Raw genomic sequence first — 57,671 nt, forward strand, 5'->3', positions numbered from 1 at the left:
TCGGATGGAAGACACCCGCCGAAGCCTTCAACGAGTACCTACAATCGCTACAACAAACCGGTGTTGCTTCCACCGATTGAATCCAGCCAATACACCTCGATCGCCCTCACCGAACGACTCGCCGAGGCTGGCATTCAGCCGTCGGTCGGGGCGGTCGGATCAAGCTATGACAACGCCCTCGCCGAGACGATCAACGGCCTGTTCAAGGCCGAGCTGATCAAACCACGCGGGCCGTGGCGCAACCTCGATCACGTCGAGTTCGCCACCGCCGAATGGGTGGATTGGTTCAATCATCGGCGGCTCTACCAATACTGCGGTGACATGCCACCCGCCGAGATGGAGACCGCCTACTACGCTCAACAACCAGCCCGGCAACCCGCCGAGCTGTCACACCAATAAGTCTCCGGACTCACCGGGGGGATTCAACTCGCGAGCTCACCATGGGTCACGGGACTGTCAGATAGTCGGTGGATCTGATCTCGGTCTGACGCGTCGAACCTGATGGTTCGGTGGGAAGGATCTATTGATGTCAGAGATCATCGAGTCCGTGGCTGAGGCGATGGATCCGAAGAAGCTGGCCGAGGCGTTGCTGGCCCAGGCCAAGGAGCGGGGTGTCGATCTGGTGGGCCCTGGTGGGTTGTTGAACCAGCTGACCAAGACCGTGCTCGAAACCGCCCTGGAGGCGGAGATGACCGAGCATGTCGGCTATGAGAAACACGATCCGGCTGGGCGGGGAACACCTAACTCCCGCAACGGATCTCGGTCGAAGAAGGTGCTCACCGAGATCGGCCGGTCGAGATCGACGTGCCACGCGATACCAACTCCTCGTTCGAGCCGCAGATCGGCAAGAAGCGCCAGCGGCGGTTGACCGGGGTCGATGAGATCGTGTTGTCGTTGACGGCCAAGGGATTGACCACCGGCGAGATCTCGGCGCATTTCGACGAGATCTATGGCGCGTCGGTGTCGAAAGACACCGTCTCCCAGGTCACCGACAAAGTCGTCGGCGAGATGACCGACTGGTGCAACCGGCCGTTGGACCGGGTGTATCTGGTGATCTTCATCGACGCCATCCACGTCAAGATCCGGGACGGCCAGTTCGCGAACCGGCCGATCTATGTGGTCATCGGGGTCACCGTCAACGGTGAACGCGACATCCTCGGGCTCTGGGCCGGCGACGGTGGCGAGGGCGCGAAGTTTTGGCTGGCAGTGTTGACCGAGATCAAGAACCGTGGCGTCGCTGATGTGTGCATCGCCGTCTGCGACGGGTTGAAAGGGTTGCCCGAAGCGATCAACACCGTCTGGGAACTCGCGATCGTCCAAACATGTGTAATCCACTTGATACGCAACACGTTTCGGTATGCGTCACGCCAGTATTGGGACGAGATCAGCAAAGATCTCAAACCCGTCTATACCGCGCCGACTGAGGCCCGAGGCAGGGTCGGAACGACCGACACCGCCATCACCAGATCATTCATACCCAAACCGCATAAGTGACGAACTCGTATGTCGCGCACAAGTCTTCACCCAAACTTCTGGCACATCACCAGCAAATATCGTCAGCTCGACCGGCCCGTGCCGCATCCGCTCCATACAAAAGAAATCAACACCCCACCCGTCAGCGAGAAGAAGATCCAATAACGTGAAGTTTACGATCGAGGACCACCGAGTGCGCCTCTGCGATATCCAGAAAAATTGTTATACGCCTCATTCTAGACCGGTAAGTCGCATCGAATAGATCAGATGACACATCATTCGAATTGCCAGGCATTCTAATTTCCAACTTCTCCCGAGCAGCCGAGAGGCCGTGACCAGTGACAGCGCTTAGCTGACCATGCCACTGAATGAGCATGCGCCGGATCGGCGAGCCGCAGCTCGACTTGGAATAGCACCCCGGCCCAGGCTGGATGACGTCTGGCCGAAAAGACCAGGACGGACATCCAATGGACTCGAATGGACTGCCACCCGCCGAGATGGAGACCGCCTACTACGCTCAACAACCAGCCCGGCAACCCGCCGAGCTGTCACACCAATGAGTCTCCCGACCCACCAGGGGGATTCCACATCACTCAAGGCTTTGCTCGAGGGGCTTGGCGTGGACCCGTGGCGTAACGTAACCTGCCACGACAACGGTGCTATGCCGACGCATTTTCACTAGCCAATCAAGCCGGTGACAACGATCTCACCGTGCACGTGTCGAGGACCCGCTATCTGACTGCATCACCCACCTGAAACTTGACCGTGCGGCGGCGCAATCCCGGATGGCACGCGGGTCAGTCGCGGTTCATGTGGGCCGTGGGGACTATCTGGAGGTCTGCGCGGCGCAATTCAGATCGGTGGGGGTGTCGCGTCTGGGGTGGGACAGTTGATGAAGTGGTGTGCGACGCTGTATCGGGCGGTGGCGAGACCCCAGTCGTAGAAGCCGCGTTGCATGGTGCGCATGGCTTCGAGAAATCGGATTGTTTCGGGACCGGCGTCGTGTGCCACGGCTTGTTCGGCGGCAAGGTAGTTCGTCACTTCGTTGTTGTGGCGTCGGGCGGTTTCGTCCAGGGCGGACTGTTCGGTGTGGCCGTGGTGGTGAATGAGACTGGCTGGCAGGTTGAGCGCTTCGGCTCCGACGGAATCACGCTCCTTGCCGTAGGAGAATATGTCGTTGGACCAGGAGTTGATGTTTGCTGTCATGGTCCGCAGTCGGCGCAGACGGGGGTGGTGGTAGTCGTTGGCGGGTACTTCGTAGCCGGCGGCGATGTCTTGTAAGGCGAGGCCTGCAGGGGTGGCGCTGGTCATTCGGCGGCCGATCATGTACGCCTCCGGAGTGGGCATGGTCCCCGCCACATGATGACCGGCCTCCCAGTGCATACCTTGGAAGTAGTAGCTCATCTCAGCGACGAACCGCATGTACTGCGATGGTGTGGCACGGTTGGCGAGGGCGGTGAACAGGTCCGCACCTGCGGCGGCGATCTGGTGACAGAATTCGGCTGCGGTGCCGTCCATTGTTTCCGTGACCGCCTGGCCCATCTCGAAATGAGCCGGCGCGGTTGGCTCGTCGAACAGTTCGCGCAGCCATGCGGTGAATGCGGCGAGCTTGCCGAGATCGGTGCCGAATGCGGCGTTATCGGTGACAAAGTCGTCCATGACGAACATCCAGCCGTAGAAGCAGGCGACCAATCGCAGACCTTCACTGTCGGCTGCCGCGTACTCCTGCCCGACCAGCCCCGCGAAACCGGTGCGTACAAACGCATCCCGGACCTGACGGTGCTGGATCAGGCGATGACCAGCAAGCCAGTCGAGCATGTGCTGTTCGGCCTGATCCGTCTCCGGATGGATCAGGCGAGGATAGGGGTACACCAGAACGGGAAGAGACAGTCTCGCTGCGATAGTCACAGTATCGATCCTTATTCGCCGTATCGGCGGAGTCTTTGGCCGTAACACCGCAATGCCAGCTCGAAGTGCTCGGCGTCGAAGTCGGGCCACAGCGTTTCGGTGAAATACAACTCGGCGTTGGCGGCTTGCCAGAGCATGAAATCAGAGAGTCGCTGCTCGCCCGAGGTGCGAATCAGCAGGTCGATGTCCGGTTGTCCGGCAGTGCAGAGTCTCTGTGCGAGTTGATGTTCGAGTTGAGCCAGGTCGAGCTGAGCGAGTCGGTGCGTCGAATCGCTGAGCAGTGCGCTCGCGGCGGCGGCGATGTCGCGTCTGCCGTTGTAGGCCACCGCCACGTTCAGCACTGCGCCTGAACAGTCCGCGGTGGCTCGTGCTATCTCCCGCAAAATCCGCTCCGTATCGTCGGGCAGGTCCGTCAAGGTACCCATCGGGCGGATTCGCCAGCGTCGCATGTCGGCCATCGCGACCAACTCGGTTGTCACAGCTCGAGTGATCGCGCGCACGGAAGGGGCGCCTCGGCGGAGATTGTCGCGCGACAAGGCCCACACCGTCGCGAACGGAATTCTCGCGTCGTCGCACGCGACCATCAACTCTCGTACTCGAGTCGCGCCGAGCCGGTACGCCTCCGCGACCGGTACGCCATGTAGATCCGCCCACCGCCGATTACCGTCCAGGATTACCGCCACGTGCTGGGGAACCGGCAACGCCGGACGCACGCTCGCGACAGTCGCCTCGGGCCGATGCGTGAATTCCTCCGCGTGGCCACGATTATTCCTGCGCATCGTCGTCCCGTTCCGACGGAGAAATCACCACGGCGTGGGACTCCTCGCTGCCACCCCGGTAGCCGCGGTCGTCCGAACCCTCTGGTGTCGACGCCGACTGAATCGACGCCGGTTCGCGTGGGATCAGGCGCATCCGGAATTCGGCCGGGCGCATGGCCACCGCTAGGACAGACCGGACCGGCTGATCGAGGTGCGGACGCGGCTGCCAGCGGCGAAGTATGGAGGCCAGCGTCAGCGTGGCTTCCGTCATCGCGAAACCTTGGCCCGGACACGCCCGTGGCCCGGCACCGAACGGAAGATACGCGCTGCCACGGTCTTTCGGTGAACGACCGATCCATCGGTCCGGATCGAACCGATGCGGCTCGGCGAACTGGCTGTCGAGGTGGTGGAGCAGATACGGGCTGTAGACGAGACTCGTGCCACGACGCAGCGAGTATTCGCCGAGTTCGGTGTCCACAGTAACGGTTCTGGTAAACATCCAGCCCGGCGGATACAACCGCATCGCCTCGGTCAGCACACGGGTGGTTACGCTCAATCGAGTCAATTGCTCATACCGGACCGTGCCGTCGGTGACCACTCGATCCACTTCGTCCAGCGTTTGCGCCAGCACCCTCGGATGCATACACAGCATCAACAACGACCAAGCCAGCGCACCGGCTGTGGTCTCGGATCCCGCGATGAAGAATACGACGATCTGGTTGTAGATTTCTTCATCGTCCAACCCGGGGTCGACGCCAGCGGCCGTCTCGTTTTCGTGCGATGCCAGCAAACTCGATAGCAAATCATCGTAATGCGCACCACCACTGCGCCGTTGCGCGACGATGTGGGTAACCGTTCGACGCAAACGCATTCGCGCCTTGTGGTAGCGACGACTGCCAGGAAGAGGTAACCAACCCGGGGCCGCTTGCCACAGCATCTGCTGATACAGGCCACGCGCGATCGTCATGAAATCGTCGATCGTGCGCTCGAGCGCACCAGATTTCACGCTGTCGGAGAACATGGCCGCGAGGAAACTTCGCGTGGTGATGCGCAGCATCTCCTGCCCCACGTCGATGTTCTCACCGGCGGTCCAGCTGTCGAGGACGGAGCCTATCTCGGTGGTCATCGCGGCGGCATATCCCGGCATGCGGTTGAGCTGGAACGCTGGCTGCACCACGCGCCGCTGCCGTCGATGCACGTCATGGGGGACGGTGAATATGTTGTCGCCCAGCATTTTTCGAATGGCGTCGTAAATCGCGCCGCCCTTGTCGAATACCCGATCATTGTGCAATACCTGATGAGTCAGTCCGGGATCACACACAACCACCATACTCAGCGGACCCAACCGTATCCGAACGAGGCCGCTGCCCACCGCAGGCAATGAGGCCACGAACGACCACGGATCCCGCAACAGGGGAAGCAAATGTCCGATAACCGGCAATCCCCCGGGCGCAGTCGGGATACGCCCGCCCCGTTCCCCCCGCGCTGGCAGCCATTCCTGTCGTACTCTGCTCATCACCGCATCCGTGCTCTGGGCAGCGCAACACGAACCAGTCCCATCACGCTGCGGACTGCGGCCCGCCCGACACCGGCCACACACGCGAACGATAGCGACAATCCGACACAATTCCCCGCCCAGGGAAGTCTGCGGCTACAACGCTGCAGATTTGCAGCGAACCATGCGCAACAAAGCTCGGACTAGGCGGGTTGTTCCGTGTTCGACGAGCTCCGCTCCGTCGGGTCCTGCTTACGCTCGCTGCGATCGCGGCTGCGTCACTAACCATGACCAGCGGCGATCGGTTCCCGCAGCGCGTCGCCGCCGCGCAGAGTGTTGGCGCGCGAGATCAGGAAAACCGATAAGCCCACAACGAATCCCGGTGCTCGCCCGACCGAGGTCGCGCTCTTCGACGCCTCGGATGAGCGTTAACAATCAGTCACACCACCGGCGTACGAGCCCGGTGCCCTGCCGCATTCCGACCCGACCCTGGCTGTCTATCCGAAATTGCTGGTAGATGGGCACATTGACAGGTCGGCGCATCGGAGGTCGAGCCCAAGCCTTGACATCAGCCCAGTGACCTGAGTAACAATGTGCGCGTTAACATAGCTGGGAGCAATGCATGGCGGACACGTATGTGGTGGGTGTCGATTTCGGCACGCTGTCCGGTCGCGCCCTGGTCGCGCGCGTGCGGGACGGGGCCGAGGTCGCGGCGGCGGTGTGCAAGTACCGGCACGGGGTGATCGAGCACGACCTACCGGCCAACGGAGCCCCGCTGCCGCTGGACTGGGCGCTGCAGGATCCCGAAGACTATCTCGACGTGCTTCGGGTCGCAGTTCCAACGGCGGTACGGACGGCTGGCATCGATCCGGCCGAGATCATCGGCATCGCCACGGATTTCACGGCCTGTACGGTGCTGCCGACCATGGCCGACGGCACGCCGCTGTGCCGAATCCCGAAGTTCGCGGGTCGCCCGCACGCCTATCCGAAGTTGTGGAAGCACCACGCCGCACAGGCGCAGGCCGACCGCATCACCGCGGTGGCCCACGAGCGCGGCGAATCGTGGATCGGCCGCTACGGCGGCCGCATCTCCAGCGAGTGGGAATTTGCCAAAGGCCTGCAGATGCTGGAGGAAGATCCCGAGATCTACGCTGCTGCAACGCGATTCATCGAGGCGGCAGATTGGATCGTGTGGCAACTGTGCGGGCGGGAGACCCGTAATGTGTGCACCGCAGGCTACAAGGGCCAGCACCAGGACGGTGCCTGGCCCGCCCCGGGCTACCTCGCCGCCCTGAATCCGGGCTTCGCCGATTTCACCGACAAGCTCGCCCATCCCCTGTCACCGCTCGGCGGTCGTGCCGGCGGCCTGACCGAGCAGGCGGCGCGGTGGACCGGCCTGCGTCCCGGGATCGCGGTCGCCGTCGGCAATGTCGACGCGCACGTGACCGCGCCTGCGGCGCAGGCCGTCGGGGACGGCCAGCTGCTCGCGGTGATGGGCACCTCCACCTGCCACGTCATGAACGCCGGGCAGCTGGCCGAGGTACCAGGCATGTGCGGGGTGGTGGATGGCGGAATCATCAGCGGCAGTTGGGGTTACGAGGCCGGACAGAGCGCGGTGGGCGACATCTTCGCCTGGTTCGTCGACAACGCCCTGCCTGCCGACTATCGGGGCCGGGCCGCAGCCCTCGGCCTGGACCCGCACGAGTACCTGAGCGAACTGGCCGGCCGCCAGCGCGTCGGCGAACACGGACTGATCGCCCTGGATTGGCTGGGCGGCAATAGATCCGTCCTGGTCGATCACGACCTGTCGGGTGTCGTGATCGGGTTGACGTTATCCACCCGTCCCGAGGATATCTACCGCGCGCTGCTCGAGGCGACTGCCTTCGGCACCCGCACCATCATCGAATCCTTCACGCACTCCGGCATTGCCGTGCGAGAACTGATCGTGGCAGGCGGTCTGGTCCGCAACACCGTGCTCATGCAGATTTACGCCGACGTCACCGGTTTGCCGCTGTCGGTGCTCGCCTCCCAGCAGGGCCCCGCACTTGGCTCCGCCATCCACGCGGCCGTTGCCGCGGGCGCGTATCCGGATGTGCGTGCCGCTTCGGCGGCGATGGGCCGGATCGACAAGGCCGCGTATCTGCCGAACCCTGATCGCGTTGCGGCTTATTCCGAGCTCTACGCCGAGTACCGCGCCCTGCACGACCATTTCGGCCGCGGCGGCACCGACGTGCTGCACCGGCTGCGCCGCATTCGCAACGCCGCACGCACGGAGGTAGCCGTCCGATGAACACGATCGAAAACGCCGTCGCCGGACTGCGCACGCAGTTGGTCGACCTGCACCGCGAGCTGACGCGGTGGGGGTTGGTGGTGTGGACCGCGGGCAACGTCTCGGCCCGAGTGCCGGACGCGGAGCTGCTGGTCATCAAGCCCAGCGGGATCTCCTACGACGACCTCACCGCGGACACGATGGTGGTCTGCGATCTCAACGGCAAGCCGGTCGACGGTGCGCTGTCGCCCTCCAGCGACACCGCCGCGCACGCCTACATCTACCGGCACATGCCGCACGTCGGCGGCGTGGTGCACACCCACTCGACCTATGCCAGCGCGTGGGCCGCGCGGGCGGAACCGATTCCGTGTGTGCTCACCGCGATGGCCGACGAGTTCGGCGGGGAGATCCCGGTCGGGCCGTTCGCCCGCATCGGCGGCGACGAGATCGGCCGCGGCGTGGTGGAAACCCTTGCCGGGCACCGGTCCCCGGCGGTGCTGATGAAAAACCACGGCGTCTTCGCCATCGGTCCGCATCCCCTCGCGGCGGTGAAGGCTGCGGTGATGTGCGAGGACGTGGCGCGCACCGCGCATCTGGCGCACGCACTCGGCAGGCCGATCCCCATTCCGCCCGACGAGGTGGACCGCCTGCATGACCGCTACCAGAACGTCTACGGCCAGCGCTGAGACAAGGAGTTCCCTACCGTGACAGCCTCCCTGGCACCCGCCACCACTCGCAAGCCCCGCATCGGCCTGCTCGGCATCATGCAGGCCCTCTACGACCACATGATTCCGGGCATCACCGAACGCCAGGGCGGCTACGCCGAGGCGATCGCCGAGCAGCTCGGCGACGTCGCCGACTGGACCATCGGCCGCCCGGTCAAGGACCGCGCCGACGCCGAGGACGTCATGCGCGAGTTCGGCAACGCCGATCTCGACGGCGTCCTTGTCGTGATGCTGACCTACGGCCCGGCCATGCGAGTCGCACGGTTGTTCAACGAGAACCGAATGCCCCTGCTGCTGGCCAATATTCAGCCGGAACCGGCGGTGACCGCCGCGTGGGACATGGCGGATATGACGTATAACCAGGGCATCCACGGCGCGCAGGACACCGCCAACGCGCTGGTGCGCGCCGATCGTCCCTTCGAGGTGATCACCGACGACTGGCGCTCACCCCGGTTCCGGGAGCGGGTCGACCGCTGGGCGCGCGCGTCCAGGGCGGTCACGGCGTGGAAGTCGCTGAAGGTCGGCGTTTTCGGCTACGCCATGAACGACATGGGCGACATCCGCGTCGACGAGAACGCCCTACTGCGCACACTGGGCCCGGAGATCAGCTTCCTCGCGCCGGGTGACCTGCACCGCGGCGCGCTGGCTGTGCCCGACGCCGAGGTTGCCGAGCTGATCGCGTGGGAGAACGCGCATTTCGAGATCGACAAGGCCCTCACCGCGGTCGAGCGTGAGGACCACGTCCGCATGCAGCTCGCCATCGAACACATCCTGCGCGACCGCGGCTACCGCGCCTACTCCACGCATTTCGACGCCATCGGCGAAGACGGCCGGTTCCGGCGCCTGCCATTGGCGGCGGCGTCGAGCCTGATGGCCAAGGGCTACGGCTACGGCGCCGAGGGCGACGCGCTGGCGGCCTCGATGGTTTATGCCGGGCATCAGCTCATCGGTGACGCCCACTTCACCGAGATGTACGCGATGGATTTCTCCTCGGACTCGCTGCTGATGAGTCATATGGGCGAGGGCAATTGGCGGGTGGCACGCACGGACGAGCCGGTGCGGCTGATCCACCGCGAACTCGGTATCGGCAAACTCGAAGCCCCGCCGACCTTCCTGTTCCGCTACCGACCCGGCCCCGCCACACTTGCGTGTCTGGTATCGCTCGGCGGCGAACGGTTCCGGCTGGTGGTCGCCGAGGGAGAGGTGCTCGACGCGTCTGCGCTGCCGCAGCTGGAAATGCCCTACGGCCAATTCCGCCCTGATACCGGTGTGCGCGCCTGCATGGACGGCTGGCTGGCCGCGGGCGGACCGCACCACCAGGTCATGAACCTGGGCCGCCACGCCGCGGACTGGCAGGTGTTCTGCCGACTGTCCGGAATCGAATTCGTCCAGGTCTGAGCTAGGAGAACCACATGACCGGCATCGATCGCCGCCGTTTCCTCGGGATAGCGGGCGGCTCCCTGACCTTGCTCGCAGCCGCCGCCTGTTCTGTCGACAGCGGCCCGGGCAGTTCCTCCGGCGGCAAGCGCATCGGAATCTCCATGCCCACCAAGTCTTCTGAGCGCTGGGTGGCCGACGGCAACAACATCGTCAACCAGTTCAAGGCGCTCGGCTACACCACCGATCTGCAGTACGCCGAGGACGTCATCGAAAACCAGGTGTCGCAGCTGGAGAACATGCTGACCCAGGGCGCCAACGCACTGGTCATCGCGGCCATCGACAACAAGTCGCTGACCGGAGTGCTGAACCAGGCCAAACAGAACAAGGTCGCGGTGATCGCCTATGACCGGCTCATCCGCGACACCGCCAACGTCGACTACTACGCCACCTTCGACAACTTCACAGTCGGTGTGCTGCAGGCGAAGTACATCGTCGAACGGCTGGGCGCGCCGAACGCACCCGCGCCGTTGAACATCGAACTGTTCGCCGGGTCCCCGGATGACAACAACACGTTCTTCTTCTTCAACGGCGCCATGTCGGTGCTGCAACCGCTGATCGACGCGGGCAAGCTGGTGGTGCGCTCGGGTCAGACCCGAGTCGAGCAGGTGACCACCCTGCGCTGGGAAGGCGCGACGGCCCAATCCCGCATGGAGAACCTGCTTTCCGCCCATTACGCCGCAGCGAACGTGGACGCGGTGCTCTCCCCCTACGACGGGCTGTCCATCGGCATCCTGTCCGCGCTCAAGGCCGTCGGTTACGGCAGCGCCAAGAAGATGCCCATCGTCACCGGCCAAGACGCGGAGAAGGCCTCGGTGAAGTCGATCATCGCGGGCGAGCAGACCCAGACCGTATTCAAGGACACCCGGGAACTGGCCAAGCGGGCGGTGCAGATGACCAACGCCATGCTCACCGGCGGCACCCCGGAAACCAACGACACCAGCACCTACGACAACGGCGCCAAGAAGGTGCCGTCGTATCTGCTGCAGCCGGTTTCGGTGGACAAGTCCAATTATCGGCAGGCGCTCATCGACACCGGCTACTACACCGACAAGGACCTGCAGTAACCCATGACCGAGCACATTCTCGAAATGCGCGCGATCACCATGGAGTTCCCCGGTGTGAAGGCGCTCGACGAGGTCGATTTCGAGGTCGCCCGCGGCGAGATCCACGCACTGGTCGGCGAGAACGGCGCGGGCAAGTCGACCTTGATGAAGGTGCTGTCCGGGGTGTACCCGCATGGCGCCTACCGCGGCCGGATCCTGCTGGACGGGCAGGAAATGGCGTTCAAGGACATCCGGCACAGCGAGGCGGCAGGCATCGCGATCATCCATCAGGAACTGGCGCTGGTGCCACAGCTGTCGGTCGCGGAGAACATCTTCCTCGGCAACGAACGCGCCCGCGGCGGCCTGCTGGACTGGCAGGAGACCAACCGGCAGGCCATGCTGCTGATGCAGCGCGTTGGGCTCATCGAGGACCCCGAAACCCTGGTCGCCGCACTGGGTGTCGGCAAACAGCAGCTGGTGGAGATCACCAAGGCGCTCGCCAAACAGGTGCGGCTGCTCATTCTGGACGAGCCCACCGCCGCGCTCAACCAGGCAGACAGCGACAGTCTGCTGGCCCTGCTTGGTGAGCTGCGGGGTCAGGGCATCACCTCGATTCTCATCTCGCACAAGCTGAACGAGGTGCTGGCCGTCGCCGACTCCATCACGGTGCTGCGCGACGGTCACACCATCGAGACCTTCGAGGTGGACGGCACCGTCACCGAGGACCGCATCATCAAGGGCATGGTGGGCCGCGACCTGGACCACCGTTTCCCGCCGCGGACCGACCCCGCGATCGGAGAAGTGCTCTTCGACATCGAAGAGTGGACCGTCGATCACCCCACCATCGCCGGACGGCAGGTGGTGCGGGGCGCCTCGATCCAGGTGCGGCGCGGCGAGATCGTGGGTCTGGCCGGGCTGATGGGCGCGGGCCGCACGGAGCTGGCGATGAGCGTCTTCGGGCGCTCCTACGGCCGCAACATCCGCGGCGTGGTGCGCAAAGATGGTGTTCCCGTAAATGTTTCGACAGTGCCGGCGGCCATCGAGGCCGGCATCGCCTACGTCTCGGAGGACCGCAAGCAGTACGGCCTGATCCTCGACGAAGACATCCGCCGCAACCTGACGCTGGCGAATCTCGCAGCGGTGTCGAAACATTCGGTGATCGACACCCATGCGGAGGTCTCCGTTGCCGAGGAGCTGCGGACGCGTTTGACGGTCAAGACGCCGACGGTGTTCCAGAAGGTCGGCAATCTGTCCGGCGGTAACCAGCAGAAGGTGGTGCTGGGCAAATGGATCTTCACCGAACCCGATCTGCTGATCCTCGACGAACCCACCCGCGGCATCGATGTGGGCGCCAAATACGAGATCTACCTCATCATCCAGCGACTGGCCGCGGAAGGCAAAGGCGTGCTGGTGATCTCGTCCGAACTGCCGGAACTGCTCGGTCTGTGCGACCGCGTGTACGCGATGAGCCAGGGCCGCATCACCGGTGCCTTACCGGCCGCCGAAGCCACTCAGGAGGCGATCATGCGATTGATGACCCGCGGGGCGAGGGCCACGGAGGTGGCGTCGTGACCTTGCTGGACAGATTGGAGGGCGGCGAGAGCGCCGACGAGATCGTCGCGAAGGCGGAAAGGACGCCGCGCCTCGGCGCGCTGGCCACACTGCGGAACACCTTGCGCGGCAACGTCCGTCAGTACGGCATGATTGTCGCCCTGGTGGCCATCGTGCTGCTGTTCCAGGGCCTCACCACCGCGCAGCTCAGCGAGGGCACCAGCCTGCTGACCCCGCTCAACGTCACCAATCTGATCCTGCAGAACGGGTACATCCTGGTGCTGGCCATCGGGATGATGCTGGTGATCGTCAACGGGCACATCGATCTGTCGGTCGGCTCGGTATGCGCCTTCGTCGGCGGGCTGACCGGCATCGCCATCGTGCAATGGCAGCTGCCGTGGCCGCTGGTGGTGCTGCTCGGCCTGGCGCTCGGCGCGGTCATCGGCGCCTGGCAGGGGTTTTGGATCGCGTATGTGAAGATCCCGGCGTTCATCGTCACGCTCGGCGGCATGCTGCTGTTCCGCGGTCTGGCCCAGCTGTTGTTGCAGGGGCAGTCGATCGGTCCGTTTCCGCCGGGCTTCGTGAAGATCGCCGGCGGCTATCTACCCAACTGGCTGCCGGTCCGGGCGGTGGTTTTCGACGGCTTCCGCAACGGCATCGTGATCCACCTGAAAACCGGTGAACTGCACGGCCTTACACTACTGCTGGCGGCCGCCGCCATCGGCACGCTGGTGTGGGCGCAGCTGCGGCTGCGGCGCCGCCGCCGCTCCTACGGGCTGCCCGCCGGGCCGCGCTCGTTGTTCGTGGCCAAGCTGGTGGCCCTGGGGACGGCGATCGGCACCTTCGGCTTCATCCTCGCCTCCTACAACGGCCTGCCGATCATAGGGCTGATCCTGGTGGTGCTCATCGTCGCCTACTCGTTCCTGATGAATCGCAGCGTGCTGGGCCGCCGCATCTACGCCGTCGGCGGCAACGAGAAGGCCGCGGCGCTCTCGGGCGTGCACACCCGGCGCAACACCTTGTTCGTGTTCGTGAACATGGGCATGCTGGCGGCGTTGGCGGGCATCATCTTCGCGGCCCGCCTCGGCGCCGCCACCCCCAAGGCCGGGCAGAACTTCGAATTGGACGCCATCGCAGCGGCTTTCGTCGGCGGAGCCTCGGCCAGCGGCGGCATCGGCACCGTGATCGGCGCGATCGTTGGCGCGCTGGTCATGGGCGTGATGAACAACGGCATGTCCATGCTCGGCGTGGGAAGCGACTGGCAGCTGGTGATCAAAGGCCTGGTGCTGCTCGCGGCGGTCGCCTTCGACGTCTACAACAAGAAGCGCGCCGCCACCTGAATCAGCGTAGCCGGGGCGGGCCGGAGCTGTCGCGGATGACCAGGGCCGGGATCACCTGCGTGGGCGGCGGTGCGGCGGAATCGGATTCGACGAACCGCAGCAGCAATTCCATACTGCGGCGGCCCACCTCGTCGAAGTCCTGACGCACCGTGGTCAGCGGCGGAGACAGGTAGGCCGCCTCGGGAATATCGTCGAAGCCGACGACCGAGATGTCCTCGGGCACACGCAAACCCCGTTCGGCGAAGCCGCGCAACAACCCCAGCGCCATTTGATCATTGGCGGCGAACACCGCGGTCACGTTCGGTTGCGCGGCCAGCACCGGGCCCGCCGCGTAGCCGGAGCGGGCGCTCCAGTCACCGGCGATGATCGGCGGGACGGGCGCGCCCGCGGCCTCCAGGGTGCGTCGCCAGCCCTCCACGCGGTCGCGGGATTCGAGCCAGCCGTTGGGACCCGAGAGATGCCAGACGGTTTCGTGGCCCAGGTCCAACAGGTGCTGCACCGCCAGCCGTGCGCCCTCGAGCTGATCCACCGAGGCCGAGGGCAGGCCGGCATCCTGACCGGCTTCCACCGCCACGGCGGGCAGCGTGGCGGGCAGGTTGTGCAGCGCCGCGGCGGCGATCATCAAGGGCGCGATGATGATCACCCCGTCGACGCCCTGGTTGGCGAGGGTGTCGACGGCTTCGAGCACCTCGGCGCGGTCGGCCCGCTGCAAGGTCACGATGCTCACTCCGTAGTGCGCGGCCCGGGCGGCGCGCTCGATGCCGAGCAGCATGGAGGCCGGGCCGTAGAGGACTGTGTCGAAGGTGACCACCCCCAGCACTTTCGAGCGCCGGCTCACCAGCCCGCGCGCCATCGCGTTGGGCCGGTAGCCCAGCTCCTCGACCGCGCGCAGCACCCGCTCGCGCGTCTCCTGGCGCACCTGCGGACTGTTGTTGAGCACCCGCGAGACGGTCTGATGGGAGACGCCGGCCAGTTTGGCCACGTCGATCATGACCGCGGGCCGAGTGTGCCGCGGCATCACACCCTCGAACGCTGTGTCCCTGTTACGCACAATCCCACCTTTCCGCGGCGTTCGCGCCCGTTCGATTCAGAGTACGGCGTGCGTTCGGCTCTTGACGGGACCGATGTGAGCGTTAACACTATCAGCAACCTCCGGGTATCAAAGAGTTCGTCGCAAGGGAGTCCTCGTGTTCAAGAGGCTTGTCATCGCCGCCAGCGCCCTCACCCTCGTCACCGCTGCGGCGGTCGGCTGCGGAAGCAATTCGGGAGGTGGCGCAATCACTCTCGGATTCTCTCAGGTCGGCGCCGAAAGCGGCTGGCGTACCGCCAACACCCAATCCATCCAGGATTCCGCCAAGTCCGCCGGGCTGAATCTGAAATTCGCTGACGCCCAACAGAAGCAGGAGAACCAGATCAAGGCGATCCGGTCCTTCATCCAGCAACGGGTGGATGTCATCGCGTTCTCGCCGGTGGTCCAGTCCGGTTGGGACACCGTGCTGAAGGAGGTCAAGGACGCCAAGATTCCGGTGATCCTCACCGACCGCGCCGTCGACTCCAAGGACACCTCGCTCTACGCCACCTTCCTCGGGTCGGATTTCGTCGAGGAGGGACGCAAGGCCGGGCAGTGGGTCACCGACGCCTTCAAGGGAACCGGTGAGACCGTTAACATCGCGGAGTTGCAGGGCACCACCGGATCCGCGCCCGCGATCGACCGCAAGAAGGGCTTCGCCGACACCGTCGCAGCCGACCCCAAGTTCAAGGTCATCGCCTCGCAGACCGGCGATTTCACCCGGGCCAAGGGCAAAGAGGTGATGCAGGCCTTCCTGGCCTCCCGGCAGAAGATCGACGTGCTGTTCGCGCACAACGACGACATGGCCCTCGGCGCGATCCAGGCCATCGAGGAGGCAGGACTGAAGCCGGGCAAGGACATCAAGATCGTGTCCATCGACGGCGTGCGCGACGCCCTGCAAGCCCTGGCCGACGGCAAGGAGAACTTCGTGGTCGAGTGCAATCCGCTGCTCGGGCCGCAATTGATGGAGCTGGTCAAGAAGGTCAAGGACGGGCAGCCGGTGCCGCAGCGCATCGTCACCGAGGAGACCACCTTCACTCCCGAACAGGCCGCCGCGGCCCTGCCGGGCCGCAAGTACTGAGCCGGCGAAACGCTGGGGCCGAGACGATGTCGGAATCGAGCACCACCCCGCTGCTGTCGATGACGGGTATCGGCAAGCGATTCGGCGCGGTCAGCGCCCTGTCGGCGGTGGACCTGCGCCTGTTCCCTGGGGAAATCCACGCCCTGGTGGGCGAGAACGGCGCGGGCAAGTCCACGCTGATCAAGGTACTCACCGGAATTCACGCCGTCGACGCCGGAACCATCCGGCTGGACGGAGCGCCGGTCCGCTTCACCGGGCCGCAGCAGGCCCAGCGCGCCGGGGTGAGCACGGTCTACCAGGAGATCAACCTGTGCCCGAATCTGTCGGTCGCGGAGAACATCTACATCGGCCGGGAACCACGCCGCGCCGGGCTCGTGCGCTTCCGGGCCATGCGCCGCCACGCCGCGGCGCTGGTGACCCGGATGGGGTTGGGCGTGGATGTCACCGCACCGCTGGGCTCGTATTCCCTTGCGGTGCAACAACTCATCGCCATCGTGCGGGCTGCCGACCTGAACGCGCGAGTCCTGGTGCTGGACGAGCCGACCTCCTCGCTGGATGCCGGTGAGGCACAGCAGCTGTTCGGGCTCATGCGTCGCTTGGCCGCCGACGGAGTCGCGATCCTGTTCGTCACCCACTTCCTCGATCAGATCTTCGCACTGTGCGACCGGGCGACGGTGCTGCGCAACGGAACTCTGGTCGGGGAATACCAGGTGGCGGAGTTGACCCACAAGAGTCTGGTGGCCCGCATGCTCGGCAGCACGGTGGACACCCTCGAACGCATCGAGCACGAGCACGACCACCTGCGCGCCCAGGCGATCGACCCGGCGCCGCTGCTCACCGCCACCGGCGTGAGCGGTCGGCGCAACGCCCTGGCCCCGTTCGATCTGACGGTGCACGCGGGCGAAGTGGTCGGGCTGGCCGGGCTGCTCGGCTCGGGCCGGACCGAGTTGGCCAGGTTGCTGTTCGGAGCCGACCGGCCGGCCAGCGGCAGCATCCAGGTGGCCGGGGCGGCGAACCCCGTGCGGTCCACGCGCGGCGCGGTCGCGCAGGGGCTGGCCTTCTGCCCGGAGGACCGGAAAAGCCAGGGATTGATCCTCGAACTGTCCGTGGCCGAGAACATCGTGCTCGCCGCGCAGGCCGCCCGCGGCTGGGCCCGGCCGATCCCGGCCCGCCAACGCATCGAGTGGGTCTCGAAATACATCGCGGCCCTGCGTATCACGCCGAACGATCCGAATCTGCCGGTCAAGTCCCTCTCCGGCGGCAATCAACAAAAGGTGCTGCTGGCCCGCTGGCTGGTGACCCAGCCGCGGCTGCTGATCCTCGACGAGCCAACCCGTGGCATCGACATCGGCGCCAAGGCCGAGATCCAGCGGCTGGTGCTCGCGCTGTCCGAGGAGGGCATGGCGGTGCTGTTCATCTCCGCCGAACTCGAGGAGGTGCTGCGGCTCTCGCACAAGGTCGAGGTGTTACGCGATCGGCGGCTGGTCGCCGAACTCGCCAACGACGCCGCCCTGACGATGGATCGGCTCACCGAAACCATTGCGAGCGGAGCGATCTCATGAAAGACCGGATTGTCGAGATGAGCCACCACCGGCTGGTGTGGCCCACGGTCGCGTTGCTGGCGCTGCTGAGCGTGAACATCGTGCACTCCCCCGGCTTCCTGGCGGTGCGCCTCCAAGACGGACACCTCTACGGCGGGCTTATCGACATCCTGCGCTACGGCGCCCCACTGGTCCTGATCTCTGTGGGCATGACCCTGGTCATCGCCACCCGGGGCATCGATCTGTCGGTGGGCGCGGTGGTCGCGATCGCGGGGGCGCTGGCCTGTCGCCGCATCGAGTCTCTCACGGATCAGAATGCCGTTGGCGGCGTGCTGCTGGCTGTCACGCTGGCGCTCGCGGTCGCGGCGGCGCTGGGGTTGTGGAATGGAATCCTGGTGGCGAGGTTGCGGATTCAGCCGATCGTGGCGACTCTGATCCTGATGGTGGCCGGGCGCGGGCTGGCGCAGCTGCTCACCGAGGGGCAGATCATCACGGTCAACAGTGGCCCCTATCACGTCCTCGGTGGCGGGTTCCTGCTGGCGCTGCCGGTGCCCGTGCTGATCGTCGCGGTGGTCACCGTGTTGGTGGTGGTGCTGCTTCGGCGCACCGCGCTTGGCCTGCTGCTGGAATCGGTCGGCGGCAATGCCGAGGCGGCGCGGCTGGTGGGCGTGCGGGCCGGGGGCTTGATCGCGGGCACCTATCTGGTGTGTGCGTGCTGTGCCGCGGTGGCCGGGTTGATGATCAGCTCCAATGTCTCGGCGGCCGACGGCAACAACGCGGGCCTGTGGATCGAACTCGACGCCATTCTCGCCGTCGTGCTCGGCGGTACCGCCCTCACCGGGGGCCGGTTCCACCTCGGCGGAACGGTGCTGGGCGCGTTGGTGATTCAGACGCTCACCACCACCATCTACACCATCGGCGTCTCGCCGGAGACCACGTTGCTGTTCAAGGCGCTGGTCGTGATCGCGGTCTGCCTGATCCAGTCGCCCGCCTTCCGGGCCAAGGTATTGCGGGCGCACCAAGACCGCGGGCCCGCGGCACCGATGCCCGGGGCCCCAGCAGAACATGACATTGCACCCAGTGGAGAGGCGATCCATCGATGAACGCGGTCCTCACCGAGGCCCAGCCACTGCGGAAAACGCTTGTGCTCCAAAGTAATCGCTATGTGCCCGCGCTGGTCACGGCGGTCCTGTTCGTGATCATGTACGGCATCGGGGTCGCGCGCTACCCGGCATTCGGGTATCCGCAGGTCTTTGTGAACCTGTTCATCGACAACGCGTTTCTGCTGGTGCTGGCCGTCGGCACGACCTTCGTGATCCTCACCGGCGGCATCGATCTGTCCGTCGGCGCGGTCCTGGCGGTGAGCACCGTGATCTCCGCGGACCTGGTCACCGTGCACCATTGGCCCGCCTACCCGGTGATGGCGCTGATCCTGGTGGGCGGCACGGTGTTCGGTGCGGGCATGGGCGCGGTGATCCACTACTTCGAGATCCAGCCGTTCATCGTGACCCTGGCGGGGATGTTCCTGGCCCGCGGACTGTCCTATGTGATCAGCACCGATTCGATCACCATCATCGACCCCACCTACACCCGGCTGGCCCAGCAGCGAATCCACCTGGGTTCCAGCGTGTTCGTGTCGGTGAGCCTGCTGGTGGCGCTCGCTGTGGTGGCGGCCGCCTTCGTGGTGCTGCACTACACCCGCCTCGGGCGCACCATCTATGCGCTCGGCGGCAACGAGCAGTCCGCAGTGATGATGGGGCTTCCGGTAGGGCACTCCAAGATCACCGCCTACGCGATCAGCGGCGGATGCTCGGCACTGGCCGGAATCCTGTTCACCTTCTACACGCTGTCGGGCTGGAGCCTGCACGCGGTCGGCATGGAACTCGATGCCATCGCCGCGGTGGTGATCGGCGGCACGCTGCTCTCCGGCGGTTCCGGATTCATCCTCGGCACCGTGCTCGGCGTACTGACCCTCGGCGTCATCCAGACCATCATCAGTTTCCAAGGCACGCTGAGCTCGTGGTGGACCAAGATCGTCATCGGCGCTCTACTGCTGGTGTTCATCGTGTTGCAGCGGGCCCTCGGCGGACGAGCACCGGGCGCCGCCACCGATTAGCTATGTTCACCAGGAACCCAACGCCGAGCATCGTGTCGCCCAGCCCGATCGCGACGACGGTACTCCATTCGGCATAGCCGCTCATCCGCGCGGCCAGGACGCCCCAGCCGAACAACAACGCCATGTCCAGCACCTGGGTAGCGGTAGTGAAGCCCGCGGTCACCGAGTCGGCCGCGGGCCACGGCCGCCTACCAAGGCGCGATCGACATGATGCTCGCCTACCTCGAAAACCACCCGGACATCGACCCCGCGACTATGCCGACAAACTCGCAGACATCCTGCTCAACTGGGTTCTGGCTGCCTTTCGCCGCGGTCTTCGCCGCCAGGCAAGCCGCCGCGACCTCGGCGATGTCGGCCGGGTCGACGATCGGCACTCGACGTCGCCGAAGGGCGCGGCGACCATCCCCCGCGCGGACGGATTCCGTCCAGGCGAAGGCGTTGGAGGCGAAGCCACCCGGCCGCAGGACTCTCCTGCGGCGCCCCAGCGCCTTGACCGATTCCCCCGGACGGGATGCCCCCGGAGCATCCCGTCCGGCCGACTTTCACCACGCCCCCGCTACTGCTCGGCGGTGGCATGACCAGATGTACTACGTGCGATGGCGTGTCCGTCTGACCGCTGGCTAGGCTCACGGTTCACGACGGGTAGGCGTTTGTGTGGACGTTGTTCAAACCGCCCCCGAGGTCTGAACCGACACAAACGATTGGCGGCCGTCACAGCGCGAAGTCAGCTTCGATCGTCAACCGACCACTGCGAAGATGCTGGTCAGGACTGTTCCCATCTATATGGTGCCCCGCCGAGGAGACGACTTCCGACATCAGACGAATCCTGTTTGCAATCAACAGCTTTCATCCAACGTGCTCCGCGACCACGCCGCTCAGGAACCCGTGGGCGCTACAGCACAGGTCAGCACCACCTGCCAGCGCAGACACGCCCAGCACGGAACTCTAGGGTTCCACATCCGGAGTTCAACTGCGGATCCTCAGCCGTTCGATGCGCAAAGCGAACAACGTTCTGACGCAGAGTATCGATACTGAAGCCGAAATAGGATTCGCCAAGACCCCAGCACCGCTGGGACATCCAACATCCAGCCAACCCGGCCTTCTTGCCTATTCGGCTACCATTGCCACCCGACACCCACCGCCCATCAGTCACGGAGGAAATTTCCTATGGCACGCCAAGTTGTTGTCACCCTCATCGATGACTACGACGGCAAATCCTCCGCCGAAGAAACCGTGATCTTCGGACTCGACGGAGTGAGCTACGAGATCGATTTGTCCGTGATCAACGCCAGCACCCTGCGCGGCATCTTCGAACACTGGACCCCTCACGCCCGCAAGGTCGGACGCGCACCGCGGGGCAAGAGCAGCAAGGCCCGCCAAGCGACTACCCGTGAGGACTCGGCCGCCATCCGCGATTGGGCAACCAAGAACGGACACAAAGTATCGGCACGAGGACGAATCTCAGCTGACGTCACCGAGGCATACAACAAGGCGAACGCATAGCCTTGTCAACTCCGGTCTGAACGTGGATCTGGCACAGAGTCGGTGATTGACCCTCCCGGAATGCGTACCGACGCTGGGTGATTGATGATGTCGTGGGTGCTCGGTGTCGACGACTTCGCCCTGCGTCGAGGACACCACTACGGGACGATCCTGACTGACATGCCGACTCGGCGGCCGGTCGACGTGCTGACCGATCGTGCTGCTGAAACCTTGGCCAACGACGTCGTTGTTGCTCTGGTCAGGGTCGTCGACAAAGTCAGGGCGTTCGCCGGAGGTCATAACGACCCCGCATCAGGAATCTGCGGTCGCCTGCAACAATGTGGCGATTCGTGGCCGCACGAGATGCCCGCTCGGTTGGGCGGTGGCGGAGGATCGGACGGTTCATGGGAATTCAAAGGCACGGCGCGTCGCTCACTGAGCGTCCTGCTGATTCTCCTCCGCCTCCATCAAACCTGATCTTCGCCGTAGACGCCATAGCGTCGGCGGCCTAAGTGCGTTCTCTGCCTATCAATCGACGATCGTTGACGAACGGCTCGAACCGTTGAAGAGTCGTGCGCATAAGCTCCGCCCCCTCACTGCTTGTCCCTCGCCTTACGCGAAGATCGAGTGCCTCGACCGGAGCGGACTGGGCGCCGTCACCCCTGCGGCGGTACCGCGACTTCGACGAACGGCTCTGCTGTCCGACGCAGCGTGCCCGTCTGAGAAGCCAAGGGCGACCAGCGTGCTCCGGGGGCGTGAAGTGCGCCGAGCAGGCGGACCGACGTTCTCCAGCGATGCGGCGGAGTTGCGATCAGAGTGGGAAACCACTCCCACCTCGGTCCGTTCAACGGGATGGCACATCATCATCGCGCTGGAGGGTCCGGCGGAGAAACTCGCCGAACTGATCGACCGATTCCATCTGAAGCATGGTGTCGTGTTCACCATCAATCAGAAGAATGCGCACTTCACCGCTCGAGTATTCTCGCCAGTCCTCGACGATTGTTTCATTGTCGGCCCGGCCACGGATTGCGATGACGGCGATGCCGCGATCGAACATCGACGGCTCATGATTCCGCAGCAACAAGAGATTTTCCCGGCTGACGTCGACGCTTCTTCGCAGGAGCGATTCCAGGGGAATCGAATCGACGATATCGAGCTCTTCAGCCAAGGCTCGCATATCGGCGTAGGTCAGCCTTTCCGCAGTGTGTGCCAACGAAATTTCCATTCGTGCGAGATAGCCACGAATTACGTAGTTCATGAGATCTTCGTCGCCGACGGGCTGTGGATCTGTTCCAGGTAGTCTGCTGTCGAGCAGCACCAAGTTCGCCACGGTCTCGCCTCGCTCCTGCAGTATCACGGCGGCTTCGTGGGCCACGATGCCACCGAACGACCACCCGAGCAGCCGGTACGGCCCTGTCTTTTGCACGGCTTGCATTTCGTCCGCGTACAAAGTGGCCAGCTCACGGACAGATCCGGGATGTGCACCGCTCGCCAAGAACAGCTGGCGAATCATCATGATCGGGCAGCGCACGTATTTCCCGAGGTTGCCATAGTCCCAGCCGGTGTCCACTCCCGGGTGAATGCAGAACAGGGGGTTTCCAGTCCCGCCACGGAGTTTCGTCACCGGCCGAGCAGCCCGCCGGAGCCCGGATTCCACTTCAGCAGCCAGATCCGCGACGGTCGGTGACTCGAAAACAGCTCCGACGGCGATCTCGGCGCCGAACGATCGCTGAATCGCGGCTATCAGACGCATCGCCGACAGCGAATGACCGCCGAGCGCGAAGAACTCGTCGTCGAGGCCCACTCGCTCAACCCCGAGTACCTCCGCGACCAGTGTCGCCAATTCGGCCTGTACCGCAGTCTGCGGTGCTCGGAACGCTGACGTGGATCGGTACTCCGGTGCGGGCAGGGCCGCTTTGTCCACCTTGCCGTTCACCGTCATCGGCACCTGGTCGACCGCCACGATCGCGGCGGGCACCATGAAGCCCGGCAGCCGCTGTGCCGTGAATCCGAACAGATCCGCAGTGTCGAGCGTTCCTGCGACCGCCGGTACGACGTAGGCGACCAATCGCGTGTCCGCCCCGGCCTCCACCTGCGCCGTCACCACAACCTGGCTCACCTGTGGGTGCGAGAACAGCACAGCTTCGATCTCCCCCGGCTCGACCCGGAACCCGCGTACCTTCACCTGATCATCGACCCGGCCACAGAACTCCAATGTCCCCAGCCGATTCCACCGCACCAGATCACCCGTCCGATACAACCGCCCACCACCGCCGCCGCAGTCACCACCGAACGGATCAGCGATGAATCTGGCCGAGGTCAAACCCGGCCGACGCCAATACCCCAGCGCCACACGAGGACCCCCGACGTACAACTCACCCACTACGCCGACCGGCACCCGGCGGAGTCGGGTGTCCAACACGAGGAACGCAAGGTCGGGTAGCGGGGTACCGACCGGGCTCGCGCTCGAGTCGAGATCAGCTGCGTCGATCTGCCCCGCGGACGCGTACACGGTCGTCTCGGTCGGGCCATACATGTTGAGCAAGCGCACGCCGCGGTGGACCTCCATCCACGTTCGCAGTCGTGCCGGCTCCAGCCGCTCACCGGCGAAGACCACGGTGTCCAGCATTGAATCGGGAACCGGCGGCAGTGTGAAGAACGCGGAAGGCGTCTGGCTCAGCACGGTCACGCCCGCATCGACGATCAGCCGCGCGAACGCGACCGGCGACCGCCCCACGACGTCGGGAACCACGACCAGACATCCGCCGTGCGCCAAGGCGGCCCACATTTCCCAGACGGAGACGTCGAAGGCGAGCGAGTGGAACCAACTCCATTTTCGGTCCGGCCCGAAAGCGACCACCGGTTTCGCGGCACGAAAAAGGCGCGACACGTTCCCGTGTGTGACGGCGACGCCCTTCGGCTGCCCGGTCGTTCCCGAGGTATAGATCAGGTAGGCCAAGCTGTCCGCGCTCGGTCGCACCGCCGGGAAACCGGCGTGCGGCGCACCCGGGCAACCACGGACGTCGACAATCTTCACCGGCGCAGTGCCATCGCTGCTCGACTGCTCGATCCGACCGGCCAGATCCGTAGTCGTGATGACGACGCTCACTCCCGCATCACCGAACATGAAGCGAATCCGATCGTCCGGATAGTCTGGGTCGACCGGCACGTACGCCGCGCCGGCCTTCCATACGGCCAGCACGGCCGCCACCGAGTACACCGAACGCGGCAGCAGAACTCCGACCAGGTCGCCCGGCCTGGCCCCTTGCGAGAGCAGTTCGCCCGCCAGCCGGGACGACATGTGATCGACGTCGCCGTAGGTCCACTGCGCGTCGTCGACCTGCACTGCGGTGGCTTGCGGACGCTGAATCACCTGCTCTGCGAACAACTCCGGGACGACGGGACCGTCCGGCGCAGCACGCAGCGCGGCGATGTTGCCGATGGCATCCAACTGCCGTTGCTCGGCGTCGGCCAGCAATTCGACCTCGCCTACCGGGATGGTCGGCTCGGCCGCCACGGCCGCGAGGATGCGCAGCCAGCGCTGTGCCAGCGACTCGATTGTTGGTCGTTCGAACAGCTCGGTAGCGAACTCGATATGGCACGGCCACCCCGGCGCGGCGACGCGATCGTCGACCGTGAAAGTCAGGTCCATGCGCGACACGGCGATGGGCAGCGACACCCGTTCACTTCGCACGCCCGGTAGCCCGAGGTCGTTCCCGATCGTGTTCTGGACCACCAACATCGTTTGAAACACCGGGTGATGGGCGGTGGAACGCGGCGGGTTCAGCGCTTCGACCACGGCTTCGAACGGAATGTCTTGGTTCTCGTACGCGCTCAACGCCTTTCGCTTCACCTGGGTGAGTAGCTGAGCGAACGTGGCCGACCGGGAAAGCTGTACGCGCAGTACCCAGCTGTTTACGAAGAATCCGACCACGTCGTCCAGGTTTTCGTCCGTACGTCCGGCGATCGGTGCGCCGATCACGATGTCGTCGCCGGCGCCGAGTCGGTGCAAGAGCACCGCGAGCGCCGTTTGCAGATACATCGACACCGTCACGCCTGCCTGGGCGGCCGCCTGTCGAATCTCCTGCTGCAGCATCGCATCAATCGTGAACGCCAGCCCATCGCCCGCGTAGGAAGCCACCCGAGGCCGGGCATGGTCGGTGGGAAGGGCCAATTGCGCCGGGGCACCGTCGAGCTCATCGCGCCAGTATCGAATCTGTGTCGAGAGCAGGCTTTCGGCGTCGGTCGACGCCCCCAGCAGGTTCCGTTGCCACATCGTGAAGTCGAGGTACTGCACCGGAAGCGCCTTCCACTGTGGCGCTGCCGCTTTCGTCCGCGCGACATAGGCGGTGGTCAGATCCCGCAGCAGTGGACGCATCGAGGAGCCGTCGATTGCGATGTGATGGATGAGTAGCACCAGTCGATGCTGGCCGGCACCGCGGCTCAGCACGGTGGCACGGACCGGCGCGTCGACGGACAAGTCGTAGGCGTACTGGGCCAGTTCCGCAGTCGCGCGATCCATCCTGCTCTCGTCCCAGCCGGTGGCGTCGAGCACCTGCCACGCGGGTGCGGCGGGCTCGCGAACATGCTGGTACGGCACGCCATCCACCTCGGGAAACACTGTGCGCAACGCCTCGTGTCGACCGACGACATCGACGATGGCCAGTCGCAGGGCCTCGATATCCAAGGGACCGGTGAGCGACCACACCATGGGAATGTTGTAGATCGCCGAACGGCCCTGCAAGCGAGACAAGAACCACAGGCGTTGCTGTGCGAAGGACAGTGGAATCCGTTCTGGCCGAGGCAGAGCGATCAGTGGCGGGCGTCGCCGCGCACTCGTGTCGATGGTGGTGGCGAGTTCGGCGACGGTGGGGGTGTCGAATATTCGGCGGATGGGTATTTCGGTGCCGAGGGTGGTTCGGATGCGGCTGACGAGGCGGGTTGCCGAGAGTGAGTGGCCGCCGAGGTCGAAGAAGTTGTCGTCGACGCCGACGTGGTCGTGTCCGAGGATTTCGGTGAACAGTCCGGCCAGTATTCGTTCGTGGGCGCTGCGGGGTGGTCGGTTGTGGGCTGCCGGCTGGTGTTGCGGGGGCGGTAGTGCCTGGGTGTCGAGTTTGCCGTTGACGGTGACCGGAATCGCGTCCAGGGTCATGATCGTTGTGGGGATCATAAATGCTGGTAGTCGTTGTCCGGCAAAGCGTTTGAGTGCGACGACATCGATCACGCCGGCGGCGGGGTCGGTGACGATGTAGGCGGCGAGTTGTTGTTCGCCGGGTTGCCGGGAGTGGGCGATCACGACGGCTTGCCGGATGCCGGGGTAGGTCGTCAGTACGGTTTGGACTTCCCCGGGTTCGACCCGGAATCCGCGGATCTTGATCTGGTCGTCGACCCGGCCGCGGAATTCGAGCTCCCCCAACCGGTTCCAGCGGACCAGATCACCGGTCCGATACAACCGGCCACCACTCCCGAACGGATCAGCCACAAACCGCGCCGCAGTCAACCCCGACCGCCCCCAATACCCCAGCGCCACACCAGAACCCCCGATATACAACTCGCCAACCACACCGACCGGCACGCGACCCAACCTGCCGTCCAACACGAACAACCCGGCGTGTGGCAGCGGGGACCCGATCGAGGGTGTGCCCGTCCCCGCAGACAGGTCACCGGTGATGGTGGCATACACCGTCGTCTCGGTCGGACCGTAGGTGTTGGCCATCGGGAACCGTGGGGCCCATTGCTCGACCAGTTCGGCTGGTAGTACTTCGCTGCCCAGCAGCACCGACTCCACCGAGTCCCAGCCGTCGGGGGACAACACCGCCAACGTCGACGGCGTCAGATGAACATGGGTGACCCGCTGGCGCGCAACCAGTTCCACCAGATCCACACCCGGGCGCGCCTGTTCCTCCGTCGGCACCACCGCCGCCGCTCCACTCAACAACGCCGACCACATGTTGATCACCGACGCATCGAAAACCAAAGGAGCCAACTGCAAAACCCGACTCCCACCACCGACACCGAGCCGCCGGACATGAGCAGCAACCAGATCCACCACACCCCCATGTGACACCGCGACCCCCTTCGGGACACCGGTAGTCCCCGAGGTGTAAACCACGTACGCCACCTGATCGGGATGCGGGAACGGATGGGCGGTGCCCGGCTCGGTGCCGGTGAGCTGGTCACGGACGTCGATGACCGGACGGTCCGCGCGGTCGATCAATTCGAGCAATGTCGTTGCCCGGCCGATCGAGTCGGCGACCGTCACCACCGCCGCGACAGAGGCGTCGTTCAGCACGAACCCGATCCGGTGATCGGGATAGGCGGGATCGATCGGGAGATATGCCGCACCGATCTTCAGGACCGCGAGGACCGCGGCGAAGTTGTCCGGGGTGCGCGGCAACAGCAGCCCGACGATATCGGCCACACCGACACCGCGTCCGATCAGCCGGTGCGCCAACCGGTCGGCGTCGTGGTCCAGCTCTCGGTACGTCCACGTCCGATTGTCGTGAACGAGCGCGACGGCGTCCGGTGTCCGGGAAACCTGCGCGGCGAAGGCTTCCGGTAACGACGACCGTCCCGTGGGTTTCGCGGCCGCTGCACCGACATTGCCGAACGATGCCAACTGCCTCAGCTCCGCTGCCGCCAGCACATCGATACTGCCGACAGCTGCGGCCGGATCTGCTGTCGCCGCGGTGAGTACCCGCAGAAAACGAGCCACTATCGCGTCGATCGTTGGCTGGTCGTAAAGATCTGTGGCGTACTCGATTCGGCCGGACCAACCCGCAACATCGGGTTGCTCGACGACGACCACATTCAGGTCCATCCGCGCGGCTCCGGTCGTTATCGGCACGACGGCGGCGCTCACGTCGGACAGCTTCAGCTCTGCGGCAGCTTGGTTCTGGAATACGATCATCGTTTGGAACAGCGGGTGGTGCGCGGCCGATCTGCTCGGATTGAGCTGCTCGACCAAGACCTCAAACGGCACATCCTGGTTCTCGTAGGCCGCCAACGCCTTTCGCCGGACTCCGGCCAGCACTTCGGCGAACGACGACTCCGGTGTGACGGTCGTCCGCAACACCCAGGTGTTGACGAAGAAGCCCACCAGATCGTCGAGCGCATGATCGGTCCGGCCCGCGATCGGCGAGCCGATCACGATGTCGTTCCCGGCCCCGAGCCGATGCCACGTCACCACCAGCGCCGCCTGCAGAACCATCGCCACCGTCACGCCGTGACCGGCAGCCAGTGTCGCGATGGCCGCGCGCAACTCGGGATCGATGGTGAACGCCACGACCTGACCGGAGGCCGACATCTCGTGCGGTCGTAGTCGATCGGCCGGTAGGTCGAGCAGTTGCCGAGCACCGGCCAATTCGCCGCGCCAGTAATCGAGCTGCGTGGCAACCAGACTGGCGGGATCGTGCATCGCACCGAGCAGCTCCCGCTGCCACAGCGTGTAATCGATGTACTGGATCGGCAGTGAGGGCGCATCGGCGGTGCGACCGGTGCGCCGGGCGTCGTAGGCGGCGGCGAGATCCCGCAACAGCGGCGCCGACGACCACCCGTCGGCCGCGATATGGTGCACCACGATCATCAGCACGTGCGTGCGGAACGCACATCGCAGCAGCCGCGCGCGGATCGGGATCTCCTCGGCCAGATCGAATGTCCGCCGCGCTGCCCGCGTGAGGGCCGCCGAACACTCGGTCGAGCTCCACGTGGTCGCGTCCACTACCTGCCAGCCGATGTCCACGTCGTCGATGGCCAGCACTCGCTGGTACGGCACTCCGTCGATATCCGGGAACAGTGTGCGCAAGGATTCATGTCTGGCCACGACGTCGGTGATCGCCGCGTGCAGCGCCGCGACGTCCAAGGGTCCGGTGAGACGCCACACCATCGGAATGTTGTACGTCGCAGACTGTCTTTCCAGGCGCGACAGGAACCAGAGGCGGCGCTGGGCGAACGACAGCGGGGCCCGCTCCGGGCGCGGCACCGCAACCACCGGAGGCCGCAATCGGACTTCCGCATCGAACACCGCAGCCAACCGCGCCACGGTCGGAGCCTCGAACACCGCCCGCACCGGAACCTCCACCGCGAGCACCGCTCGAATTCGGCTCGTCAACCGCGTCGCCAACAACGAGTGCCCGCCCAACTCGAAGAAGTCGTCATCGATGCCGACCTTGCCGAGCCCGAGCACCTCGGCGAACAGCTTCACCACCGCCTCCTGCACCGGCGTCTCCGGCGCACGAAAAGCACGCTGGGAAAGGTACTTCGGCGCAGGCAGCGCCGACTCGTCCAGCTTCCCGTTCACCGTCACCGGAATGTCGTCGACCATCACCACCGCAGCGGGCACCATGAACGCGGGCAGCCGCTGCGCGACGAAGTCTCGGACCTCGATCGGATCGGTGCCTGCAACTGCGGGCACCACATAGCCGATCAGACGGCGATCCCCCGCCTCCGCACGCACCACGACGACCGCCCGGGCAACCCGAGGGGACGACGCCAGTACTGCCTGGACTTCGCCGGGTTCGACCCGGAATCCGCGGATCTTGATCTGGTCGTCGACCCGGCCGCGGAATTCGAGCTCCCCCAACCGGTTCCAGCGGACCAGATCACCGGTCCGATACAACCGGCCACCACTCCCGAACGGATCAGCCACAAACCGCGCCGCAGTCAACCCCGACCGCCCCCAATACCCCAGCGCCACACCAGAACCCCCGACATACAACTCGCCAACCACACCGACCGGCACGCGACCCAACCTGCCGTCCAACACGAACAACCCAGCGTGCGGCACCGGCGAACCGATCGCCGGCGCTCCCATCCCCACCGACAATCGACCAGTGATCGTGCAATACACCGTCGCCTCGGTCGGACCGTAGGTGTTGGCCATCGGGAACCGTGGGGCCCATTGCTCGACCAGTTCGGCTGGTAGTACTTCGCTGCCCAGCAACACCGACTCCACCGAGTCCCAGCCATCCGGAGACAACACCGCCAACGTCGACGGCGTCAGATGAACATGGGTGACCCGCTGGCGCGCAACCAGTTCCACCAGATCCACACCCGGGCGCGCCTGTTCCTCCGTCGGCACCACCGCCGCCGCTCCACTCAACAACGCCGACCACATGTTGATCACCGACGCATCGAAAACCAAAGGAGCCAACTGCAAAACCCGACTTGCACCATCGATCCCCAACCGCACGGCCTGCCCGATCGCCAGCTCGGCCACACCCGCGTGTGACACCGCCACCCCCTTGGGCACACCCGTCGTACCCGACGTGTAAACCACGTACGCCACCTGGCCGGGATGCGGGAACGGCAGTTTGCCATCCGAACGCGGCTCGTCGCTTTCATCGTCGATGTCGATGACCGGAAGGTGATCCGCTCCGATGTCGTTCAGCACCAGGGCCACACGATCTATCAACGCGGAGGTGGTGACCACCACCGCCGGTGCGACATCGCGAAGCAGGAAGGCGAGGCGGCGGTCCGGATACCCGGGTTCCAACGGGACATAGGCACAGTCGGCCTTCAGAGCAGCCAGCACCGCGACGAACGGGTGCACGGCACGAGGCAAGAGCAGTGCCACCCGGTCGCCGGGTTCGACACCGCCGTCGAGCAGCCGATGCGCGAAGCGGGTCGACAGCCGGTCCAGTTCCGCGTACGTCCAGGTTCGGTCGTCGAAGACGAGCGCAGTCGCCTGCGGGGTGCGCGCGACTTGGGCGGCGAAGGCTTCCGGCACTGATTTCCGGTCGCCTCGTCCGGAATTCAGCACCTCGGTGTTGCCGTACGACACCAACTGCCGGATATCCTGCGCCGCAAGCAGTTCGATCGCGGCCACCGGTCTCGCCGGATCGGCCGCCGCCGCGGTCAGCACCCGAACGAACTGGGCGGCGATCGCGTCGATGGTCGCCGCGTCGAACAGATCGGTGGCGTATTCGATCCAGCCGGTCCAGCCTCCGATATCGTGCTGCTCGACAATCGCGATGTTCAGGTCCATCCGGGACGTGCCCGCCGCCATGGAGACCGGGGTAGTTGTGAGACCGGGAAATTCCGGGGCGGCGGCGGTGCTGTGCTGGAATGCCAGCAGCGTCTGGCACAACGGATGGTAGGCGGGCGACCGGATCGGGTTCAGTCTCTCGACCAGAACCTCGAACGGGACGTCCTGATTCTCATAGGCAGCCAACGCCTTTTGTCGGACCTGGGCCAGCACCTCGGCGAAGGACTGGTCCGGAGTCAGTCGCACACGCAGGATCCAGGTGTTCACAAAGAACCCAACCAGCTCTTCGAGCGCCTGATCGGTCCGTCCGGCGATCGGCGCGCCGATCACCACGTCCGTTCCCGCGCCCAAGCGATGCCACAGGACGACCAGAGCGGCCTGCAAAATCATCGATACCGTCGCACCTTCGGTTTCGGCCAATCGCGAAACCGCTTCGCACACAGCGGGAGCTATCGAAAAAGACACGAACGCGCCGCGGTGGGACATCGCAGACGGCCGTTGGCGATCGGCGGGCAGAGCCATCAGTCGTGGCGCATCCACCAGTTCCCGTTGCCAGTATCCGACCTGAGCGGACAGCAAACTGTCGGCGTTGTCGGCCGAACCGAGCAAGGCATGCTGCCACATCGTGTAATCCACGTACTGCACCGGCAACGGGGACCACGCGGGAGCGTGACCGGCGAGACGCGCTCGATAGGCGCCAGCCAGATCGTTGAACAGCGGTGCGGCGGACCAACCGTCCGCGGCGATATGGTGCACGACGACCAGCAGCAGGTGCTCGTCCGCACCGGAACACAACAGTTGGGCCCGGAACGGAACCTCGGTGGCCAAATCGAAGTGATGTCGGGCCGCACGCGCCACGGCGGCATGGCGCCGGGTCTCGTCCCAGGCTGTGCCGTCCACAATGGTCCAGCCGAAATCGGCAGTGTCGGCGGAAACGACGTGCTGGCGCGGTACTCCGTCGGATTCCGGAAAGATCGTGCGCAGCGATTCGTGCCGGGCCACGACATCCACGACGGCGACCCGCAGTGCGTCCCGGTCCAATGGCCCGATCAATCGTCGCACCATGGGAATGTTGTAGGTCGCCGAAGGGCCTTCCAGGCGATACAGGAACCACAGTCGGCGTTGCGCGAACGACAGCGGAATCATCGGCGGCCGTATCGTAGGACGCAACGGCGGACGCGGTTCGATTCCCGTGCCGAACTCGGCAGTGAGTCTCGATACCGTTGGTGCGTCGAACACCGCACGGACCGGGATCTCGATACCGAGCGTGGTGCGGATCCGGCTCGACAATCGCGTTGCTGCCAGCGAATGTCCGCCGAGCGCGAAGAAGTCGTCATCGATCCCTACCCGGTCCAACCCGAGCACTTCGGCGAAAAGCCGCGCCACCGTTTCTTGCACCGGCGTCACCGGCGCACGAAAAGCATGCTCAGACAGGTACTCCGGATCAGGCAATGCCGACTTGTCCACCTTGCCGTTCACCGTCGTCGGAATCTCGTCGACGACGACGATCGCAGCGGGCACCGAATACTCCGGCAACCTGTGCGCGACGAACCGCCGCAGCGACGTCGAATCCACACCGACCCCGGCTACCACCGCATACGCCACCAGCCTGCGCTCACCCGCGGCGTCCGGACGAGCCACCACCACAGCGCCGGTAACCTGCGGATGCTTACTCAACGTCGCTTGCACCTCCCCTGGCTCCACCCGGATACCACGGATTTTCACCTGGTCATCGACCCGACCACAGAACTCCAACTCCCCCAACCGATTCCACCGCACCAAATCACCCGTCCGATACAACCGACCACCACCACCCCCGAACGGATCAGCCACAAACCGCGCCGCAGTCAACCCCGACCGCCCCCAATACCCCAGCGCCACACCAGAACCCCCCACATACAACTCACCCACCACACCCACCGGCACCCGACCCAACCTGCCGTCCAACACGAACAACCCAGCGTGCGGCACCGGCGAACCGATCGCCGGCGCTCCCATCCCCACCGACAATCGACCAGTGATCGTGCAATACACCGTCGCCTCGGTCGGACCGTATCGGTACACCATCGAAAAGCGACCGGCCCACTCGTCGGCCAGTTGCGCGGGCAACACCTCGGCGCCCACCGACAGCAACTCCAGCGAGCCCCAATCGCCTGCCGACAACACGGCCAATGTCGAGGGCGTCACATGCACATGGGTGACCGCCGCCTGAGCGGCGAGCTCCACCAACGCTTCCCCTGGACGCGCCTGTTCGTCGGTAGGCACTACCGCGGTCGCACCGGTCAACAGCGCCGACCACATGTCGATCACCGAGACGTCGAACACCAGCGGGGCGAACAGCAGAACCCGGCTGCCACCGTGCACCGCGTGATGACGCGTGTGCACGGCAACCAATTCGACAATGCCGGCATGCCGCACCGCGACCCCTTTCGGCTCACCGGTTGTTCCCGAGGTGTACATCAGGTACGCCACCGACCACGGATCAGGGAGGTCGATCGGCGTGCCCGGCTTCGAATCGAGTGCCGGATCAGCGATGTCGATGACCGGCCGAGCGCGATGGTCCGGCGACCGCAGCAGTGATTCCGTCCGGGCCCGCAGGGGCGCTGTGGTAGCGACCGCAGCCACGGCCGCGTCGTCGAGGATGAAGCGGACGCGGTAGTCCGGCAGATCGGGGTCGATCGGTACATAGGCCGCGCCGATCTTCAGAATCGCCAGCACCGCGATGTAGCTGTGGGCCGAGCGCGGCAGCAGCAGCGCCACGAAATCCCCGGGCCGGACGCCGTCGTCACGCAGCCGGTGCGCCACTGCGGTCGACTGTCGGTCGAGCTCCTGGTAGGTCCAAGTCTGGCCGTCGAAGATGAGCGCAATCGCCGCCGGTGTGCGCTTCGCCTGCACGGCAAAGGCTTCTGGCAGCGATGTCGCGCCACCGCGACCGGCGGACAACGCGGCCCGATTGCCGAATACGTCCAGCTGACGGACCACTCGACTGCCGAGCAGGTCGAGCGAGCCAACCGGGACGCTCGGGTCCGCAACGATTCCGCGCAGCACTCGCAGAAACTGCGCCGCCAGCTCGTCGACGGTCGCGGGGTCGAAAAGGTCGCAGGCGTAGGTGATCTGGGCCTGCCAGCCCACGCCGCGACCGCTGTCGGTGATGACGAATGTCAGGTCGAGTTGCGACGTTTTCGTGTCCGTCGGCACGACCGAGCTGTCGACGCCGTCGAGATCGAGTTCGGTGACGAGGTCGTGGTGGAACACCAGCATCGTCTGGATCAGCGGGTGGTGTGCCGAGGAACGGATCGGGTTCAACCGCTCGACCACAAGATCGAAGGGTACATCCTGATTTCCGTAGGCAGCCAACGCCTTTCGCTTGACCATCGCGAGCAGCTCGGCTGCGGACCGGTCGGGACCGACGTGCGCGCGCAGCACCCAGGTGTTGACGAAGAAGCCGATGAGCTCGTCCAAGGCCTGGTCGGTGCGACCGGCGATCGGCGAACCGATCAGGATGTCCTCGCCCGCACCGCGCCGGTGCAACAACACCACCAATGCGGTCTGCAGCACCATCGCCGCGGTCGCTCCCGCGTCGCGAGCCAGACGGCGGACGTCGGATTCAAGTCGCGCGTCCACAGTGAAAGGCCGCGAGCCACCCCGGTGCGTTCTGATCGGCGGACGCGAACGGTCCGCGGACAACTCGAGACATGCGGGCGCGGAGGCCAATTCGGCACTCCAGTAGTCGAGCTGCGCGGACAACACATCGGTCGGCGCCGATTCCGAACCAAGCAACTGGCGTTGCCACAGCACGTAATCGGTGTATTGCACCGGCAACGGCGCCCACTCCGGTGCCCGACCGTCGAGCCTGGCGCGGTAGGCCAGGGCAAGATCGCGCAGCAACGGCCGAGACGACCAGCCGTCGGCGGCGACGTGATGGAGCACCACCAGCACCACATGTTCTGTGTCACTGCACCGAAAAATTTTGGCACGCAAAGGACTATCGCGCTCCAGATCGAAGGCGTGCGTCACGGCCGCCGCTATCTCGCCGGCCAGCCTGCCCAGCGTCCAGGTGCCGGCTTCGACAACGTCCACATCGACATCGGCTCCATCCACATCGATGATCCGTTGTCGCGGAATGCCGTCGACCTCGGTGAAGACCGTGCGTAGCGACTCGTGGCGCACGCTCAGGTCGGTGAACGCGGCCCGCAGGGCGGTCAGCTGTAGCGGCCCGGTCAGCGACCACGCGAGCGGGATGTTGTAGGTGGCCGACGGACCGTGCAGGCGGTGCAGGAACCACAATCGGCGCTGCGCGAACGACACCGGCACGGCCATCGGTCGTGCCATCGGCTCGAGCGGTGGGCGCGAGGACCTCCACTCGTGCAGCAGCGGCACCAATCCCGACACGGTCGGTTGCTCAAATATGGCAGCGACCGGGACGTCCTTGCCGAGCGCCGCGCGAATCCGGTTGGTCAGCCGTGTCGCGGCCAGCGAGTGACCGCCGAGCTCGAAAAAGTTGTCGTCCATACCGATCCGGTCGTGCCCGAGAATCTCGGCGAACCACCGGGCGACCTCGACCTCGATCTCGGTCTGCGGCGCGCGATACGGAACGGTCGACGCATAGTCCGGCGCAGGCAGGGCCGCCACGTCGACCTTTCCGTTGATCGTTGCCGGAAGCCGGTCCATCACCACAATCGCGGCAGGCACCATGAATTCGGGCAGACGTCGGGCGAGCTGCCAGCGGACGCGCTCGGGTTCGATGTCTGTCCTGGACGTGCTCACCTCCGGCGCCACGTACCCGACGAGTCGCTTCTCGCCGCCCCGATCCGCGCGCGCCACGACGACGGCTCGGCCGATGCCGGGCACGGCAATTAGTTCGCTTTCGACCGCACCTGGTTCCACCCGGAATCCGCGAATCTTCAGCTGATCGTCGACCCGGCCGACGAACTCCAACTCGTCGACCACATTCCAGCGCACCAGATCACCTGTGCGATACAACCGCCCGCCTGCGGCGCCGAGGGGATCGGCGACAAACCTCGACGCCGTCAAACCTGCTCTGTTCCAATAGCATCGAGCGAGGCCCGAACCCTTTACATACAACTCACCGGCCACTCCACGCGGCACTGGACGCAGCCGCTCGTCGAGCACCACCAGGCCCGCACCCGGCACCGGTGCCCCGATTGACGGAGTCCCTGATCCGACTGCGAGTCGTCCGGTCATCGACACCAGCACCGTGGTCTCGGTCGGACCGTAGGCGTTGAACATGACTCGATCGCCGGCGAATCGGTCAACGAGGGCCGCACTGCACGGTTCACCGCCGCTCACCAGCGTCACCCCCGCCAACTGCTCGGCAGTGAGCACCTCGAGCGTCGAAGGGGTGAGATGGGCATGCGTCACCTGCCCTCGGCGGATCAATCGTACGAACGCCGCACCTGGCACAGCTTCCTCATCGGAGGGCACAACGGCCGTCGCGCCGGCCAGCAGCGCCGACCACATGTTGAGCACCGACGCATCGAAAACCAAAGGGGAGAACTGTAATACACCGCTATCGCTGCCGATGCCGGTCCGCTCGATGTGCGCGGTGATCAAATCGCACACCGCGCCATGCGGCACCGCGACGCCCTTCGGCCGTCCGGTCGTTCCCGAGGTGTAGATGACGTAGGCCAGCTGCTGCGCATCCGGCAGCGGCAGCGCGGAAACCGGTTGGCTGTGGATACGTCGATCGGCCACATCGACGATCGTGATATCGCCGTATTCGCCTGGCAGCGTTGCCTCGACGCGGGAAACGAGTTCGGTCGACGTGACGACCGCCGTCACACCTGATTCGGCGAGCACGGTGGCGATCTGGTGATCAGGGTAGGTGGGATCGATGGGCACATACGCCGCACCGGTTTTGAGGATGCCGAGCACCGCGGTGATCCGCTGCATCGACCGCGGCAACAGCACGCCGACCGTTCGACCGGGCCGCACGCCATGCTCGATCAGGAAGTGCGCCTGGCGGGTGGACAACTGGTCGATCTCGCGATAGGTCCATTCCTGGTCGCCGTACCTCACCGCACGGTTGTCCGGCACGCGGCGGACCTGTGCGGCGAAACGCCCGAGCAATGAACACCTTTCACCGCTCGCCTCCCGCACGACCGCACCCTGGCCGAATTCATCCAGCTGCGTACGGTCAGCATCCGGCAAGTGCGATTCCGATCGTGTCGTCATAAGGGCATCCTTTTGTGCAGACATATGATGTAGCCATGGATTTCCAGACCATCCGCTACGAGAAAATCGGCCGAGTGGCGCACATAACGATGCGGCGACCCGAAGTGCTGAATGCGATGAATTCGCGGATGCACGAGGAGTTGTGCATGGTCTGGGACGATTTCGAGGCCGACGATGAAACTCGGGTCGCTGTCCTGTCCGGAGCGGGCGACCGAGCATTTTCCGTCGGACAGGATTTGAAGGAGTCGAGCGCGCATGCGCCAACCACGTTCGGCAGCTACGGGAAGCCCGGATGGCCACGGCTCACCGAACGCTTCGAGCTGTCCAAACCGATCATCGCCAAGGTACGCGGATACGCGCTCGGCGGCGGCTTCGAACTCGCGCTCGCCTGCGATGTCATCGTCGCCGCCACCGACGCTGTTTTCGGGCTGCCGGAGGCGACGCTCGGCCTGGTACCGGGCGCGGGCGGCGTGTTCCGGCTGTCCAGGCAGCTGCCGTGGCACACCGCGATGGGGTTGCTGATCAGCGGCCGGAGGCTCGCCGCCGCACGCGCTTTCGAGCTGGGGCTCGTCAATGACGTAGTGGCGCCGGAGGAACTGGACGATTGCGTCGCCGGCTGGGCCGGAGATATCGCGCGGTGCTCGCCGTTGTCGGTTCGCGCCGTCAAGGAGGCCGCGGTCAAGGCCGAGGGCAGACCATTGGCGGAGGCGTTCACCACTCGCTATCGCTGGGAAGAACGCCGCGCGGCCAGCCAGGATCCGATCGAAGGCCGACTCTCCTTCCAGGAGAAGCGCCAACCGCGGTGGGGGAAATCGCCGCAGGACGACGACACCCCTGACCACCCGGCATGACCAGTCAGGCCGCCGCTGGTCACCGAACCACCTGCGCAGATGCCAGCGATCAGTGCACGAGAACAAGACTCCGCCAAGAGAATCCGAGCAGGTAACGTAGCCCATCGCCGGAACGGACCGACTCAGGCGGGTACGGATTCGACGATCCACAAGGGACCGTCGGCGCATTCCACCCGCTCCCCCGCACCCGCGTCGAGTCGGGTGCGCAACACCCTGATCCGCCGATGGCCGATCTGCGCGACCGGCCCGGTGCCCATCGAGCGAAGCGCCCGCACCTGGTTGTGTACCTCGAGGGTAGTATTCGACCAATCCACCCGGTAGAACGCGGGCTCGAAGGCCGGCTCGCGCGATGCCTCCCGCGCGTCCTGTGGGTGGCCGGGAACTCCGGCCACGACCTTGCCGAGCGCGTCGGGCAGCAGGTCGTTGAGCACCGGATCCATTCGGTCCCACAATCGTTCCGGCGTCGGATCTTCATCCAGCGGTATGCCACCCCGGCTGCACAGGATCTCGCCGGTATCGAACTCTTCGTCCATCCGGTGGACTGTCAGGCCGAAGGTGGTGGCTCCATTTCTGATGGCCCATGCGATCGGCATGGGCCCCCTATGTTTCGGGAGCAGCGACGGATGGATGTTGAGCACGCCGAACTCGGGAATGTCGAGCACATCGGCCGGAAACTTCCAGGGGAAACCACATGCCACGACGATGTCGGGTCGATATCCGGGCAATGCGTCAGCCAATCCAGCGGCACTGCCCGGCAGCACCAGGTCCATCCCTCCCGGCAACACTTCCAGCAAGTCTCCGGCCGCCGCGGACGATGCGGGCAGAACCGGCGAGCCCGACTTCACCGAGCGAGCGCTGAAACAGGACACCACCGAATAGCCGGATTTCTCGCATATTGTATTGACGGTTGCGAAGTGCGCAGCGCCGCCGGCTACTATCACCACCCGAAGCGCGTCGTTCATAGTCGCAGTATCGCAGGCAAGACCGGCTCGATATCCCCACCGTTGGGCATTGTTCGTCCTAGATCCGCCATGGCAGCGCCGCTGCTCGGCACACATCCCCCCATCCCGCCGCATACACCAGAATATGCTGCCGCACAACATCATTCGGCCGCTCATGCTGCCGCACCGATCGCCGAAGCCAGTCGGCACGTCGAAACCGCCCGAATATCAAGAGCATCCGGGGAAACACAGCGTTCCCAACCATGGGCAGACCACGCCGCCGTTCATTGCCGGTTCGGGCTACGCTCCCCGAGCGACGATCCGCTGGGTCCGATCGTGCCCGAGCCGGGCTCCCCAGGGAATGGATGTGATTCACAATGGATCTCGTATGCCGTGCAGATCAATTGCCGGAGCGGCGACCTTCGCGTCGACGCGCCCGCACCGATGCGCCGCGCCAGGCCGGGGTGTCGACGGGCGGAGCATGAGTTGGTGAATCCGACCTCGCGAATTCTTGGTGTCGGAACGGCAGTCCCCTCCACGTCCTACTCACAAGAAGAATTACTCGACAGCTTCGGCATCACCGACCCACGTGTGCGCTCGCTGTTTCTCAACGGTGCCATCGAACGACGGAATTTGACCCTGCCGCCGCACACCGCCGACCGACTCACCGAAGAGACCCAGCGCCAACTATTGGAAAAGCACCGGACCGCCGGTACCGAACTGGGGCGTGACGCTCTCCTGGTCTGCCTGCGCAAGATCGGCGCGACACCGGCGGACATCCGGCACCTGTGTTGTGTGACCAGCACCGGCTTTCTCACCCCCGGCTTGGCGGCCTGGCTCGTCCACGACCTGCCCCTCGATCGGCATTGCTACCGGCTGGACGTGGTCGGCATGGGTTGCAACGCCGGTCTCAACGCACTCGCTGCGGTGAACGCCTGGTCCCGAGCACATCCCGGCGAGCTCGCCGTGCTGGTCTGCGTGGAGGTGTCCTCCGCCGCCTACCTGCATGACGGGACGCTGCGGTCCGCCGTGGTCAACAGCCTCTTCGGCGACGGTGCCGCCGCTGCGGCCGTCATGACCCGCCCGGACCAGGAGAACGCGTCCGCGCCTTCGATTCTCGGGTTCTCCAGCATGATGATTCCCGAGGCGATCCACGCGATGCGTTACGACTGGGACGACAGTCACGGAAAGTTCAGCTTCTATCTGGATCCGATGATCCCCTACGTGATCGGGGCGCACGCGGAGCCGAGTGTCACTCGGCTGCTCGACGAATTCGATCTCCGGCGCCACGACATCGCGCACTGGATTGTGCATTCCGGTGGCAAGAAAGTGATCGATTCGATTCGGGTGAACTTGGGACTGACCCGCCACGACTTACGGCACACGACGGGCGTCCTGCGCAATCACGGCAACCTTTCCAGCGGCTCGTTCTTGTTTTCGCTCGACAGGTTGCGCGAGGAAAACACGGTGACCACCGGAGAATTCGGGGTGATGATGACGATGGGTCCTGGGACCTCGATCGAGATGGCGTTGATCCAGTGGTAACGACAACGATCGAGGATATCGGGTGGACGTGATCCAACCTGTGTTGCAGACAGGCGACGCAACCGCCTCCGGCGCAACGACATTGACAATCCGGCTGGATCAGGCGACATCATTGAGCGATCTCACCGAACAGCTGATCGCCGTCACGGCCCGGCTGGCCGCCGAAACACAGCTGACCAGTGTGCTTTTCGTCCTCGACGAGCCTGTGCAGCCCGAACGAACCGGCCTCTCCGCGGCCGATATCGAGGAAGTACGGCGGTGGGAGCGGGCGGTCCGCCGGCTCGAACAATCACCTGCGCTGAGCGTGGTGGTCGTGCAAGCTACGTGCCACGGACCCGGCGCGGATATTCTGCTCGCCGCCGACTACCGAATCGCCGCCCCGAAGGCGCGACTGATGTTCGCCGGCGACGACGGACACCTGTGGCCAGGCATGGTGTTCTACCGATTGGTACGGCAAGTGGGGCAGGCTGGCGTCCGGCGACTGATGGTTCGCGGCGCGACACTCACCGCGAACGACGCGCTCGAACTCGGTGTGCTCGACGAACTGGCCGCCGATGCAGAGGCCGTCGCCGAGCGGGTAATCCTCGGTGCGAGTTGGCTTTCCAGGCCCGAACTGGCCGTCCGCAGACAGTTGCTGCACGAAGCCGTCACCGCCGAGTTCGATGATGCGCTCGGCGTTCATCTGGCCGCGTGCGACCGTGAATTGCGGCGGCGCGATGGTTGAACCACCGTCGGCTCCGGAGTTTGCCGGTGATCTCGACCTCGATGCCCCACGCCTGGAAGAGGTCGTCACGCGCTGCGAAGCGGTCATCGCCGGCCTTCCGCCGAGAACGCTGCGTGATGCCGAGTCGCAGCGCACGGTGGATCAGGCGTTCGCCGCCGCCAGGAGTGCGCGTCGAGACTTTCTAGCCAGAAACGTCGATCGGGTATACGACACGTTGACTGCGCAGCGGACGTGCCATCGGCGCCTGCCTGAGCTGATCAGCGCTGCGGCAGAACGCTTTCCAGGTCTGGTGCCGACCGCGGCGAGCATCGCCGAAGAACGCGGCCGCATTCAGGCCGAACGCGACGGTCGCGAGATCGACCAGGCGATCTTCTGTTCGGCGGTACTGCACTCGCGGCGATCGGGGGCCCACCTCATCGACGCGATGCGCAGGCCGACCACGGGGGCGATCGAGCTGCTCGACACCTTTCGGCACGACCGCAAGGTCGAATTGCCCTCGGTGGTCGTCGAGCGGGTCGGGTACGCCGCCCACCTCACTTTTCGCGGCGGTCATCCGCTCAACGCGGAGAACGATCAGCTCGTCGCCGACACCGAGACGGCAGTGGACCTCGCGCTGCTCGACGACGACGTACGGGTCGGCGTCTTACGGGGCGGTACGAGCAGCTCGCCGCGGTATCGGGGCAAGCGGGTGTTCAGCGCGGGGATGAACCTCACCGATCTGCGCAACGGCGGAATCTCGTTCGTGGACTTCCTGCTCGGTCGTGAGCTCGGCTTCATCAACAAGATCATGCGCGGGCTGCACGCCGGCGACGATCCCTCGGGTTCGATCGATACCGGCCCGCTGGAGAAGCCGTGGATCGCTGCCGTCGACGCCTTCGCCATCGGCGGCGGCATGCAATTGCTGCTGGCCATGGACCGCGTCATCGCCGAGGAGAACGCGTTCTTCGGTCTCCCGGCCGCGGAAGAGGGCATAGTCCCCGGACTCGCCAACCTCCGGCTGTCGCGAGCGGTCGGCAGTCGACTCGCCCGCCGAATCATCCTGGGCGGCTTACGGATAGCGGCAACCGACCGGGACGCCGAATTGATCTGCGACGAGGTCGTCCCCGCAGCGGAGATGGACGCCGCGATCGCGGCCGCGATCGCGGATCTGGCCGAGCCCGCTGTGGTGGCCAATCGCCGGATGCTGACGCTGGCGGAAGAACCGGTCGACGTGTACCGGCACTATCTGGCAGAGTTCGCGACAGTGCAGGCGGAACGGACGTACAGCCCCGACGTGCTGGCCAACATCGAGCGCCGCTGGCAGGAATCGCGTCGCCGCAAACTCGCGGGAGGCAACCGTGCGGCTGAGACGTAGCGCGCTACACGGGTCGCTCGACGATCCCGTGCTCGGCTCGGTGAGTTTCCTCAACGAGATAATGTCCCGGTATCCCGAGGCGATCTCCTTCGCGCCCGGCGCCCCACACCCCGAGTTCTTCGGCGACCTCGAACCACAGCGTCATATCGAGCGTTTCCTCGCATACCTGCACGACCAAGGCTACGGCCAGGAGCGAGCCAGGCTACTGATGTTCGAGTACGGTCCGAGCCGCGGCATCATCAACGACATCGTGGCCGAGACCCTGCGGCGCGACGAAGGCATCGTCGCAGATCCGTCCGCGATCGTGATCACCGTCGGCGCACAGGAGGCGCTGTTTCTGGTGCTGCGGGCATTGTCCACCGCGCAGGGCAGGGCGGCGGTAGCGGTCGCCAACCCCTGCTATCCGGGCATCGTCGGCGCCGCACGCCTGCTCGATCTGCCTGTCGTTCCGATTCCCGAATCATCGAACGGCATAGACATCGATCAGCTCGCCGAAACCTGCTCCGCTGCCGCACATTCCGGGCAACCCATCCGGATCTGCTACGTGGCGCCCGATTTCGCCAACCCCGGCGGCAGCCGGATGCCCATTGCGGCGAGACACCGGCTGCTCGAGCTCGCCGAGCACGCCGACTTCGTTGTCCTCGAGGACAATCCGTACGGCTTCACCGCACTCGGGCACCAGGTGCTGCCGTCGCTCGCGGCATTGGACACGGCGGGACGCGTGGTGCACGTCGGGACGTTCGCCAAGACCTGCTTTCCCGGTGCTCGGGTCGGATATGTGGTCGCAGGACAGCAGGTGGACAGCGGTGGATCGCTCGCCGATGAGATCGCCGCATTGAAAACCATGGTCACCGTCAATACGGCACCGCTCGCGCAGGCGGTCGTCGGTGGCATGCTGCTCGCGGACGGTGACACGCAGGCCGAGCGGAACCGACGCAAAGCCGCACGGTACCAACGCAACCTCGAATGTCTGCTGTCCGCGTTGGACGCAGGCGCGCGCGACTGGCCTGCGATCGAGTGGAATCGGCCGGACGGCGGGTTCTTCGTCGTCATGCGCCTTCCGGTACGGGTGGATCTCGCGCTCCTGGAGAGATCCGCGTCCGGTTACGGCGTGCTGTGGACCCCGATGGACCAGTTCTATCTCGACGGACGCGGCAGTCACCGGCTGCGTCTGTCGTGCAGCTACCTCGACGAAGCACAGATCAGGAGCGGGGTTGCGCGGCTGAACGCGTTCATCGAGAACGAGGTGCTCGCACGCGCACCGCTGCCCCCGCCCGGTGCGGGTCGCCGCGCATGACCGGGAGGAAAGTCGCATGAACGAAACCGGTGCCGCGCCGACGAAGCATCCCGCTGAAGCGGACAGCGTGCCGCAAGCACTCGACATTCGACGCGAATGGCCGGGTGTGGCACTGCTGCTGGCGGCGACAACCCTTGCCTACCTGTGTAACCTGAGCGCGAACGGCTGGGCTGACGAGTTCTATTCCGCTGCTGCACAGGCTGGTTCGCAATCGTGGAAGGCCTTCTTCTTCGGGTCCTCCGACTCCGCGAACTCGATCACCGCCGCCAAGATACCTGGGTCGCTATGGCCGATGGAACTATCGGTGCGGGCGTTCGGGTTGAACAGCTGGAGCATTCAGGTGCCACAGGTACTGTTCGGCACCGCGGCGGTGGCGCTGCTGTGGGCGACGGTACGCAGGACGTTCGGCCCCGGTGCCGGATTGGTCGCCGGCTACGCGCTCGCGGTGACGCCGGTGGCCGCACTGATGTTCCGGTTCAACAATCCGGATGCCCTGCTGGTGTTCTTGGAAGTCGCCGCGGCGTGGGCGCTGACGAGGGCACTCGGCGACGGACGCACCCGCTGGCTCGTCCTCACCGGCATGCTTGTTGGGTTCGGTTTTCTCACAAAGCAATTGCAAGTCCTGCTGGTGTTGCCCGCCCTGGCGCTGACCTATCTCATCGCGGGTCCACCGCGGCTCGGCAAGCGCATCGCTCAGCTACTCGTGACCGGCGTCAGTATGGTCGCGGCCGCCGCCTGGTGGCTGCTGACGGTGGAACTTTGGCCGGCCAGGTCGCGGCCGTGGATCGGTGCCTCCCAGAACAATTCCGTCGTCGAACTCACTCTCGGCTTCAATGGGTTCGACCGGCTGACGGGCAACGACCGTCGCGGCGTCGGCACGCCGGGCGTCGAAGCGGTCCGCCGCGCGACCGGGCCGAGCGGCACGGGCATCACCCGGCTCTTCGAACCAGCGCAGGGTGGCCAGGCCGCGTGGCTCATCCCGGCGGCGCTGATCGCCTTGACAGCGGGAATCCTGTTGTACGGCAGGTCCTCTCGCACCGATAGCCGACGAGCGGCGCTGCTCCTCTGGGGTGGCTGGCTGGCGGTCTCCGGCCTCGTGTTCAGTTTCATGGCGGGGATCTTCCATCCCTACTACACGGTGGCCCTCGCACCTGCGATCGCCGCGCTGGTCGGTATCGGAGCCGCCCTGGCCTGGCGCTACCGTGACCGGTTGCCGGTACGCGTCGCCGTGGCGCTCGCGCTCGGCTCGACCACGGCGACCGCGTGGATGCTGTTGAGTCGCAGTGCGAGTTTCCTGCCGTGGCTACGGTGGGCGGTGGTGGCGGTCGGATCGCTCACCCTCGTCGCCGTGCTCGTGCGGCACAAGCCCGGCATCGTTGTCGCGGCGGCCGCCGCGCTGACCGCCTTCGCGGGACCGGTCGCGTACACCGTGCACACCATCGCGCACCCGCACTACGGGACCAACCCCATCGCAGGCCCGGTCGTCGCCGCACCGACCGGTGGCGGCGTGACTCCGGGGTCGATCGCGTTCTTCCTCGAACCCTCTACCCCGAGTGCCGAAGTGGTTCGCGTGCTGCGACGCGACGGCTCCGGTTACCGCTGGGCGGGTGCGGCGATCGGATCGATGAACGCGGCCGGATACCAGCTGGCCGCCCAGCTGCCTGTCATGCCGATCGGCGGCTTCAATGGCCGCGATCCTGCACCGACGCTGGAGCAGTTCAAAGCGCTTGCCGCGCAGGGTGATATCCGATACTTCATCATCACGCCGAACGGGCGCGAGCGCGAGACCGGAGCGAACGCCCATATCACCAAGTGGGTCACGGACAGCTTCGCTCCCACGACAGTGGATGGCGTTGCCCTCTACGACCTTTCGCGGCCGTCCCACTGACGACCGTCGAGCACGGCGGCCAGGCGCTCGACACCTTCTCGAATCTCCGCGGGAGGGTGGGCGCTGAACGACATCCGCAGTGTCGACGAATCAGCGGCACCGGCGTAGAACGGCGCTCCCGGCACATAGGCGACCCGCTCGGCCAAGGCAGCTGGGAGTAGAGCGGTGGTGTCGAATCCGTCGGGTAACCGCACCCATACGAACATTCCGCCGTTCGGGCGGCTCCAACTGCTGCCGCGCGGAAGTGTTCGGGCGAGTGCGTCCAGCAACGCATCGCAGCGTTCGCCGTAGAGGAGCCGGGCGCGGGCGATCCGACCATCCAGGTCGCTCGCGGCGAGATAGGCCGCCGCGGCGGCCTGGTCGATCGTCGAGCTGTGCAGGTCGATCGCCTGCTTGACGACGGCGCACGCCGCGCGCACCGTCGCGGACGCGCGCAGCCAGCCCAGACGCATCCCGGGAGCGAGGAGCTTGGACAGGCTGCCGAGCAGAATGGTCCGCTGGGCGGACTCCTCGTAGGAAGCGATCAGCGGCAGCCGTTCACCGCGAAACCGTAACTCTCCGTAAGGATCATCCTCGACGATCCACATGTCGTTCGCGGCGGCGATCCGCGAAACGGCGGCGCGGCGGTCCGCGGGCAAGGTATGACCGGTGGGGTTCTGGAAGGTCGGCACCAGATAGACCATGCGGGGCCGATGTTCGGCGACGAGCTCACGCAGGGCCTCGACCACGATGCCGTCATCGTCGGTGGGTACCGGGACAACCTGTGCGTGCACCGAGCGGAACACCTGTAGCGCCGCCAGATAGGTGGGGTTCTCGACGAGAACGACGTCGGCGGGCTGCAGCAATGCGGCCGCCAGCACGTAGAGGGCTTGCTGGGCCCCGGTGGTCACCAGCAGATCGTCCGCGACCGTGGGCAATTCGGCGCGGGCGAGCAACCGCGCGATGGCATCGCGCAGCGCCGGATCACCATCGGTCGCCGAGTATTGCAGGACGCGCGAACCGGATTCACGCAAGACGTGTTCGTAGGCAGATCTGATGCCGTCGATGTCGAACAGTTCGGGCGCCGGGAGCCCACCGGCGAACGAGATCACTTCCGGACGCGATGTCAGCGCGAGCGAGTCGCGCACAATGGAACTGGAGCCTAGCGCCACCTGGCCGGGTCCTGCGGTGGAAACGGTTCGACTATCCATACGCTGCCTTCGGTTCACGCGGTGGTGGCGGGTTCGCCCGCCCGATCGGCTTCGCCGCCGAGCCGGGCGCCCAGCCGATCGGTGACCTCGGCCATGAACCCCTCGGTGGTGCCGGACCCGCCGAGGTCCGGCGTCGCGAGTTCGGTGCCGGCCACCTCGCGAACAGAATCACGCAGGAGGACAGCCTGTTTGCCGTACCCCATGTGGTCCAGGGCCATAGCGAGCGACATCGCCGCCGCGGCCGGGTTGGCGATCCCCTTGCCTGCAATGTCCGGCGCACTGCCGTGTACTGGTTCGAACAGCCCGCAGCCGGTCTCGGGGCAGATGCTCGCGCTCGATGCGAGACCCAATCCACCCATCAGAGCGGCGCCGATGTCACTGATAATGTCGCCGAACAGATTCGGCGCCAGCACGCCCTCGTACGACGACGGATCGCGCACCAGGTGGTAGCAGAACGAGTCGACGTATTCCTGCCCAGCCGAGAGCTGCGGGAACCCCGCCGCTTCGGCCTCGAAGACCTCTTGCCAGAGGCGTCCGGTGTTCGGCACGGCGTTGGATTTGTGCACCAGGGTCACCTTCGTACGTCCGGTATCGGCGAGTCGCCGCAGCCCGAACCGTACGAACTTCTCCACTGTCTCTCGCGTGTACACGCATTCGTCGATGGCGACGCTGACCGAGCCGCGGCGCGCGATCGTTCCGCCGACCCCGACGTAGAGCCCCTGCGTGTTCTCGCGGAAAAGATCGATCCGGCCGGTCGGCAAGTCGAGCGGGCGGTAGTTCACGTAGAGATCAAGACCGCGGCGTAGTCCGAGCAGAATGCTGCGGCCGTGCGCCATGTCGGGAATCCGGGGGTCGCCCAGCGCGCCGAGCACTATCGCTTGATACTCCGTTGCGAGCGAGTCCAGCGCGCCGTCCGGTAAGCCGGTGCCCGTAGCCAGCCATTCGTCGGCGCCCCAACCGAATACGTCGTGCTCGACCCCTAGATCGCACGCCTCGTTGAGCAAGGCCAGCACCGGCAACACCGCGAGGACAACCTCGCGACCGATCCCATCGCCCGGAATCACCGCGAGCCTCATCGGTTTCCGCTCGCTTCGGCGAGCATGGCCTCGACGGAACTGAGCCGTCCCGCTATAGCGGTGGCGGCCACCACATAGGGCGACGCGAGGTACACCTGCCCCGGTCCGGAGCGTCCGGGAAAGTTTCGGTTCTGGGCACTCACGGTGACCTCGGCCGCGCTTTCCGACACCCCGGGGCCCGCGTTGATGCAGGCGCCGCACGATGGAGGCAGCACGGTCACCCCGACAGCGGCGAACAGCTCGAGATAGCCGCGAGCCGTCGCGTAGCGCAGGACGTCTTCGCTGCCGACCTGGATGAACGCCTGGACTCCGGTCGGCACGGATGCGCCGTGCTCACGCGCTCGGGCGAAAACACTGGCGTACATGTCCATGTCGTGCGCCTTGCCACCGGTGCACGAGCCGCCGTAGACCTTGTCCACGGCCACCGCATCGTGAATCGAGGACAGTGGCACCGAGTTACGCGGATCACCGGGCAGCGCCACCATCGGCTCTACCGCGTCGAGCGCGAGCTCAACGACCGCAGCGTAACTCGCGCCCACATCGGAGACGACGAGCTCGCTTCGGTCGATCCCGCGGCGCTGCGGCCGCCCGGCCAGGTACTCATGGGTCCGGACGTCCGGCTCGACCAGTGCAGTCATCGCACCGGCCTCAACAGCCATGTTGCACAGCGTCGCTCGTTCGTCGACGGTCAGCCCCGCGACGCCCTCGCCGCCGAACAGCAGCACCTTGCCCAGCGTCCGGCTGCCGCGGATCTGTGGATGCGCGAGCAGTGTGAGCACGACGTCCTTCGCGCACACCCCCGGCCGCAACTGCTGCCGCAGTTCGATCCTGATCGCCGCAGGGACCTTGACCAGGATCTCGCGGTTGTACCACGCATTGGCCATGTCCGTCGCGCCGACGCCGAAGGCGAACGCGCCGATCGCACCAGCCGTGCAGGTATGGCTGTCCGTACCGATGATCACGTCACCGGGCTCGGCGACATGTTCGACGATGTAGTTGTGGCAGATAGCCCGGCTGCCACCGGACTGACCCGGCCCGATGAAATTGCCCTGGCTGCTCGTGGCGAACTCTTTCTGGCGCTTGCGCAGAGTGTTGACGCGCCCAATCAGATCCGTGCCGTCGACGCGCTTGCTCAGCACCGATTCGGCGAGGGAGAGGTGATCTTGAAAGTAGTAACAGGTTTCGGGCTGCACCGGGCTCGCCGCCGCGCCGAATTCCAGGGAGAACATCTCCGCTGCCATCGGCGTCACGTACTCGTGCGAGAAACGGATGTCGGCCTGCACGAAGTACGACTCACCAACGGCGACAACGCTGTTCGGCGGCGGGCCGTTGCGCGGCGAGAGTCTGCTCTGCAACACCTTCTCGACGGCGTTGAGGGGCCGGGGCGGAGCGAACCGCGATACTGCCGGGGTACCACTTGCTGTGGTGCTCGCGCGATTGAAGCCGAACAGCCCGCCCAGATCGATGATGGCGCGTTCGATGTCGTTCGCGCCTGCGGTGAACAGCTCGAGCGGCAGCTCTTCGCATGCGACGAGTGCATCGAGCAGTGCGAAATCGGTACAGGTGACGATGCCGATGTTGCGACAGTTCTGCTCGTAGATGCGCTCGAACGAGCGAGCGAACACCAGCTCGACGCCCGCGTACTTCTCCGCGAGTGCGGCGTGCTCGCGGGACGAGCCACACCCCTTGGCCGCGCCGCTGACAATGACCTGCGGTCCGAACGCGCTGACCGCACCCCGGGTGACCTTGCGGCCACGCAGGCCGAGATAGGCAAAGTCGCGGAGTTGCTCGTCATACCAGTAGCAGCACCAGCCGGGAATTATCTCGTCGGTGGAGATGTTGTCGCACAACGGCTTTCGCACAAGCTCCGGCACGCTCGGCGCGCTGTCGCCGGCCAGCTGCGCCGCCACCAGCTCGGTGTCCTCGGTGAGGACCAGGACTTCGCCGTGTAGCCGGAACGATTTCGTGCCCGGCTCAGTCTGTCGCCGCAATGATCTGCCTTATCAAGTCGTCGGTCAGCGGGGTATTGCTCCCCTTGGCATGCCGGAGGATCTTGCCGACCAGAACCGGGTCATCGCCGACACCGTTAGTGGCCAACCAGTAGCGCACGTTGCTTGCCCCAGAGCTGGCGTCGATGATCACTTCTTGCGTCCGCCCGAAAAGGCTTGCCGGGACACTGGAGTACACCGCGTCCTTGGCCAGCACATCACCTTTGGTGTGGGCCTTGAGGATCGCGGCCGCGTGCACGCCCGCGCTGGTCGTGAAAACATCGCTGCCCATCGCTGGATAGTTGTGCGGTATCGCGGTGCCGAGCACCTCGGACGCGAACTCGCAGTACTTCCGCAACGCGATGAGATCGTAGGCGGCACCCTCGTCGAGGTGGCTGTTCACGATCAACTGGTCGAGCGAGGCATTGCCGGTTCGCTCACCGATCCCCAGGATGGTGCCGTGTACCAGGACGCAGCCCGCCGACAGCGCGGTGAGCGAATTGGCCAGCGCGAGCCCACGGTCGTTGTGTCCGTGCCATTCGAAGTCCACCGGATGCCCACGGTCGGCAAAGTAGCGGATGGACCACCTCACGAGTGTCTCGGTGCCGCTCGGCAGCGCGGCGCCGACGGTATCGCACAGACACATCCGGCGAACGCCGACATCGATCGCGACGTCATAGATCTGCCGGAGCAACTGCGGCGGGCATCGGACAGTATCTTCCAGGACGAGTACGAAATTCACCCCTTCCTGGGAACACATCCGCGCCGAATCCTGAATATTGCGCCGGATCGAACCGAAATCCCAATCCTCGACATACTGCCGAATAGGGCTGATGCCGATGAATATGTAGGCATCGACCGATACGCCTGCGGCCTGTGCTACCTCGCAGATGGCGCCGACATCGGCAACGTGTGTGCGCCCGGCATAGCCCTGGGCCAGCTTGTAACCATTGGCGTCGATATGCCTCGCGATCTCGATGCATTCTTTCAGCGCCCCGCCGCCGGCACCGGGAAAGCCGAGGTCGGCGGCGCCGACACCCGCCGCGACGGCATGGTCCACCAGGGCGAGCTTCTGCGCCGAAGTCGGATTCCGCACGTTGGGCGCCTGCAGCCCGTCACGGAGCGTTTCGTCGAAAAAGGGTCCGCGACCCGCTGTGTTCCGCGCTTCGGTCACCTTGGGCGTGTTGTTCCAAGTGAACCACCTGCCGTACCCGACCTCGGCACCATTGGAATCACGGATAACGTGAGACATCGGTCCGCACCCAACCTCCCGGAGCTGATCCTCAGCCAACCTCCCCACCAGGAGGACCAGCCTCGCCGATGATTACGTGAGATGGTCAGCCTAGCCATGCAATTCACGTAACAGCGCGGCGTCATTCCCCCTCGTGAGAAAGGCCAGGCCGCGCATCAGCGCCACCGCCGCAATGCCGACCGCGAGCTGATCAGATCGGCTTGCGAACCAGGACCAGCCGGCAGTCCGGCAGGTTCGGCCGCACCAGCCGGACGATCTCGAACCCCGCTTCGCCGAACACTTTTCGCCAACCCTCCTCGGTGAGCAGCGACTGCTCCATCAAGGCTTGGGTCAGCGAGTACTCCGGCGTCAGCACCTCAGGCACGTTCTGTTCGGTGGTGGGCGGGATCTCCTCGGCGGTCAGCATGTACGCTCCGGCAGGCAACCGGTCGCAGAGCCCGCGCAGATAACTCACCAGCACGTCGTAGCCGTGCTCCAGGACTTCGTGCAGGAAGAAGAAGGTCACGACCAGTTGCACCGACTCCAGTTGCGGAATCGTCGCGGCATCGGACCCGTCGGCCTCGTAGATGGTGATGCGGTCGGCCAGGCCGGCTTCGGCCACCTCGTGGTTCGCCTCGGCGCACGCGGCCGGGCTGATGTCCACCCCGACACCGCGGCCGCCGCTCGCCTGGCATGCCGCGATCAGGAAATGCGCGTTACCGCATCCGATGTCGGCGATCGAATCGAACGAGATCTCGTCGAGTATCGCCATCACTTCCGGCCGCAGATCCCGCTGCCCGACCAGCGCTGTGCCGACCGCGACCCACCGCACATCCCGGTCGATATCCGAACCGAATGTCCGCTTGCCAGTCAACAAGTCACCGTAATGGTGCAACGCATCGCCGTACCCGCCGGACAGCCACATCAGGTAACCGCGGTCGGCGTACAGATCGCGGCCTGCCTCGGTGAGCACATAGAAATCACCGTCATCGCGAATCACGATGTCGCGCTGGGCAAGATAACGCAGTGTGGCCTCGGCGAGATACTGGTTCGCGCCGAGGTCGGCCACCCGAAGTCCCCGCTCGGCCAGCTCGTCGAGAACACCGATGATCCCGAGCGATGCGAAAACCGTGCAGGTGACGTGACCGCGCAGGTAGTCGAACGCGCGCCGTTGGGAAATATGCTGGGTCATGGCCGTTTCCTGATCGTCCGAGTGACGGGTATCCCCCGCGAGGATCATGCAGGCTTTGCGTGCGCTGACCTTCCCGATGACGAGAAGCAAGCGCGCGACATGTGCCGGCCCGTCGTTTCCCAGCACTGAGCATACCGACGTTGTCCGCCGGCTCCGCTCAAGCTACCTTCCTGGGTTGTAGCACCAATCACACTGGCGGCCAACATTGTTGGCAACCAGTCCGGTAAATCCACGATCAAATCTGCTGCCCTGGATAGGTTTTCACGCTGGTCTACGTCACGCCTTTGTCGCGACGAAATCGTGCGGGGGTATCGAAATCATGAATCCGCAATCGGAGCCTGCGCTGCCGGGAACCGAGCAAATCCGCGTGGATACCTTCGGCAATCGATCGGACCTCGATGTCGGCGGCCAGGGGCTCCGTTCGCTTCCCGAGTTGTTCGCAGCCCAGGTCGCGCGCACACCGGACAACCGATCGGTGGTGTTCGGGGAGCAGTCATGGAGCTATCGCGAGATCGACGAAATGTCCTCCCGCTTAGCGCATTTCTGATCGCGCGGCGGGTGCGCCCGGGAGATTTGGTCGGCGTACTGTTGCCACGATCGTGGCACTGGATCGTGGCGGTACTCGGGGTTCTCAAGTCCGGCGCCGCCTATGTGCCAGTTGACCCGGACTACCCCGATCACCGAATCGCGTTCGTGCTGCACGACACCGCTGTCGCCGCCGTTGTGACTACGACGGCACTCGTGCGCCGCATCGAATCGCTGGTGCGACCAGTCGGCCGGGGGTCCGTTCCCCTCGTGAACGTGTCCGATCCGGCGATCGACCGCCAACCGAGCACCGCCCTTCCCTTCCCCGCACCACGCCAACTGGCTTATCTGATCTACACGTCCGGGACGACCGGGCAGCCCAAGGGAGTCGCCGTCCCACACGTCGGCGTGTGCGCGGTCATCACCGCGCACGCGCGGCGACTGCACATCGACGAAGACAGCAGGGTTCTGCAATTCTCTCGATCCGTCTTCGACGCCTCGGTACTCGACATGTGGTCGGCGTTGCTGACCGGCGCCGGTGCGGTGGTGCCCACCGAAGAGCAGGCGCATCCAGGTCCCGAACTGGCGCGCCTGATCGCGCGCCAGCACGTCACGCACGCGCATCTCACCCCGTCCACCATCGCGGTGCTGAGCGCGCCACAGCTGCCGAACGTCACGCTCGTCGTCGGCGGCGAGCCGTGCAACGCCGGCCTGGTCGACCGATTCGCGAGCGACCGCGTCATGGTCAACGTGTACGGTCCCACCGAGGCAACGGTGTACGTGTCGATCAGCAAACCACTGACGGTGGGATCGGGCACACCCTCGATCGGGTCGCCGGTGCCCGGAGTCACACTGGCGGTGCTCGATGCCACTTTACGCCGAGTGCCGGTCGGGGCGGTCGGCGAACTGTATGTCGGGGGTCACGGTGTAGCCCAGGGATATTGGAAGAGGCCCGATCTGACCGCGGCACGGTTCGTCGCGAATCCGATCGGCGACCCCGGCAACCGGCTGTACCGCACCGGAGACTCCGTACGCTGGAACCGTTCCGGCGAATTGGAGTACGTCGGCCGGGTCGACGACCAGCTGAAGATCCGCGGGTTCCGCATCGAACCAGGAGAGGTCGAAAAGGAACTCCTCGGGTATCCGGGAGTGGTCCGCGCGGTCGTGCTGGCCCGCGAGGATCACCCTGGCGACAGACGGCTGACCGGCTACGTCGAGACAGCTGCGAACGCCGCGGCAGGTGCCGTCGATCCGGCAGCGCTGCGTCGCCACGTCGCGGAACGACTGCTGGAGTTCATGGTGCCGTCCGCGCTCATCGTCGTCGATCACCTCCCGGTGACCGTCAACGGAAAGATCGACCGGCAAGCCCTGCCGGTGCCGAAATACCAGGGCGGTACTCGGTATCGCGCGCCGGCAACCGCCGAGGAAGCGGCGCTGGTACAACTGTTCGCAGAAGTGCTCGACCACGAGCAGGTCGGTGTCGACGACGACTTCTTCGAACTCGGCGGCCACTCGCTGATGGCGACACGGTTGGCGAACCGGATCCGAGCAGTGCTCGACAGAGAAGTACCGATCTCCGCGATCTTCGGGGATCGAGGGCATCAGCCCACGCACCTTCAAAACCACGACAGTCGTGGACCCGGTCGCGGAGTTCCCGCCGGATCTCATCGGTCGCCGCTTCGACGGTCGAGGAGGCTGCCTGGTTCTGCCAGCGCTGGAACATCCGATACGACGCAGCCTTGGTCAAGAACACCACCCGGGGTGCTCGTCGCCGATGTCGTGCGCCGCTGCTGGTTCCAAGGCCAGCCGTGGCTACGCGCCCACGCCGTCACCGTTCGTATCCTCTGGACCGATGTCACCACCCTGGTGATCGAGGCATGGGACGTACCCGCGACCGAACCGGGCCAGGTCGCCATTCGCGTGCGGTATCGGCTCTACCGGATGACGCGACTACGGCTTCGCCATGGCTGACCCCGGTCACCCGCCACGTGCCCTTCACGGCCGGATCTTCATTCCTCGCCCGGACCAGAAGTAGGACCGCCCCACTCGGTACTGTTTCGCGCGCACGGGGGCGATCTCCGGACGGCCGGGGAACGTCCTTATGTCATCGAAATATCAGGCAGGGCCAGTCCCGCGCCTGCTGCGGTGGCCCTCACGTCTCGGACCGAAATCATGGGGTCAGGTCAGGCATCGCATGGTTTCATGGCAGGGTGGATATCCGAGGCATCGATAATGTGCTGGTTCCCGTAGGCGAGCTGACCGCGGCGGTGGAGTTCTATGCGGACCGTCTCGGGCTGTCGGTGCGGTTCACGGTGCCGGAGCGCGGGATCGCGCTGTTCGGGATGGCCGCGGAGACACCGGGGATCATGGCGATGGTGGATCCGGCGGCGGGCCATGGTGCACCGCCCGCGATGCGCGTGTGGCTGGAGGTGCCCGATGCCAAGGCCGCTGCGGCGGAGCTCGAAGGGCGCGGTGTCGAAATGCTCACCGCGCCCTTCGAAGTCGCCACCGGCTGGAGCGTGGAGGTGGCCGACCCGTGGGGCAACGTGATCGGGCTGACCGACTACGTCAAGCGCCCAGAATTGGCCCGCCCCGGGTACTGAATTACGGTGCGACCGAGCTGTAGTCGGCGAAACCCGTCGGGTCGTGGCGTCCGATGCTGGCGTGCTCGAACAGGCCCCCGACTCGCCGCGTTGATCCCCTGGTGGCGTCATGCGTCGAGCGGGCGGCAGGCTTCGCGTAGGTGGTCGACTTGACGGTCGGCGAGGTTCCAGCCGTGTGAATGTCCCCGGTACCAGCCGATGGACAATCAGCCATGCCACTGGGTTCAGTGCTGTGTGGAGCGGTAACGAGCAACACGCCCGAGGCGTGAGCGGGGCTCGCGGCGTGGATGCACCGAGCGACCAAACCGCGACGTCCACCGACGCCGTTTGGTACTAGTTGCGTCGCGCGCGTGCTCGTATAGAACCAGCTGACGTTCGGTTGGACGATATCCATCATGTGGTGAATTGCACCTCTCCGCAGCAAGCCTTCCTGGCACTGTGCCTCTTGTGGTTGTGAGCGCCTCGCGGGAGAGCACACAGTGGCGCTGCCCGAACGGGCATCCAGCATCCGGGGCGTCCAGGCTGTTGTCGAGTAGGGCAATTCGCGGCGGACGCCTGATCTAAAGTCGGCTTCATGACAAGGTCTGTTCGGAAACCGGTGCCGTTCTCGATCGGCGAGGTGGCCAGGCGGTTCGGGGTGGCGGTGTCCGTGCTGCGGTGGTGGGAAAAACAGGGTCTGCTGATGCCCAGTGGTCGCGAGTCTGGGCGACGGCGGTACGACGAGGCGGATGTGCGGCGGATAGCGCTGATTCAGCTGTTGCAGGAGACAGCGCTGATGAGTCTCGAGGAGATCCGCACGGTGCTGAACGGCGAAGACCACTCGGGAGGCTGGCGGCAGGTTGTTCAAACGCGCCTGGACGCCTGCGAGGAGCAGCAGCTTCGATTACAGGCGGCCCAGGCCTATCTGTCGCATGCGTTGGCATGCCAGCGCGACGACCTGGTAGACGGCTGCCCGTATCTCTCCGAGGAGATCGACAACTACCTGGAGTCTATCGGTGACCGTTCTGGTGATCAGGCACAGAAGGCGCAACATCGGCCTCGGCGACGCTCCGAAACATTGAACAAACTGTCTGCGGACAGGTGGAAGGAGGGCACGAAGTCGTCATGATCATCGTGGCAGCCGTACTTCGGCTGCCACGGCACTATCGGCGTCGTAGCCGTAGAGCCAGTCGAACCGGCTCAGAGTGAACCCGCGCATGACCATGTCGCGAGCGCGTTGCCTGATGCCGTCCGGCAACTGGAACATATTGCCGTTACGGACGGATTGGTGCTGGACGGTCGCGGTGCGGGCGCTTCTGGCCCGCTCATACCGACGAAGTGCGTCCGGCGCGCTCGCCTTGCTCGCCCCTTCGAGGCAGCGGCCCAGCACCCAGGCGTCCTCGATTGCTTGGGCCGCACCTTGGGCGAAGAAGGGCAGCATGGGGTGTGCGGCGTCGCCGAGCAAGGTCAGCCGTCCCAAACCAATCTTTGCGAGGGGTGGACGGTCGAAAAGTGGTAGTCGAAGAGTCGTCGTCGCGGCCGAAAGGATCGTATGCAGCTCGGGATCCCAGCCGGCCAGCGCTGCGGCGAATTCCTCGATCGGGCCTTCGCGAGTCCAGGATTCGGTGTCCGCGTCCGGGGCAGGCAGCGCCGCGGCCAGGTTAAGCAGCCCACCTCCAGATACTGGATAGCAGACAACATGTTTGCCCGGCCCGAGCCACATCCGCGTCGCGGGCGGCTCGGCCAGGTGCGCGAGAGAATCGACAGGGACCAGGACGCGCCATGCGGCCTTACCGGAGAAACGAGCTGCGCCGGA

The 57,671-nt window shown here is 65.3% G+C and carries 34 protein-coding genes and 2 pseudogenes (1 of these 36 running past the window's edge); 24 read left to right on the forward strand and 12 right to left on the reverse strand.

The window, feature by feature from the left end; genetic code table 11:
• Positions 1 to 84 precede the first annotated feature (84 nt).
• Positions 85 to 399, forward strand: a pseudogene (locus ACGFNJ_RS42660) (integrase core domain-containing protein); the annotation flags it as partial.
• 160 nt (positions 400 to 559) lie between these two features.
• A pseudogene (locus tag ACGFNJ_RS42665) lies at positions 560 to 1,458 on the forward strand (IS256 family transposase); the annotation flags it as partial.
• An 867-nt stretch (positions 1,459 to 2,325) separates the two neighbouring features.
• Here ACGFNJ_RS42665 and ACGFNJ_RS42670 read toward each other — a convergent pair.
• From ACGFNJ_RS42670 to ACGFNJ_RS42680, 3 genes are read right to left on the reverse strand one after another with little or no spacing between them, the layout of a single operon-like run.
• Positions 2,326 to 3,381 (reverse strand): hypothetical protein, encoded by a 1,056-nt coding sequence (locus tag ACGFNJ_RS42670; RefSeq protein WP_393462123.1) that lies wholly within the window; start codon positions 3,379 to 3,381, stop codon positions 2,326 to 2,328.
• 11 nt (positions 3,382 to 3,392) lie between these two features.
• On the reverse strand, positions 3,393 to 4,160 hold the full coding sequence (gene uppS, locus ACGFNJ_RS42675) for a polyprenyl diphosphate synthase (protein WP_393462125.1): 768 nt from the start codon (positions 4,158 to 4,160) through the stop codon (positions 3,393 to 3,395).
• Positions 4,147 to 5,655, reverse strand: a complete 1,509-nt coding sequence (locus tag ACGFNJ_RS42680; RefSeq protein WP_393462126.1) for a cytochrome P450 — start codon at positions 5,653 to 5,655, stop codon at positions 4,147 to 4,149. Before ACGFNJ_RS42680 ends, uppS begins: the two co-directional genes overlap by 14 nt.
• A gap of 601 nt (positions 5,656 to 6,256) precedes the next feature.
• Here ACGFNJ_RS42680 and araB point away from each other — a divergent pair.
• Genes araB through mmsB form a run of 6 tightly spaced genes read left to right on the forward strand, consistent with a single transcriptional unit; the run spans position 6,257 to position 14,002 of the window.
• Positions 6,257 to 7,924: a ribulokinase gene (gene araB, locus ACGFNJ_RS42685; protein WP_393462128.1), complete on the forward strand. Its 1,668-nt coding sequence runs from the start codon at positions 6,257 to 6,259 to the stop codon at positions 7,922 to 7,924.
• Positions 7,921 to 8,589 carry an L-ribulose-5-phosphate 4-epimerase gene (locus ACGFNJ_RS42690; protein ID WP_393462130.1) on the forward strand — a complete coding sequence of 223 codons (669 nt, stop codon included), beginning with the start codon at positions 7,921 to 7,923 and terminating at the stop codon, positions 8,587 to 8,589. The genes araB and ACGFNJ_RS42690 overlap by 4 nt, the downstream gene beginning before the upstream one ends.
• An 18-nt stretch (positions 8,590 to 8,607) precedes the next feature.
• Positions 8,608 to 10,026 (forward strand): L-fucose/L-arabinose isomerase family protein, encoded by a 1,419-nt coding sequence (locus ACGFNJ_RS42695; RefSeq protein WP_393462132.1) that lies wholly within the window; start codon positions 8,608 to 8,610, stop codon positions 10,024 to 10,026.
• A 14-nt stretch (positions 10,027 to 10,040) separates the two neighbouring features.
• The gene (gene chvE / locus ACGFNJ_RS42700) at positions 10,041 to 11,132 is read left to right on the forward strand and encodes a multiple monosaccharide ABC transporter substrate-binding protein (RefSeq protein WP_393462134.1); all 1,092 of its coding nucleotides are present in this window, start codon (positions 10,041 to 10,043) and stop codon (positions 11,130 to 11,132) included.
• A gap of 3 nt (positions 11,133 to 11,135) precedes the next feature.
• A complete protein-coding gene (gene mmsA / locus ACGFNJ_RS42705; RefSeq protein ID WP_393462136.1) occupies positions 11,136 to 12,683 on the forward strand; it encodes a multiple monosaccharide ABC transporter ATP-binding protein in 1,548 nt (515 codons plus the stop codon).
• Positions 12,680 to 14,002 (forward strand): multiple monosaccharide ABC transporter permease, encoded by a 1,323-nt coding sequence (gene mmsB, locus ACGFNJ_RS42710; RefSeq protein WP_393462138.1) that lies wholly within the window; start codon positions 12,680 to 12,682, stop codon positions 14,000 to 14,002. Before mmsA ends, mmsB begins: the two co-directional genes overlap by 4 nt.
• 1 nt (position 14,003) lies before the next feature.
• Here mmsB and ACGFNJ_RS42715 read toward each other — a convergent pair whose 3' ends face one another.
• On the reverse strand, positions 14,004 to 14,993 hold the full coding sequence (locus tag ACGFNJ_RS42715) for a LacI family DNA-binding transcriptional regulator (protein WP_393462140.1): 990 nt from the start codon (positions 14,991 to 14,993) through the stop codon (positions 14,004 to 14,006).
• A 196-nt stretch (positions 14,994 to 15,189) separates the two neighbouring features.
• Between ACGFNJ_RS42715 and ACGFNJ_RS42720 the strand changes: the two genes are divergently transcribed.
• The 6 genes from ACGFNJ_RS42720 to ACGFNJ_RS42745 all read left to right on the forward strand — a co-directional run bounded on the left by ACGFNJ_RS42720 (position 15,190) and on the right by ACGFNJ_RS42745 (position 21,768).
• Complete coding sequence (locus tag ACGFNJ_RS42720; protein ID WP_393462142.1) at positions 15,190 to 16,152, forward strand: ABC transporter substrate-binding protein; 963 nt, start codon at positions 15,190 to 15,192, stop codon at positions 16,150 to 16,152.
• A 26-nt stretch (positions 16,153 to 16,178) separates the two neighbouring features.
• Positions 16,179 to 17,714, forward strand: coding sequence for a sugar ABC transporter ATP-binding protein (locus ACGFNJ_RS42725; RefSeq protein WP_393462144.1), 1,536 nt, complete (start codon positions 16,179 to 16,181; stop codon positions 17,712 to 17,714).
• Complete coding sequence (locus tag ACGFNJ_RS42730) at positions 17,711 to 18,796, forward strand: ABC transporter permease (protein WP_393462146.1); 1,086 nt, start codon at positions 17,711 to 17,713, stop codon at positions 18,794 to 18,796. Before ACGFNJ_RS42725 ends, ACGFNJ_RS42730 begins: the two co-directional genes overlap by 4 nt.
• On the forward strand, positions 18,793 to 19,809 hold the full coding sequence (gene yjfF, locus ACGFNJ_RS42735; protein WP_393462148.1) for a galactofuranose ABC transporter, permease protein YjfF: 1,017 nt from the start codon (positions 18,793 to 18,795) through the stop codon (positions 19,807 to 19,809). Before ACGFNJ_RS42730 ends, yjfF begins: the two co-directional genes overlap by 4 nt.
• Positions 19,810 to 20,976: 1,167 nt before the next feature.
• Positions 20,977 to 21,312: an Lsr2 family protein gene (locus tag ACGFNJ_RS42740; protein ID WP_393462150.1), complete on the forward strand. Its 336-nt coding sequence runs from the start codon at positions 20,977 to 20,979 to the stop codon at positions 21,310 to 21,312.
• Positions 21,313 to 21,408: 96 nt separating this feature from the next.
• On the forward strand, positions 21,409 to 21,768 hold the full coding sequence (locus ACGFNJ_RS42745) for a hypothetical protein (protein ID WP_393462152.1): 360 nt from the start codon (positions 21,409 to 21,411) through the stop codon (positions 21,766 to 21,768).
• Between the two features lie 367 nt (positions 21,769 to 22,135).
• Here ACGFNJ_RS42745 and ACGFNJ_RS42750 read toward each other — a convergent pair whose 3' ends face one another.
• Complete coding sequence (locus tag ACGFNJ_RS42750; RefSeq protein ID WP_393462154.1) at positions 22,136 to 37,471, reverse strand: amino acid adenylation domain-containing protein; 15,336 nt, start codon at positions 37,469 to 37,471, stop codon at positions 22,136 to 22,138.
• Between the two features lie 35 nt (positions 37,472 to 37,506).
• Between ACGFNJ_RS42750 and dpgD the strand changes: the two genes are divergently transcribed.
• The gene (gene dpgD, locus ACGFNJ_RS42755) at positions 37,507 to 38,322 is read left to right on the forward strand and encodes an enoyl-CoA-hydratase DpgD (protein WP_393462156.1); all 816 of its coding nucleotides are present in this window, start codon (positions 37,507 to 37,509) and stop codon (positions 38,320 to 38,322) included.
• A gap of 122 nt (positions 38,323 to 38,444) precedes the next feature.
• Here dpgD and ACGFNJ_RS42760 read toward each other — a convergent pair whose 3' ends face one another.
• A complete protein-coding gene (locus ACGFNJ_RS42760) occupies positions 38,445 to 39,284 on the reverse strand; it encodes a methionyl-tRNA formyltransferase (RefSeq protein WP_393462158.1) in 840 nt (279 codons plus the stop codon).
• A 468-nt stretch (positions 39,285 to 39,752) separates the two neighbouring features.
• Between ACGFNJ_RS42760 and dpgA the strand changes: the two genes are divergently transcribed.
• The 5 genes from dpgA to ACGFNJ_RS42785 are packed head-to-tail and all read left to right on the forward strand — an operon-like array spanning position 39,753 to position 46,071.
• Positions 39,753 to 40,808, forward strand: coding sequence for a 3,5-dihydroxyphenylacetyl-CoA synthase DpgA (gene dpgA / locus ACGFNJ_RS42765; RefSeq protein ID WP_393462160.1), 1,056 nt, complete (start codon positions 39,753 to 39,755; stop codon positions 40,806 to 40,808).
• 28 nt (positions 40,809 to 40,836) lie between these two features.
• On the forward strand, positions 40,837 to 41,532 hold the full coding sequence (gene dpgB, locus ACGFNJ_RS42770) for an enoyl-CoA-hydratase DpgB (protein ID WP_393462162.1): 696 nt from the start codon (positions 40,837 to 40,839) through the stop codon (positions 41,530 to 41,532).
• A complete protein-coding gene (locus tag ACGFNJ_RS42775) occupies positions 41,525 to 42,886 on the forward strand; it encodes an enoyl-CoA hydratase/isomerase family protein (RefSeq protein ID WP_393462164.1) in 1,362 nt (453 codons plus the stop codon). Before dpgB ends, ACGFNJ_RS42775 begins: the two co-directional genes overlap by 8 nt.
• Complete coding sequence (locus tag ACGFNJ_RS42780) at positions 42,870 to 44,183, forward strand: PLP-dependent aminotransferase family protein (RefSeq protein ID WP_393462166.1); 1,314 nt, start codon at positions 42,870 to 42,872, stop codon at positions 44,181 to 44,183. Before ACGFNJ_RS42775 ends, ACGFNJ_RS42780 begins: the two co-directional genes overlap by 17 nt.
• Before the next feature lie 16 nt (positions 44,184 to 44,199).
• On the forward strand, positions 44,200 to 46,071 hold the full coding sequence (locus ACGFNJ_RS42785; protein WP_393462168.1) for an ArnT family glycosyltransferase: 1,872 nt from the start codon (positions 44,200 to 44,202) through the stop codon (positions 46,069 to 46,071).
• Here the strand turns inward: ACGFNJ_RS42785 and ACGFNJ_RS42790 are convergent.
• The 5 genes from ACGFNJ_RS42790 to ACGFNJ_RS42810 all read right to left on the reverse strand — a co-directional run bounded on the left by ACGFNJ_RS42790 (position 46,044) and on the right by ACGFNJ_RS42810 (position 52,748).
• A complete protein-coding gene (locus tag ACGFNJ_RS42790) occupies positions 46,044 to 47,198 on the reverse strand; it encodes a PLP-dependent aminotransferase family protein (protein ID WP_393462170.1) in 1,155 nt (384 codons plus the stop codon). The genes ACGFNJ_RS42785 and ACGFNJ_RS42790 overlap by 28 nt on opposite strands.
• Before the next feature lie 77 nt (positions 47,199 to 47,275).
• Entirely contained in the window at positions 47,276 to 48,337 is a 1,062-nt protein-coding gene (locus ACGFNJ_RS42795) for an isocitrate/isopropylmalate family dehydrogenase (protein ID WP_393462172.1), read from the reverse strand.
• Positions 48,334 to 50,328: an aconitase family protein gene (locus ACGFNJ_RS42800; RefSeq protein ID WP_393462174.1), complete on the reverse strand. Its 1,995-nt coding sequence runs from the start codon at positions 50,326 to 50,328 to the stop codon at positions 48,334 to 48,336. Before ACGFNJ_RS42800 ends, ACGFNJ_RS42795 begins: the two co-directional genes overlap by 4 nt.
• The gene (locus tag ACGFNJ_RS42805) at positions 50,312 to 51,577 is read right to left on the reverse strand and encodes a LeuA family protein (protein ID WP_393462176.1); all 1,266 of its coding nucleotides are present in this window, start codon (positions 51,575 to 51,577) and stop codon (positions 50,312 to 50,314) included. Before ACGFNJ_RS42805 ends, ACGFNJ_RS42800 begins: the two co-directional genes overlap by 17 nt.
• 190 nt (positions 51,578 to 51,767) lie before the next feature.
• A complete protein-coding gene (locus ACGFNJ_RS42810; RefSeq protein ID WP_393462178.1) occupies positions 51,768 to 52,748 on the reverse strand; it encodes an SAM-dependent methyltransferase in 981 nt (326 codons plus the stop codon).
• A gap of 319 nt (positions 52,749 to 53,067) precedes the next feature.
• Here ACGFNJ_RS42810 and ACGFNJ_RS42815 point away from each other — a divergent pair, with 319 nt between their 5' ends.
• The 4 genes from ACGFNJ_RS42815 to ACGFNJ_RS42830 all read left to right on the forward strand — a co-directional run bounded on the left by ACGFNJ_RS42815 (position 53,068) and on the right by ACGFNJ_RS42830 (position 56,984).
• The gene (locus ACGFNJ_RS42815; RefSeq protein WP_393462180.1) at positions 53,068 to 53,295 is read left to right on the forward strand and encodes a hypothetical protein; all 228 of its coding nucleotides are present in this window, start codon (positions 53,068 to 53,070) and stop codon (positions 53,293 to 53,295) included.
• On the forward strand, positions 53,244 to 55,244 hold the full coding sequence (locus ACGFNJ_RS42820) for an amino acid adenylation domain-containing protein (protein WP_393462182.1): 2,001 nt from the start codon (positions 53,244 to 53,246) through the stop codon (positions 55,242 to 55,244). The genes ACGFNJ_RS42815 and ACGFNJ_RS42820 overlap by 52 nt, the downstream gene beginning before the upstream one ends.
• Before the next feature lie 263 nt (positions 55,245 to 55,507).
• Positions 55,508 to 55,876, forward strand: a complete 369-nt coding sequence (locus ACGFNJ_RS42825; RefSeq protein WP_393462184.1) for a VOC family protein — start codon at positions 55,508 to 55,510, stop codon at positions 55,874 to 55,876.
• Positions 55,877 to 56,474: 598 nt separating this feature from the next.
• A complete protein-coding gene (locus ACGFNJ_RS42830; protein ID WP_393462186.1) occupies positions 56,475 to 56,984 on the forward strand; it encodes a MerR family transcriptional regulator in 510 nt (169 codons plus the stop codon).
• Here ACGFNJ_RS42830 and ACGFNJ_RS42835 read toward each other — a convergent pair whose 3' ends face one another.
• A protein-coding gene (locus tag ACGFNJ_RS42835) for an FAD-dependent monooxygenase (RefSeq protein WP_393462248.1) crosses the window boundary here: on the reverse strand, positions 56,985 to 57,671 show its 3' portion. It continues 492 nt past the right edge of the window; only the last 687 of its 1,179 coding nucleotides appear in the window; its start codon lies off the right edge, out of view; its stop codon occupies positions 56,985 to 56,987.

The organism is Nocardia sp. NPDC049149, assembly GCF_043197455.1.
GTDB lineage: Bacteria > Actinomycetota > Actinomycetes > Mycobacteriales > Mycobacteriaceae > Nocardia.

Coding starts and splice junctions, on each gene's coding strand:
- uppS (WP_393462125.1), bottom strand. CDS start 4,160: ATGCGCAGGAATAATCGTGGCCACGCGGAGGAATTCACGCATCGGCCC.
- ACGFNJ_RS42680 (WP_393462126.1), bottom strand. CDS start 5,655: ATGAGCAGAGTACGACAGGAATGGCTGCCAGCGCGGGGGGAACGGGGC.
- araB (WP_393462128.1), top strand. CDS start 6,257: ATGGCGGACACGTATGTGGTGGGTGTCGATTTCGGCACGCTGTCCGGT.
- ACGFNJ_RS42690 (WP_393462130.1), top strand. CDS start 7,921: ATGAACACGATCGAAAACGCCGTCGCCGGACTGCGCACGCAGTTGGTC.
- chvE (WP_393462134.1), top strand. CDS start 10,041: ATGACCGGCATCGATCGCCGCCGTTTCCTCGGGATAGCGGGCGGCTCC.
- mmsA (WP_393462136.1), top strand. CDS start 11,136: ATGACCGAGCACATTCTCGAAATGCGCGCGATCACCATGGAGTTCCCC.
- ACGFNJ_RS42715 (WP_393462140.1), bottom strand. CDS start 14,993: ATGATCGACGTGGCCAAACTGGCCGGCGTCTCCCATCAGACCGTCTCG.
- ACGFNJ_RS42725 (WP_393462144.1), top strand. CDS start 16,179: ATGTCGGAATCGAGCACCACCCCGCTGCTGTCGATGACGGGTATCGGC.
- ACGFNJ_RS42730 (WP_393462146.1), top strand. CDS start 17,711: ATGAAAGACCGGATTGTCGAGATGAGCCACCACCGGCTGGTGTGGCCC.
- yjfF (WP_393462148.1), top strand. CDS start 18,793: ATGAACGCGGTCCTCACCGAGGCCCAGCCACTGCGGAAAACGCTTGTG.
- ACGFNJ_RS42740 (WP_393462150.1), top strand. CDS start 20,977: ATGGCACGCCAAGTTGTTGTCACCCTCATCGATGACTACGACGGCAAA.
- ACGFNJ_RS42750 (WP_393462154.1), bottom strand. CDS start 37,471: ATGACGACACGATCGGAATCGCACTTGCCGGATGCTGACCGTACGCAG.
- dpgD (WP_393462156.1), top strand. CDS start 37,507: ATGGATTTCCAGACCATCCGCTACGAGAAAATCGGCCGAGTGGCGCAC.
- ACGFNJ_RS42760 (WP_393462158.1), bottom strand. CDS start 39,284: ATGAACGACGCGCTTCGGGTGGTGATAGTAGCCGGCGGCGCTGCGCAC.
- ACGFNJ_RS42775 (WP_393462164.1), top strand. CDS start 41,525: ATGGTTGAACCACCGTCGGCTCCGGAGTTTGCCGGTGATCTCGACCTC.
- ACGFNJ_RS42785 (WP_393462168.1), top strand. CDS start 44,200: ATGAACGAAACCGGTGCCGCGCCGACGAAGCATCCCGCTGAAGCGGAC.
- ACGFNJ_RS42795 (WP_393462172.1), bottom strand. CDS start 48,337: ATGAGGCTCGCGGTGATTCCGGGCGATGGGATCGGTCGCGAGGTTGTC.
- ACGFNJ_RS42805 (WP_393462176.1), bottom strand. CDS start 51,577: ATGTCTCACGTTATCCGTGATTCCAATGGTGCCGAGGTCGGGTACGGC.
- ACGFNJ_RS42810 (WP_393462178.1), bottom strand. CDS start 52,748: ATGACCCAGCATATTTCCCAACGGCGCGCGTTCGACTACCTGCGCGGT.
- ACGFNJ_RS42815 (WP_393462180.1), top strand. CDS start 53,068: ATGAATCCGCAATCGGAGCCTGCGCTGCCGGGAACCGAGCAAATCCGC.
- ACGFNJ_RS42820 (WP_393462182.1), top strand. CDS start 53,244: ATGGAGCTATCGCGAGATCGACGAAATGTCCTCCCGCTTAGCGCATTT.